The sequence below is a fragment of the Fodinicola feengrottensis genome, assembly GCF_010993775.1.
GTDB lineage: Bacteria > Actinomycetota > Actinomycetes > Mycobacteriales > HKI-0501 > Fodinicola > Fodinicola feengrottensis.
The window spans coordinates 1-55,065 of record NZ_WOTO01000047.1 but is presented as its reverse complement, the minus strand read 5'-3'; the positions used below and the strand labels follow the sequence as shown (position 1 = coordinate 55,065).

Sequence of the window (55,065 nt, the reverse complement as noted above, 5' to 3'; positions counted from 1 at the left end):
CCATGCAGAAGTGGGAGTACGTGACGGTGCCACTGCTGGTGCACGCCACCAAGCAGATCCTGGACAACTGGGGCAGGACGGCTGGGAACTGGTCGCCGTCGTCCCCGGACCGAACGCCGAACAGCTGGTCGCCTACATGAAGCGCCCGAAGGAGTAGCGGATGAGCGTCAAGGACAAACTCGCCGAACTCGGCATCGAGCTGCCGCCGGTGGTGCCGCCGGCAGCCGCCTACGTGCCGGCTCTGCGTACCGGAAACTACGTCTACGTCTCCGGCCAGCTGCCGTTCGTGGACGGCAAGCTGCCGGTCACCGGCAAGGTTGGCGCCGAGGTGACCACCGAGGACGCGGCCAAGCATGCCCGGCAGTGTGCGATCAACATCATGGCCGCCGTGGACGACCTCGTCGGGCTGGAGTCGGTCGTACGAGTGGTGAAGCTGGTCGGCTTCGTCGCCTCCGCGGAGGGCTACACCGGCCAGCCGGTCGTCATCAATGGCGCCAGCGAACTGCTCGGCGAGGTCTTCGGCGAAGCTGGCAAACACGCCCGTAGCGCTGTCGGCGTCTACCAGCTGCCGTTGGACACCCCAGTCGAGGTCGAAGCCATCTTCGAGGTCCAGTAGCCCTTTCGTGGGGGTGCGGCGCGAAACTGTCGTACCCCTCGGGCAGATTTGCCCCCACCCAGTGACGGGTGGGGGGTGGGTTTGAGGACCAATGTTCAACTAAAAATTAAGGTCTGCCTCTCGACCCACCCCCCGCCCGTTCAAAGGGAGGGGGAAAGAAAAACAGACACGTACGACAGTTTCGCGCCGCACCCGGGGGACAGCCGCACCATCGGATTCCGATTGTGACAAGTGCCGCTGGCTAGTGTCATCGGCAAAGAACGCATATGTGGTGATTGGTCGGACTTCGGAGCATCGAAACGTCGGCCGGAGCACATACGATGTGCTGTTGTGAAGCGCCAATTCGAGATCCCCGCCGCGATCGCCGCGCAGGCCAGCGCGGCGGCTCGTCGGCCGGCTGCGGAGAAGGTCGAGAAGCCGCCGGTCAAGAACGCCGTGACGGTCATCTTGATGATGGGACAGCGACGCCGGCATCGAGGTCTATCTGCTTCGTCGGCATGGCTCGATGAAGGCTTTTGGCGGGATGACGGTCTTCCCCGGCGGCACGGTGGATCCGGCCGATGTGGCGGCCGTGGACGTGCCGTGGTCGGGTCCGGAGCCGGCGCGGTGGACCCGGCCGCTGTCCGCCGAGCTACCGCTGGCTCGCGGGTTGATCTGCGCGGCCGTACGGGAGACGTTCGAGGAGTCCGGTGTGCTGCTGGCCGGGCCGGATGACCACACCGTGGTGACGGACACCGGCACCGCGCGGTGGCGTGCGGTGGCCCGCTCACTGGAGGCACATGAGACCAGCCTCACCGACGTGCTGGCCGCCCACGGCCTGCGGCTTCGCGCGGATCTGTTGCGGCCGTGGTCGCACTGGTTGACTCCGGAGGTGGAGATCCGCCGGTTCGACACCAGGTTCCTGCTCGCCGCGCTGCCGCCCGGCCAGCAGACCGGGCCGGTCGCCGCCGAGGCCAGCGATGTGGCATGGGTACGGCCGGCCCAGGCGATCGCCGAGTTGGACGCCGGCGAGCGGGTGATGGTCCCGCCGACGGCCCTCACGCTGTTGGACCTCACCGAGTTCGACACGGTTGGGCAGGCACTGGCCGCCGCCGACGGGCGGGAGATCCAGCGGGTCACTCCGCAGTTCCAGCCGACCGGCAACGGCACCCTCCGGTTCGTCACGCCCGAAGACCCGGCCTACCGGACGGAGACGGCCTGATGGTGGAGCAGGTGGCCGACGGCGTCCAGCTGGTGCTCGCGCCGAACCCCGGCCCGATGACCCTCGACGGCACGAACACGTATGTGATCGACGGCCGGATCGTGATCGACCCCGGCCCGGCCGACGAGGGGCACCTGGCCACCGTCGCGGCGCTCGGCGACATCGAGCTGATCCTGGTCACGCACTCCCATTTCGACCACACCGAAGGCGTCTCCCGGCTGGTGGAGCTGACCGGCGCGCAGAGCCGCGGCCCTGGTGGGATTCGATGAGGGCGAGCAGGTCGCGCCGGACCTGATCGCGGTGCGTACGCCGGGCCACACCGACGACTCGGTCGGTCAGCTTCGTCTGGCACGACACCGCGGCCTTCACCGGCGACACGGTCCTTGGCCGCGGTACGACCGTGGTCGACAAACTGGGCCCATATCTGTCCACCCTGCGCATCCTCAGAGACCTCGGTCCGCTGAAGGTCCTGCCTGGTCACGGCCCGATCCTTGCCGATCTCGGTGCCGTTGCCAACGAGTATTTGCGGCACCGCGAAGCGCGGCTGCAGCAGGTCAGAGACGCGCTGGCCGCCGGTGACACCACCGCGGAACAGGTCGTGGAGCGCGTGTACACGGACGTGGACCGGTCGGTCTGGCCGGCCGCCACCATGTCCGTACGAGCACAGCTCGAATACCTGGACAGCTCGCCGTGAGATGCCCCGTGTGCGGGACTGTCGCGGTCCCCGGCGCGCACTTCTGTCACGCGTGCGGCGCGGCCCTGCCGGCCGCCACCGTCGGCGTCCCCACCGAGCGGCGGGTCGTCACCGTGCTGTTCGGCGACCTGTCCGAATTCACCGCCTGGTCCGAACAGCTGGACCCGGAGCGGGTCGGCGCAGTGACCGATCGAGTGATGGCCGCCTGCGCCCAGGCCGTCACGGCTTTTGGCGGCAACGTTGACAAACTCGTCGGCGACGGGATCATGGCCGTGTTTGGCGCACCGGTCGCGCATGAGGACGATCCGGAACGAGCGGTGCGAGCGGCGCGCTGGCGATGCAGCGGGCGGTTCGCCGGATGGTCGAGGACGAGGTCGGCGGCGGCCGCCGGCTCGGCCTGCGGGTCGGCCTCAACACCGGCGAAGTCGCCGCTGGCGTGCAGGCCGCGCTGTCGTACACAGTCATCGGCGACACCGTCAACACCGCGGCGCGACTCGCCGACGCGGCCGGGGTCGGCGGCGTGTACGCGGGTGCCGCGACCCAGCGAGCGACCCGCGACCGGGCCGGCTGGCGGCGGCTGCCGCCGTTGCGGCGGCTGAAGGGAAAACGCGAGGCGGTCGAGGCGTACGAGCTGCTCGGCCTGCGGGACGCGCCGGGCGCCCGGCCGGGCCTGGGCGACGAGGCGCCGTTCATTGGCCGGGAGGCCGAGATGGGCCGGCTGGCCGGCCGCTACCTGGAGGTTTCCGACCGAGAGTCGAGCCACGTGGTGGTCATCACCGGCGATGCCGGCATCGGCAAGACCAGGCTCGGCACCGAGTTCGGCCGGTACGCCGAGACCACCATGAGCGGCTGCACGCTGCGGGTTCGCTGTGCCGCGTACGGCGATGGCCGGCTCGGTCCGCTGCTGCGGCTGGTCCGGCAGGCCTGTGGGGTGGAGCCGGACGACACCCGGGCCGAGATGGCCGACCGGATCCGACGGACCGTCGACCGGCTGCGCGCTCACGCCGACAGCCGTAAGGATGGGACCGATCTGCAGTCGGCGCTGGAGCCGTTGCTGGCGCTGGTCGGAGCGGCCGAAAGCCCGCCGCGGCCGACCGGGATGAGCGCCGGCAGCCGGCCGCCGGGCACCGAGGCGCGGGACATCATGCCGGCCGCGGTGGCCAACCTGCTGCGGGCGATGTCCGAGGAGACCTGCCCGCTGGTGATCGTGATCGACGACGCGCACAACGCGCCGCCGCCGACCGCGGCCGCGCTGGCGGACGTGATCAGCCGGCTGGATGGATCGGTGCTGACGCTGTTGCTTGGCCGGGCCGAGCTGAGCCGCGGCAGCGAGCTGCCCGGCCGCTTCCCGGACGCCGAGGTGACCGCGCTCGCGCCGCTGTCCGGGGCGGCTTCGGCCCGGCTCCTTCGGGCCTACCTGGGCGGCGGCCAGCTGCCGTCGGCGGATCAGGACCGGCTGCTCGCGATCGCCCAGGGCAATCCGTTCTACCTGGCTGAGCTGGTGGCGCTGCTGGTCGAGCAGGGTGCGCTGACGGGCGGCAGCGGGGGCTGGCAGCTCAAGCCGGGCAGCCTGGCCGGACGGCTGCTGTCGGTGGACCTCGCAGCGGTACTGACCGCCCGCATCGACTCGCTGCCGGCCGGCGCCCGCGCGCCATCCTGCGGGACGCCGCGGTGGTGGGCGAGCGGATCCCGGTACGAGCGTTGGCGGTGTTGCGGGCGGAGCAGTCGATTGGCGTGCCATTGCAGCTGGACAGGCTGCCGAAGGACATCGCCGAGCTGGTCGCTCGCCGGATGCTCCGGCCGTCCAATCGCGGTGGCTACACGTTCGTGACCGCGTTCATGCGCCAGGCCGCGTACGCCGGCGTTGGCAAGACCGAGCTGGCCGCGCGGCACGCCCGGCTGGCTCGCTGGGCCGACGCGCTCGCGCCGGACGATCCGGAGCTGGCCGGCATCGAGCGGGACACGTTCGTCGCCCGGCACGCGGAGGAGGCGCTCAGCCTGGCGGACGCCATGCGGCTCGCCGCGAGCTCCGACCCGCGGACGGTCGTCTCGATCGATCGGCGTGCCGCGCTCGGCCGGTTGGCCACCGCCGCTTTCGCCGACTCGCAGCCGGCGCAGGCCGCCGCGCTGCTGGATCGCGCGGCCGCGCTGGCCCGTGACGAGATGCCAGCGGAGTTGACGCTGGCCAGAGCACGTGCGTGGGTGCGTACGAGCCGCTATGCCGAGGCTCTCGCGCTGGCCGAGCGGCTCCGCCAGGACACCACCGCGGACGACGCGGATGGGCAGGCGATCCGGATGGGCGCGCTGCTGGTGATCGGCGACGCGGAGCGCGCGGTCGGCCATCTGGAAGAGGCCGCGCACGCGTGGCGGACGGTTGCCAACGCGTGTGGCGGGCCGCCTGAGTACGAGACGGAAGCGCTGCGCCGGCTCGGCATGCTCGACTACCTGACCGGCCATCTCGCCGACGCCGACGAGCGTTTCGTGCAGGCGTACCAACTCTCCCTGTCCCAGCACGACCGTCCCGGCCAGGGCTGGGCGCTGCAGAACATTGCCTGGTCAGCGACCTCGCGGGGCGACTTCGACCGAGCCGAGATGGCGCTGGACCGGGCCGCCACCCTGTTCGTCGACCTGCGGGACGTTGCTGGCCAGTCGTGGGTGACCGGCACCGAGGCCTTCGTGCGGCTGCTGCAGGGCCGGCTGCGGCAGGCCGGCGCGCTGGCCGCGGAGTTCCTGCCGTATGCCGAACGCCTCGGCGACGAATGGGGCCTTGCCGCCGTCCAGATGGTCGACGCGTACGCGGCCGCCGAGCTCGGCGAGCTCGCTCGCGCGGACCGGCAGGCCCGGGTCGCACTGCGGTCGTTCGAGCAGCTCGACGACGCCTGGGGCCGCTCGCTCGCGCTGGTCGTCCGGGGGGTGGTCGCCCGCGACCGGTGCGCCGACCCGGCCGCGCTGGCTGGCACCGCGCGATCCCGATTTTCGTCGAAGCCGTGCGGATCGCCGAGCAGGCCGCGCACCCGCTCACCTTCGGCGTCGCCCGTACGCTGCTGGGCTACTGCAAGCTGGACGCCGGCGACGCCGCTGCCGCCGAGGCGGACGCCCGCGCCACCCTGGATCTGATCACCCCGCTGCAGGTCACCGAAGCTGCCGCCGTCGGCCCGGTGGTCCTGCTGGCCAGGGCTCGCCGCGCCCAGGGCGACCTGGACGAGGCGATCAGCCTGCTTACTGACGTGGCCAAGGCGGCAGCCAGCCCCTCCCTGGTCTTCCCGCGCCGGCAGGCCCTCGCGCACTACGCGGCGATGCTCGTCGACGCCGGCCGCGCCGAGGAAGCCCTGTCCTGGGCGCAACGGGCAGGTGACGTGCCAGCCGAAGACGTACGAAGCCGCGTTGTCGCCGCCCGCGCCCTCGCCAAGGCGCTGGCCGCCACCGGTGCCACCCAGTTGGCCTGCGAAGCGATGCGGGAGGCGTGCGCCCTCGCGTATTCCACCGAACAAGTCAGCGAACGTGCCGCCACCGACGGCCTGGCCGACCGCCTCCTCTGCCGCTAGTGCGGCGGGTTTACCAGGGCTCGCCCCACGAAATGCGGCGGGCGCGTTTGTACGTGTCGCCCTGGCGTTTGGAGACGGTGACGTCGGTCAGGCCGTCCGAATCGGTGCACAGGCGCAATAAAATGTGACCCGAACGCACTTGGGGATGCCGCAAAACGCGGGCATTCGCTGGGTGTACGGGCAACCGCGTGGCGGCGACGTAACTGAACTTTTCGTCTTCATAGCCGAGGTCGGCCTTCTTCACTCTGCGGTGGAGGGCGGATCGGGGCAGCCGTACCGAAAAATGGCACCAGTCTGGGTCCACAATCGGGCAGGTGTCGTCGTGTGGGCAAAGGCGCGGCGACGCTCATGCCGAGGCTGACGAGGCGCTCGCGAGCTTGGCGTACGACGGCGAAACCGCGAGGGGTGCCGGGTTCGACGATAAGAACAGTGTTCGCCGACAAGGCGAGACGGGACAGCACTGTGTCCACAGTGGATGGTGAAAGCTCGTTCAGGCTGTAGCCGGCGATGGCCAGATCAATGGTCGGGAATTCTTGATGGCGGAAAGATCCGCGAGCTGGCCGGAAACCCGGTCCAGCGCGGGTGGCAGTCGGCGGGCTACCGCGGTCATCTCCGGATCGCGTTCCAGGGCGATGCTTTCCTGCAGGGAAGCGAAAGTTTCGGCGGCGGCCCAGGTCGCCGCGCCGGCGCCGGAGCCGAGATCCAGCAGGGTGGCGGGCGCCAGGTTCGGGATCGCGGCGGCCAGCGCGGAAAGGGCGGTGGCGGTCGCCGCGTACGTGGCAGGCATCCGGTAAACGGCGTAAGCGATCGCCTGTTCAGGGCGTAGCTGGGCTGCATGGGACAGATCGGCGGCGGGGTCGTGATACCGCGCCTGCCAGCGGTCCACCTCGGCGGCCAGCCGCTGGGCACTGACACCAGCGGCCAGATCGTCGAGCGCGGCCATCAGTTTCGGCGGTGGTACGGGCACGCCGAGCAGCGTATCCGGCGCTACCTGGATGCCCGATCGCACAGTCGCGAACCTGATCCAGGTCAGCCGACAAGCGCGGGCCAGCCCCTGCGGTCAGCGGGCGTAAATTGACAACCCGCCAAGCAAATATCGCCAGATTCAGCGGCGACAGACCACTAGCCAGCTCAGCCCTGGGCCGGTGAGGTTTCGATGGCGAAGGGCGGCCGGCTGGTGCCGGTCACCCGGAAGCGGCCCCACGGGTCCACATCGGACAGGGTGGCGGCCGCTTCGCCCTCTGGCGTACGGATCACCACGTCTTTCTTGCCCTTGCCGACCAGTTCGGTGACAGCGGGATCGGCGGCGACTCGGCCGTACCAGTGGTAGCGGCCGTCGATCGGCTGGAAATACCCGCGCAGCTCGAGCTCGATTTTCACCGCGACTTCGGCGTCCGCGGTGTAAATCGTGGCAGGGCCCTGGTAGCCCTCTTCATCGTGGTCAGACATCGAGGCTCCTGTACGAGTAGGTCCCACTCACAGCTTGACAACCACCAGCGTACGAGAACATGCTACCAGATGTATCGCTTACATTTGGTAGCACTCAGCTGGAAGGGATGTTCGCGATGACCGGAGCGTTGGCGACCTCCACTCGGGAGAAGACCGCCGCCCGCCTGCTCAACTCGTCGGCGAAGAACTCGTACGACCCGGAAATCGACATTGACTGGGAAGCGCCGCTGGTAGACGGCATGTATTTCCTGCCCGAACAGCGGATCTCGCTCTACGGCACCCCAATGTGGGACCGGATGACGCCCGAGCAGCGGATCGAGCTGTCCCGGCAGGAGGTCGCGAGCATCGCCAGTGCCGGCATCTGGTTCGAGATGATCCTGATGCAGATGCTGCTGCGCGACACGTACAGCGTCGACCCGACCCGCAAGCACCCGCAGTGGGCGCTCACCGAGATCGGCGACGAATGCCGGCACTCGGTGATGTTCGCCCGGCTGATTGAGCGGATCGGCGTGCCGGCGTACCCGGCACCGCGGCTCACCCACGAGCTCGGCCGGGTGATCAGACGGTCGGGTTCGGGCCGAGCAACTACGCGGCGATCCTGGTCGCGGAAGAGATCCTGGACCGTTTCCAGCGCGAGGGCATGAAGGACGAGAGCGTGCAGCCGCTGGTCCGGATGGTCAGCCGAATCCACGTGCTGGAAGAGGCCCGACACGTCACCTTCGCGCGTGAGGAGATCGCCCGCCAAATGCAGCGGGCGAAGGCGCCGGCGCGGGCCTGGCACCAGTTCATCAGCGGCGCGTCCGCGCAGGTCATCGCCAGGACGTTGGTACGTCCGCAGTGCTACCAGGCGGTCGGCTTGGACCCGGTGCAAGCGCGCCGGGAGGCTCGCCACAGCCCGCAGTTCCAGGAAACCCTGCGCTGGGCTGGTGAGCGGCTGGTCGGCTTCCTCGACGAGGTCGGGCTGACCAAGGGGCCGGGCCGGTTCCTGTGGAAGCGTTCCGGGCTGCTCGGCTGACCAACGGCGGTTACATTCGTGCGGAGGGGGTTGCGATGTTCAGAGTCGAAGATGTGGTGGTTGAGCGGCGCGGTACGGGCTCGCCGCTGGTCCTGTTGCATGGCATCGGGCACCGCTGGCAGGCGTGGCAGCCGGTGTTGAACCTGCTCGCCGAGCGGCACGACGTGATCGCCATCGACCTGCCCGGCTTCGGCGGCTCGCCGACGCTGCCGGACGATCGCCCGTACGACATGCTCGCGGCGGTCGACACCTTCTGCGAGATCATGGCCGCGTACAAGCTCGACCGCCCGCACCTCGCTGGCAACTCGCTCGGCGGTGCACTGGCTCTGGAGGTCGGCTCTCGCGGTCTCGCGTCTTCGGTGACCGCCCTGTCGCCGGCTGGGTTCTTCGGGCCGGTTGGTCGGGCCTGGGCGATCGGCGTGCTCTCCAGCATGCGGCGCAGCGCGATGACCTCCGAGCGCAACCGGCAGCTGATGGTGCGGCGCAAGCCGCTGCGGTTGGCCGGCGGCAGCCTGCTGTACGGGCGCCCGTCCCTGCTGCAACCCCGAAAACATGCTGGGCGACCTGCAGGCGATGGCCAACGCGCCGGCCTTCGACGCGGTGGCGCAGGCGGGTCGCTCGTACCGGTTCCGGGCCACCCCGCCGACCGTGCCGACCACCGTCGCCTGGGGCACTCGGGACCGCATTTTGTGGCCCCGACAGGCAAAAGTAGCGGCCCGCCTGCTGCCTGACGCCCGGCACGTGCCGCTCCCGGGTTGTGGCCACATCCCGATGCAGGACGACCCTGGGTTGGTAGCTCGTACGATCCTCGCCACCTGTCGCCGAAGTGAGGTAGGCGTCCGCGCGTAGGCCCGCCGCAATAGCCAGACAGGACCTAAGGATGCGGAATGGCTGCCAGTAGCTGTTGGGTGTACGGGTGGGTGGGAGTGTCGATGACCTCGGCGCTGGTCCCGCGCTCGACGATTTTCCCTTCGTACATGACCATTAGTTCGCTGGTGAACTGCCGAGCGGTAGCCAGGTCGTGGGTGATGTAGAGGACCGCGAGGGTCGCGCTCGTCCTTGAGTTGGTTGATCAGCTTCAAAACTCCGAGCCTGATGGTCACGTCCAACATGGACACCGGCTCGTCGGCGAGTAACACCCGCGGCTTCGCGGCCAAAGCGCGGGCCAGCGAGATGCGTTGACGCTCGCCGCCGGAGAGTTCATGAGGAAAACGGCCGATAAAACGGCCTTCCGGCTTTAGGTGGACGGTGGCCAGCAGCCGCTCGATCTCGGTGTCGATCGCTTCCTGCCGGCCGGTGGCGCCGTGGATGCGCAGCGCTCGCGTCAGGTGATAGCGGACGGTGTGCGCTGGATTGAGCGACGAGAACGGGTCCTGCAGGACCATTTGCACATCGCCGGTGTACGCCCGAAAGTCCTGGCCGCGGCGAATGCGTACGGGCGAGCCGTCCAGCAGAATGTCGCCGGCGGTGGGGCGCTGCAAACCCGCCAACAACTGCGCGACCGTGCTCTTGCCACTGCCGCTCTGACCCACCAACGCGCCGTCATCTGGCCGCGCTGTAGCTGGAAACTCACGTCGTCGACAGCCCGGAAGGTGCCGGTACGGCCGAACCACCGGTCGGCTCGGCGGCCGAAGTCCTTGACCAGGCCGCGGGCTTCCAGGACCACGTTGTCCGTCACGTCAGACCGCCACCCCCCGAGGGCCCGCAGGGAATCCAGCAATTCCCTGGTGTATTCGTGTTTCGGCCGCAGATGTACGTCATCGGCCGCCGCGTATTCGACCAGCTCGCCGTGCCGCATGATGGCGATGGTGTCGCAGATTTCCAGCAACAGCGACAAATCGTGAGTCGTGAAGATCACCGAAAAGCCGTACCGTTCCCGGAGTTCCAGCAGCAGCGTCAGGATTTGCCGTTGGACCAGCACATCCAGTGCGGTTGTCGGCTCGTCCAGGATCACGATCGCCGGGTCGAGCGCGAGCGCCATCGCGATGCCGGTTCGCTGTTTCATGCCGCCGGACAGCTCGTGCGGATAGCCGCGCGCAGCCGGTGTGCCGGGATGCCGACGCTTTCCAGCAGGCTGCCAGCCAGCTCGCGGCGCTTCTTTTTCGCCATGCCAGGGCGATGCCTGCTGATCACGTCGTCGAACTGGGCGCCGATGGTGAGGACGGGATTGAGCGCGTTCATCGAGCTCTGCAGCACGATCGACAGCTCGTTCCAGCGAAAGCTCCCGAGCTGGGCCGGTCCCATCTTCAGAATGTCCGCGCCCTCGGGGTCGTTTTCCCTGAAATAGACAGCCGAACCGCCGGTGACCTGTGCGGATTTGCCGAGCAGTCGGGCCACCGCGCCGGTGAGGGTGGATTTTTTCGCTGCCGCTTTCGCCAGCCAATCCCAGCAGTTCACCGCGATGCAGCGTCAGACTCACGTCCTTGACCGCGTGTACGGGCCCGTCGGCGCTGAGATAATCCACGCTGAGGTGCCGAATTTCCAGCAGTGGTGGAGTGTCGAAGCCCGGCCCGGATGGCATCTGGGGCGATGGTGGTTGCTGGACTGGACTGCACCTTGGCGGCTCGTACGGTCCGCAGCCGCGGATTCGCGTACTCGTCAATGCCGAAGTTGACCAGCGACAACCCGGTGCCGATCAGGGCGATGCACAAGCCCGGCGGCAGGAACCACCACCAGGCGCCGGCGAGCAGCGCCTGCGATTGCTGGGCGTAGAAAAGCATCGAGCCCCAGCTGACCGTGGTCAGGCTTCCCAGGCCCAGGAAGGAAAGTCCTGCCTCGGCCAGGATGCCCACCAAGATGGTGAACAGGAAACTGCTGGCCAACAGCGGGATCTCGTTGGGCAGCACTTCGAAGAAGATGATCCGGGGCAGCGTTTCGCCGGAGGCTCGGGCTGCCTGGATGTAGTCGCGATTGCGGATGGACAGCGTCTGCGCCCGGATTGACCGGGCACCCGAGGCCCACGCGGTGATGCTGATGATGATCGCCACTGACTCGATGCCCTTGCTCGGCAAGTAGCCGGCCAGCACGATCAGCAGCGGCATCGCCGGAATGAATGACAGGAAAACACTGGTGACCAGCGACAGCACCTCATCGACTATGCCACGTAGGTAGCCACCGACAAGCCCCACCACGGACGACACCACGGTGGCCACGACAGCCGCGAGAAGGCCGACCGCCAACGAAATCCGGCTGCCATAGAGGAGTTGGGCCAGCACGTCCTCGCCGGCCTGGGTGGTGCCCAGCCAGTGCGCCGCGGACGGTGGCTGCATCGAGTCGGCACCGGTGGCCGACGGGTCGATGCCGATCATTACCGGGCCGATCGTCGCCAGCAACACAAAGAACAAGATGATGGCTACCCCGACGGTGATTTTTCGGGACCGCAACAGGAAAGTCAGCAGCGACTTCATGAGGCACCGCTCGCGTTCGCCCGGATCCGTGGGTCGAGCAGCACGTACGCGAGGTCCGCCAGCAGGTTCGCCGCGAGCACGGACAGCGAGATCACCAGGAAAAGCCCCTGCATCAGCGGAAAGTCCTCGTTCTGGACGGCCTGGTAAGCGTGTAGCCGACGCCTGGATACGAGAAGATGACCTCGGTCAGCATCGAGCCGCCGACCACGAATCCCAGCGACAGCGCGAAACCAGTGAAGCTCGGCAGGATCGCGTTCCGGGCCGCGTACGCCGTCATCACCCGCATCCGGGAAAGTCCCTTGGCCTGCGCCAAAGTCACGTAGTCCTCGCCGAGGGTGGTGATCATCATGTTCCGCATGCCCAGCAGCCAACCGGCGATCGAGCTGACCACGATGGTGATCGCCGGCAGCAGCGCGTGATAAAGCACGCTGCCGATGAATTCGCCGCTCAGCACTGGCGGGAGGTCGGTGTCGTACGCTCCGCTGATCGGCAGCCACCCGAGGACCACGCCGAAGATGAACACCAGCAACAAAAAGCATCCAGAAGTACGGGATGGAGTGCAGGAAGGTGGTCGAGGGCACCAACATGTCCGTCCAGCCGCCGCGTTTCCAGGCCGCGATGATGCCAGCGGACGTGCCCAACACGAAACTGATGACCGTACAAACGCCAATCAGCCCCAGCGTCCACGGCAGGGTGGTGGCAATAACGTCCGACACCGCGGTGGGATAGAAGCTGATCGAGCGGCCGAGGTCGCCGTGAAACAGGTTGCCGAGATAGTCCCAGTACTGGTTGAGCAAACTCGCGTCGCTGAGGCCGAATGCCTGCCGCAGCGACGTGATCGCGGCCGGATCGACCTGTCCTTTGAGGCGGTCCACCAAAAGGTCGACCGGGTCGCCGGGCATCATCCGTGGGATCAGGAAGTTGATGGTGATAGCGGCCCAGGCGATCACCACATAGAGCGCCAGCCGGCGGGCGACGAACCTCATCCAGTTGCCCGCTTGAGGTGGGTGATGACCAGCAGGTTGTCCGGGAACTGGTAGGGCGCGGGCAGTGCGTACGGGTCGGTGGCGGACGGCCAGCCGGTGAACTTGGTGGTCCGGGTCTGCGACCAGTTCGCGCTGCCCAGCAGTGGAATGACCGGCAGCTGCTCGACCATCACCTTTTCCAGGCCGTAGACGGCATTGCGCAGCTGGGTGGCGTCCTCGGTCTGGTCGAAAGTGCTGAGATAGCCGTCCGTGGCAGGGTCGGACCAGCGGGAATAGTTGGACAGCGCCTGCTGGCCGATGGGTGCGGTGAGTTTGCTGGACAGAAATGGCCGATAGAGATCGTAGGGGGACGAGCCGCCGACCGAGCCGGCGATCGCCATGTCGTAGTTTCCGGTTTTCAGGGCCGCTTTCCACGCCTGCGTCGACTTGCCCTGCGGGTCGACCTCGATGCCGACCCCCTTCAGCTGACTCTGGATCAGCCGGGCCATCGTGACCCAGTCACTGAATCCGCTCGGTACGAGAAGGGTGAAGGCCAGTTTCTTGCCGCCGGGACCGACCCGGATCCCGTCCGCGCCCTTGCGTAGCCCGGCCTTGTCAAGCAGCGTGTTCGCGGCCGCCGCGTCGGTCTTGAACTGAAGATCTTTGTATTGCGGATCAAGATAAGAGTCGTACGCGCCGGCCGTACCAGCCCAGTGGGTGACGCGGCGGTCTCATAGCCGAGTGCGGCCACTTTGGACAGTGCCGCGCGGTCGATGGCGGTGCTGATGGCCTTGCGTACGGGCACACTGTCCAGCGGTGCGCGTTTGAGATTGGAGACCAGGTTGACCAGCCCGTCGGCCGGATACCAGTACTGGTTGTGCGCCTTGTCTTTGTTGACGAAAATCTGGTCGACGTGCGCCACGAAACCGCCGGACCAGTCTAGCCGGCCCTGGCCGAGCAGGCTGTCGAAACTGTTCGCGGACACGGTCGGGAACTGGATCTTCTTCACGCTGATCTTGCCGGCCTGCCAATAGGTCGGATTGGCCTTGTACGTATAGACCTGAGGGCTGAAGGTGTCCAATGTGTACGGTCCGGTGCCGATCGGGTTCGGATCGGTGAACGTCATCGGATCCTTGCCGGTGTAAACATGTTCGGGCACCGGGGTGATGGCGCCGATCTCTTAGCGTCTGGGCATAGCCGGGCTGGTCGAAGCTGAGCACGACGGTTTTGGCGTCCGGCGCGGTGGCTGACGTGTCGGTGACGTTCGTGATGTTCAGTGCGGGATTCTTGCGCAGCAGGTCGAAGGTGAAGGCGACATCCTTGCTGGAGAAGGGTTTGCCGTCCGACCAGCGAACTCCGGTGCGGATGTCGATGGTGAGTTTGTGGCCGCCGTCGGACCACTGCGACGAAGTGGCCAGCCACGGCGTCGCCTGGTCGGGTTTCATCGGCGTGTAAATGGTCAGCGGCTCGTAGATCAGGCCGCGCGCGCCGGCGTTCACCGCGGTCGAGAAGGGGTTGAAATTGCGCTGGTAGCTGGCCGCGGAGTCGGCCATCACCACCAAAGTGTCCTTCGCTGCGGCCGCCTGACCGGCGCCGGCACCACATCCTGCGAGGCCGGCGGTGGCCAGCACAGTCGCCGAGAGAGCCGCGATGAGCGGGCGTCGCATGGGATGCTCCTTATTGCGAAAGGGAAGTCGTGATCGCGGCGAGGTCGGCGCGCATCAGCTGGAACCGCCGGGTGACCGAGAAGCCGGCCTGTCGGTAAAGGTGGCCGGCGGGACTGACCTCACCGGTCCAGAGGAACCACGCGGTGTGCAGTCCCTCGGCCCGCATCGCGGACAGCGTCTGGTGCAGCAGTATTTTTCCCAGCCCCGCTCCGCGCAACTCGCCGTCCACGCCGAACGGACCAAAGCGCTCCGCAATGCCGCGGTAGGCCGCGTACATCGCGAAGCCGACCACCTGGTCGTGCCGCCAGGCCACTCGAATCCGGCCCAGCCCATGGCCGTGTCGCAGGGATTCCCGGATAGCGTCCGCCCAGTCCGGCGCGAAACCGTTGGCAGCGAAGGAAAGCAGTGCCGGGATTTCGCCCTCGGTGGGGATGTCGAAGCGGTAGCCCTCGGTCGTACGGCGATCTCGCAGGTGGACGACATCGGCGGGCATCGCATACCCGACCAGCGTTCGGTCCATCGCCACTGGCTCGCCGCGCACCTCGAATCCGGCCCTGCGCAGGAACAGGTCGCCGTCCGGATAGGCGGCGGCCTCCAGGCCGGGGACGAAATAGTTCGGGGGTGTAGCAACCGAAGTCCACGATCGTACGACCCGCATCCAGTAGAAAGTCCACAGTGGACCGCAACAACTGTTGCCCGACCCCACTGTGCCTCGCGGCCGGCGTGACGAACAGAAACGGAATCCAGCCGAGGTCGGGCTGCAGGTCGGTGCCGCTGGCGGGGGTGAGCCGCCGAACGGCGTACGCACAACCCACCAACTCGCCGTCCGCCTCGGCCACCAACAACCCGGCCGGGTCGAAATTCTGGTCCAGCAGAACGTATTCGAAGAACCAGTCCCGATCGACCGGGTCGAACCGGATGCTGTCGTTCCAGCCCGCGACGATCCGGTCCACGTCGGTGGACCGAAAAGGCCGGTAACAGATCTCGGTCATTCCGCGGCCTTTCCGGACAGAGTGCGTGGCTGTGGGCAGGTTACGGAGGAGGCAAGATCAATGTCAATGATTAACGAGTACGCCGGCGGGCCGCAGCGGGCCCGTACGCTGCGACAGGTTCGTAAATGTCCACCGAATGGGACGGTGTCCAACGGTCGTCAGAGCCGGCCAGGAACCGTTCGCGACGGTGAGTCGAATCGCGGTTGAGCTGCGGGGTAATCGTTGTAAAGAAATTCGGCAGTAACACCGCGCCATCGATCGAGGTGGGGTTGATGCCGAGGTAGTTGGTGGAGTGGAAGCCGTACGTGTCGGCTCGGCTGCCTGAGGAAAAACTGACTGGACCGAATGTCAGCTCAGGCTGGATACGGGTACGACAAGATCCCCGGATCCACCCAGGAAAGCGGCGAGTCGATCGCCCCCAGCACCTCGTCGGTCGGTGCCGACTCCCGAAGAGCGGAACTGCCCCAGAGCAGATCGATCATGAACCGACGGCCGGATGCGGCCGGCCGCCAGTCAAAGTCGGCCGGATAACGCTGGCGGATCTCGGTCAGCATCGCGATCGCGGTGCGTACTGGCCGCAATTGCGCCGGGTCGGTGAGGTGCAACTGCACGCCGTGCACCAGTTCCCCAGCGAATTTCCCGAAAGTCGGAACGTACGACAGCGCCCGAAAACGTACGCCAGGAAGCTCCCGATCGTTCAGCGCCGGCGCCAACCGGTTGTCGACGTAAGGCGCGCCGATGATCTCGAACGGCCGGGTGGTGCCGCGGCCCTCGGAAAGATTGGTGCCCTCAAACAAACCGGTACCCGGATAGACCAGCGCGGTGTCCGCGGTCGGCATGTTCGGGGACGGGAAAAACCCACGGCTGGCCGGTGTCGGCCGCCAGCATCCGCCGATCCCAACCGGTCATCTCGATGACCCGCAAGTCCGCGGGACGGCCGGCGTCGGCAGGGATCGCGTCGGTGTTCAGCCAACGGGCCAATTCACCGTACGTGAGCCCATGCCGGATCGGAATCGCGGCCCTGCCCCACGAAACTGCTGAATCCGGGCTGCCGGATCGGGCCCTCGGCACGTAGACCCCCGAGGGGATTGGGGCGATCCAGCACGGCGAGGGTGATGCCGGTACGAGCGGCCGCCGCCATCAGGTCGTACATGGACCAGACGTACGTGTAGAACCGCGTGCCCACGTCCTGCAGGTCGACGGCGAGCGTTTTGATGCGGGACGCCATCAACATGGCGTCCAGCTCGGCGCCTTTGTGTTTGTACGTGTCAAAAACCGGCAGTCCGGTGACCGGATCGCGGTCCGCCGCCTCGCTTTCGCCGGCCTGCGCGGTGCCGGTCAATCCATGCTCCGGACCGAAAAGCGCCGTCAGCCTTACGCCCGCGTCCACAGCGGCGAGAGCGGACGGCCGCAGATCGGCCAGTACGCCAGTGTGGTTGGTCAGCAGCCCGACCGGGCCGTCCAGCAACGACGGATCCGAGCACAGCCGCTGGATCCCGATCCGTACGGTCATCACCGCCCCGGGCACGTCCACCGGCAGCCGGCCACCGGCCCGGCTGCGGCCAGTCAGCACCTGGCCGACAGCCTCGAGGGCGAGTGCGTCGTCGCCGTAGCTGAGCACCCAGGTGTCGCCGGCACCAAGGCCCGCGTCGTACGGCTCGCGAATCGCTACTGCGGTGAATCCGGTGTCGACAGCGTCGAGCAGCGCCTGCTGGCCAGGCCAGCGCCAGGCCGACCGGGTGACCAGAACGGTCCGGTCGGCCGCCCCGGCGACTTCGGCGGCTCGTACGACCGCGGCCTGGTCCGGATCGCTGCCGGTGTCGACGGCGATCACCTGCGCACCGGCCGCGCTCAAGGCGGCGGCCAGCGCGTCCGCGCCGGTCGCGAGGCAGCCGACCAGGGCCACCGATCCGCTGGTCACCGGGCGCAGCGGCGAGCCGAGCACGGTGATGCCGGCGAGCGCCAGCGCAAGGGCGCCCCCTGGATGCGACGGGTTGTCGACCTCCAGGTGCAGGCCGTCGAACAAGCCGAGCCGGCGCTTGAGCCGCAGCACTCGCCCCACGGCTTGGTCGAGGCGTTCCATCGGCACCCGGCCGGAATCCACCGCGCGTACGACAGCGGCGATCGCGGCCTCCACGTCGGCCGGCATCAGCAGCTGGTCGGCGCCGGCGAGCAGGGCTCGTACGGCCGCCTCCTCGGCCCCGTGCCGCTCCCGCGCGCCGGCCATGTCCAGCGCGTCCGTGACGACGACACCGTCGAAGCCCAGTTCGGTGCGCAGCAGGCCGGTCAGGATCGGCTCGGACATGGTGGCCGGCTCGCCGGACGGATCCAGCGCGGGCATCGCGAGGTGGGCGCTCATGACCGCATCCACACCGGCCGCGATGGCGGCCCGGAACGGCGGCGCGTCGATCTTGCGCCAGGTCTGCTGGTCATGCTCGATGACCGGCAGGCCGAGGTGGCTGTCGGTGGCGGTGTCGCCATGGCCGGGAAAGTGCTTCACCGTGGCCGCGACTCCGCTGTCCTGCATGCCCTGGACCTGCGCGGTCACATACTCGGCGACCTGCGCCGGGTCGGAGCCGAAGGACCGTACGCCGATCACCGGGTTCGCCGGGTTGACGTTGACGTCCGCGACCGGCGCGTAGTTCTGGTTGATGCCGAGCGCGCGCAATTCGGCGCCGATGATCCGGGCCGCCTCGCGGGCCGCGCCCGGGTCGCCGGTCGCCGCCAACGCCATCGCGCCGGGCACCGCGAACGCGGGCGTACGCAGCCGCGCGACGGTGCCGCCTTCCTGGTCGGTAGCGACCAGGAGTGGCACTCCAGAGGAATGGGTGGCGCGTTGCACGGCCGCGGTCAGCTCGGCCACCGTCGCCGGGTCGTCGCCACCTGCCTGACCAGGGAAGTAGCACACTCCGCCGACCCGATAGCGGTCCACCAGCTCACAGGTCTGGGCCACCGAATCCAGCTGAACAGCGCCGGCACGCTGGTCGGGCGGCAGCCGCAGCGCGTTCGGCGAATGCCTTCCCACCGGGATGACGAAGAGTTGGCCGACCTTGTCGGAGACAGTCATTTGGGACAGCTCGCGGCGCCCGGAAGTCGAAGATGACATCGGTTTGAGACTAGTCGCCATTGCGGTGCGAGATTGCCGTACGACACATCGTGCGGCTTCGTTAAGGTGGGCTGATGGCAGGTGCGGTCGGACGCAAGGCCGGTGGCGGCACCGGCGCAGCTGTGGATGGCCGCCGGTCCCGGTGGGACAACCACCGGGCTCAGCGCCGCGCGGAGTTCGTCGAGGTGGCGACCAGCGCGGTGGAGGAATATGGGCCGAGTACGTCGACGGCGCAGATCGCCGATCTGGCCGGCGTCGCCCGGCCGATCCTCTACCGGCACTTCAAGGATAAGGACGACCTGCACCGGGCGATCGCCCAGCGGGCCGTCGCGATGCTGGTCGAGCAGCTCACCGGGCGGCTCAGCGAGGTCGGGTCGGCCCGCGAGCTGATCACCCAGACCGTCGACACATACCTGCAGTTCCTGGAAAAACACCCGCATCTGTATCGTTTCGTTGTGCAGTACGCGGCCTTCACCCGTACCGGCGCCGATGTGGTGGCGGACGTGAAAGGCGCCCTCGCCGCGCATGTCGGCACGCTGTTCCACCGCTTCCTGCAGCGCTCGGGCAAGGACGACGTGCTGGTCGACGCGATGGCCTTCGGGGTGATCGGCTTCGTCGAGTCGGTCGGCAACTGGTGGCTGGAGAACCGGTCCGCGATGGACCGCGCGCCGGTGTCGGAGATGCTCTGCGGCAGCATCCTGCGCAGCATTCGCGGCGCGCTGAAGGACCGTGGCCTGGATCTGGACCCGGACGAGCCGTTGCCCTGGTTGCAGGAGTGACCGGACCGACCGGGCGGGTGCCCATCTCGCCGGTTCCCGGCTACAGCAACCTCCGGGTGCTGGCTCGCGGCGGCTACGCCACTGTGTACGTGGCCACCCAGACCTCGATTGGGCGTGAAGTCGCGCTCAAGATCGACACGCGGTCCGTGGAGGACGAGCGTGACCGGCGGCGATTCCTGCGGGAGGCGCAGGCGGCCGGCCGGCTGTCCGCGCACCCGAACATCGTGCCGGTGTACGACGCCGGCGTGACCGGCGACAGCCACCCGTACCTGATCATGGAGCTCTGCACCGGCGGCTCGTACGCGGCGCTGCTGAAGCGCAACGGGCCGCTGGAGGAGCGCCGGGTCCGGGACATCGGGGTGAAGATCGCCGGCGCGCTGTCGGCCGCGCACAGCGCCGGCATCCTGCACCGGGACGTGAAGCCCGGCAACATCCTGATCAGGGCCTTCGGTGAGCCAGGGCTGGCCGACTTCGGGCTGGCGTCGATGCTGCACTCGCAGCGTTACACCTCGCTGGCGTTGGACGCGCTGACTCCGGCGTACTCGGCGCCGGAGGTCTTCAAGGCCGAGCGGCGCCCGACCACGGCCGCGGACGTCTACTCGCTTGGCGCCACCCTCTACGCGCTGCTGACCGGTTCGGTCGGCCGCCGCGCTGGCCGGCCAGCGGGACGCCGTCCCTGGCGACCGTCGTCATGCTGCAGGAACGCCCGATCCCGGACATCGCGGAGGTGTCCGCCGAGTTCGTCGAGGTGCTCCGGCATTCGATGGCGAGCGACGTCGACGAGCGCTACGACACCGCGGACGCCTTCCAGTACGCGTTGGAGTCGCTGTCCCTGCCACCGCCTGGCTCGACCACCACCTCGCTGCACAAGTACATCCCGGAAGGCGAATATCTGCCGGAAGGCGGGCACCCGGCCGGTCTCTCGTCCACCGGGTCGCCGTCTCTTTCGCCTGGTCACACGTCCGGTTCCCCGAGTTGGGGCAGTCCTTCCGGTCCGCCGACCGGTGGTTCCCCCTCCAGCGGTCCGCCGTCCAGCGGCCCCTCCTTCGCCTGCGGCAGGTCCGGTACCGCAGTCGGCGGCGACCGGCCGGATGCCGATCCCGGGGCCGCTCGTACGCTCGCCCGGCTATCCGCCGCCAGCGGGGCAGGCGCCGTCTTTTTTTCGGCCCGGTGGACAGTCAGGCCAGCCTGGACTTTTTGTCCCATCGCCCGGACCGGGACAGCCACCTGCCCGTCCGCCAGCCGTACCGCCGGTGCCACTGCCACCAGGCGGCGGTTCGTACAGTGGCCAGCCCGGGATCGCTCAGCCGGGCATTGTCCAGCCGGGTGTCTCGGGCGGTGGTCCGTACGGCGGTGGACAGGGGTATCCGGTGCCGCCGCCTCAGGTCGGACGCCCCACTGGGCCGTACGTGGTGACCGCGCGGCCGTCCGCTGGGCAGCAACCGGCCGGCCAGGCCGAGACCACGTTCCTGTCGCGCTTCTCCAACGGCCAGCTCGTCCTGATCACCGCTGGCGTGGTGGTCGCCGCCGGCATCGTCATCGCGGCCGTGGTCGCGGTGGTCCTCATCCTGAACCACTGAACTGCTGGGTTACTGAATCCCGAGTCGCTGGCGCCACCACGAGCTTGACGTTTGGTCGCCACCATCGGGCGTGTCGACGACGACGAAACGTCAAGCTCGCGACGGGTTCTGCTAGCGGGCGCGGCGGGCCAGGCGCTCGTGGTCCAGGAGGACGACGCTCTTGCCCTCCAGGCGGAGCCAGCCGCGGGAAGCGAAGTCAGCGAGGGCCTTGTTGACCGTCTCGCGGGAGGCGCCGACCAGTTGGGCCAGCTCCTCCTGCGTCAGGTCGTGGGTGACCCGCAGGGTGTTGCCTTCGCGAGAGCCGAAGCGGGCGGCCATCTGGAGCAGGTTCTTGGCCACTCGTCCGGGCACGTCGGTGAAGATCAGGTCGGCGAGGGCGTCGTTGGTACGACGCAGTCGCCTCGCCAGCACGCGGAGCAGCTGCTCAGCGATCTCCGGGCGATTGGTGATCCACGGCCGCAACGCCTGTTGGCGCAGTCGGGCGATCCGCGCGTCGGTCACCGCGACCGCGGTGCCGGTCCGCGGCCCCGGGTCGAACAGCGACAACTCGCCGAACATGTCGCTGGGGCCGAACACCGCGATCATGTTCTCCCGACCGTCGGCGGCCCGGCGGCCAATCTTCACCTTGCCGGCCTCGACGATGTAGAGACTGTCGCCGGGGTCGCCCTCGGAGAAGATGACCTGGCCGCGTGGGGCGTCGAGATGCTCCAACTGGGCAGCCAGCGACTCGGCGGCGTCCGGGTCCACTCCTTGGAACAGACCTGCCCGCGCGAGCACTTCATCCATGTCCGCACCTCCGCGTACTGAGAACACGATCATCAGGACCGCGCCGTGAGTCTAGGGCTCTTTGCCGTCGGATGTGCGGTTAGGCACGGCCTGCGGTGCAGAAACTGCCTTTTCGGCGGTGATCATCGGGTTGCGAACGGTGATCCACCCCTGATCAGCCCACTGTGACCGTACGCCGGCACCTGCCCGCCGCGGCAATGCGGCGGCACCCGGAGCGCGTTTGTGTCGTCTTGCCGCCGTAGTCTTTGCGAGGTGACCGGTGCCGCGCCGCGGTGAGTCCTGCAGCCTCTTCTGCCAAGCCGAAAGCGGCCGAGTCGCCGCTGTCGCTGACCAGGCGGGCCCGCAAGATGCACAAGATCCTCGCCGACACCCACCCGGACGCGCATTGCGAGCTGGATTTCCGCAGTCCGCTGGAGCTGGCGGTGGCCACCATCCTGTCCGCGCAGTGCACCGACAAGCGGGTGAACGAGACGACCCCGGCGCTGTTCCAGCGCTATCGGTCCGCCGCCGACTACGCCGGCGCCGACCGGATCGAGCTGGAGGAGATGATCCGGTCCACCGGCTTCTACCGGAACAAGACGTCCTCGCTGATCAAGCTCGGGCAGATGTTGGTGGAGAAGTACGACGGCGAGGTGCCGGGCCGGTTGGAGGACCTGGTCACCCTGCCGGGCATCGGTCGCAAGACCGCGAACGTGGTGCTCGGCAACGCTTTCGACGTGCCGGGCATCACCGTGGACACGCATTTCGGTCGGTTGGTCCGGCGGTTCGGCTGGACCGCCGAGGAGGACCCGGTCAAGGTCGAGTTCATTGTCGGGGACCTGATCCCGAAGAAGGACTGGACGATGCTGTCGCACCGGGTGATCTTCCATGGCCGCCGGGTGTGTCACGCCCGCAAGCCGGCCTGCGGTGCCTGCACGTTGGCCTCGCTCTGCCCGTCGTACGGGACAGGTCCCACTGACTATGCCGACGCGGTCAAGCTGCTCAAGGGCCCGCGAGTCGACGAACTGGCGGCGATGGTCAAGCCATGAGGAGGCGGTGGGGGCGATCCTGGTGCTCGCCGTGGCGGCCGCGATCGCGCTGGTGAGCTGCGCTGGGACGCCCAGCGGGGGCACCGAGGCTGCCCAGACGAGCAACGCTGGACAGTTCCACGGGTCCGGCTTCGCCGCGTGCCCACCGGCCGCTCGGACCGCCGCTGGTAACGCTGCCAAGAGCGCCGGGCAACGGCTGCCGGCAGTGCCGCTGACCTGCATGGACGGCTCCGGTCGGAGCGTGCGACTGGACCAGCTGACCGGGAGGCCGATGGTGGTCAACCTGTGGGCTTCCTGGTGTCAGCCGTGCGGTCAGGAGTTGCCGGCCTTCGCCCGGCTGGCCGCTTCGGCGGGGCAGACTCTGGTTGTGCTGGGCGTGTCGACCAAAGACGATCCGGGCCGTGCGGTGGCCGCCGGCCGCGATGTCGGTGTCCGGTTCGCCAACGTGTTCGACCCTGACGTGGCGGTCGAGCGCAGCCTCGGTCGTACCAACCTGCCCATCACCCTGCTGATCGGCCCGGACGGTGTCATCCGGCACGTGTACGCGGGGCCGGTGCTGACCGACGCGGCGCTGGCACAGCTGGTCCAGCAGTATCTGGGGGTGCCGGTCCGGTGACGATGCCGCTGCCGGACTGGATGGACAAGCTCGTCGACGCGGTCAGCGGCGGCTTCGAGTCGCCGCTGGACCGCTACCGGCGGGACATCGAGCCGATCGGGCGGCCGGCCGCGGTGCTGATGCTTTTGGCCAGAACGCGCCGAACGTGACCGGTGACGGGGTCGTGCCCGGACCGGACATCCTGTTGCTGGAACGGGCCGCCACCCTGCGCAATCACGCTGGCCAGCCGGCCTTTCCTGGCGGTGCGGTCGATCCGGAGGACACCGGCGTGGAGCAGACCGCGCTGCGGGAGGCGAACGAGGAGACCGGGCTTGACCCGTCGTCCGTACGTGTCGTCGCGAGCCTCCCGCCGCTGCCGGTGCCGGTTTCCCGTTTCCTGGTCACGCCGGTGCTGGCCTGGTGGGAGCGGCCGCACCCGGTCGCCCCGTTGCACCGCGAGGAAGTGGCCTCGGTCACCCGGGTGCCGGTGTCCGAGCTGGTCGACCCGGCGAACAGGGTGACAGTCAGACACCCGGCCGGTTATGCGAGCCCGGGTTTCGCCGTCCGGGGCATGGTGGTGTGGGGGTTCACCGCCGCGCTGGTGTCCGGGTTGCTGGATATCGGCGGCTGGACGGTGCCCTGGCACCCTGAGCGCGTTTTGGACGTTCCTTCTACGAGCAGTGATCTTGGCCTATCGGAGGAGGAGCGGTGACCGGCAGCGTTGTCGACATCGTGCTGGTCGTCGTGGTGATCCTGTTCGCCATCAACGGATACCGGCAGGGGTTCGTGGTCGGCCTGCTGTCCTTCGTGGGCTTCATTGGCGGCGCCCTGCTCGGTCTGCAGCTGGCTCCGTTGATCGCCGAGCGGATCGAGGACCCGCTGTGGCGGCTGGTGGTCGCGCTGGTGATCGTGTTCCTGGTGGCCAGCGCCGGGCAGGCGCTGGCGGTGATCCTCGGTTCGGCCGTCCGGGACCGCCTGAAGAACCGCGGCGCGCGTACGGTCGACAGCCTGGGCGGCTCGGGCCTGTCCATCATCGCCGTGCTGCTGGTGGGCTGGATGGTCGCGGTGCCGCTGGCCCGGGCACCGTTCCCGGCGCTGTCGTACCAGGTGAACCACTCGGCGATCATCCCGGCGATCAACAGGGTCGTGCCGACGCCTGTGCAGCAGCGGCTGTACGCGTCCTTTGCCAGCACCATCGACACCGGTGACTTCCCGGACATCTTCGACCCGCTGACGCCGACCAAGGTGCCGTCGGTGGCCGCGCCGAACTCGGCGCTGGCGAACTCCGCCGTCGTGCGGGCGGCGCACCCGTCGATCCTGAAGGTCATCGGCGACGCGCCCAGCTGCAGTCGGCGGCTGGAGGGGTCTAGCTTCGTGATCTCGCCGCACCACGTGCTCACCAACGCGCACGTCGTCGCGGGCGTCACCGAGGACCTGCATATCGTGATGAACGACGGCACCACGTTGCCGGCGACGGTCGTCCTCTACAACCCCGAGCACGACGTTGCCATTCTGGACGTGCCGGGCCTGAATGCTCCAGTGCTGTCATTTGACTCGTCCGCGAACAACGACGCGGACGCGATTGTGCTCGGCTATCCGGGCGACGGTCCGTACACGGCCACCCCGGCTCGGATCCGGGACACCCGGGAGCTGATCGGCCCGGACATCTACAAGCAGCAAACGGTGCACCGGGAGATTTTCTCGCTGCGTACGCAGGTGCACAGCGGCAACTCCGGCGGCCCGCTGCTGAGCACCGACGGCCAGGTCTACGGGGTGGTGTTCGCCGCGTCGCTGGACGACGCGGACACCGGTTACGCGCTGACCGCCAAGGAGGTCGCGCCGGACGTGTCCGCCGGCCGCAACCTGTCGAACCCGGTCAGCACCGGCACCTGCAACCCCGAATAACTACCCCTGCTTCAACCAGTGCAGCAGGAGGTCGTTGACCTCGTCGGCTGCTTCGGCGTGCGGGAAGTGACCGATCTGGGGAAGCAGCCGCCAGTCGTACGGGCCGGTGGCGTAGCGCCCCGAGCCGTGCGCGGTGGACGCGAGGATGTTGGTGTCCAGAGCGCCATGCACCTGCAGCACCGGGCCGTCGATCGGCTGCGCGAGCAACTCGGCGAACCGCCAGCCGCTCGGTCTGGGCAGTGACCGGACCGCCCAGCGGAAATACTCCAACGCGCAGAAAGCCGCCTGGCTGATCGCGAAGGCCTGCCGGCAAACCGTTTCGTAGTCGGCGAAATCCGCGGTCGTCGTCCACTGTGGAGCGGACCACTCGCGGAGCATCCGGCCGACCTGCGCACTGTCGTCGCGGGTGAGCCGGTGCTCGTACCGGGGCAGTTGGTAGAGCCCGAGCCGGCGGCTGGCGCGCTGCTGCGCCGGGTCCGCGGCGAGCGCGGACCGCAGCCGGCGCGGGTGCGCGCTGCCGATCATCATCGCGACCCGCCGGACCGTACGCGGGTACAAACAGGCGGTCGTCCACGCCAGGTAGCCGCCGAGGTCGTGGCCCACCAACGCGGCGTCCCGCTCGCCCAGTGCGCGGACCAGCCCCGCCACATCGCTGGCGAGCGTGTAGCCGTCGTAGCCGCGCGGCGGTTTGTCACTGGCGCCGTATCCGCGCAGGTCCACCGCGACGGCCCGGTACCGGCCGCCACCAGCGGTTCGATCTGGTGTCGCCAGGTCCACCAGAACTCCGGGAAGCCGTGCAATAGCAGCACGAGCGGACCCTGGCCGGCCTCGACGACGTGGAAGCGGCTGCCGTTGGCGTACACCCCGCGGTGTCTCCACGGGCCGTCGATGAGGACCACCGACTCGTCCGCCCTCCGCATCGATCCAGCGTGTCACACCGCGATTCGACGGCTCGTACGGTTGCCAATATATAACAGTGCTATGTATTCTGGTCACGTGACGTGACCGCGGACGTCCATGCCATGGGCCGTGTTGACCGCTCGCCGGAGTTGCTCCCGGTGGCGGACGAGCCGCTGCGCGCGATCGCCGACAGCCTGGTGGACACCACCAGTCGGCTGATCCGGATGGTGGCCCGAGAGCGGGCCGGCGCTGGCACGTTGCCCAGTTCGCAGGTCCTGTTGCTCGCGCTGTTGGACGATCTCGGCTCGACCCGGATCACCCGGCTGGCCGAGTACGAGCACTGTTCGCAGCCGGCGATCACCGCGCTGGTCGCCCGCTTGGAAGTGCAGGGGTTGGTGCGCCGAGACGCGGACGAGTCGGACCGGCGAGCGGTGCTGGTCTCCATCACCGATTTCGGGCTGGCGCGACTGGCGGAGTCTCGGCGTGCGCTCAGTGCCCGAATTATGATGATCTTCGATGACTTATCGGCAGACGAACAGCGCAGACTCGGCGAGGCTGTGACCGAAATTCAGACACTTTTAGGGCTTTCCGGTCGGCCGGTGGACCCGAGAAGTGATACAAAGCACGTGTCCGGCCCGGTGCCGGGCGCCTGACTCGACACACACAGCCGAGGAGGCGACAGCGGTGGGATATGAACCAGTACGGGACCCCGCTGGATCATCAGAAGGCCAGGAATCGTTTTCCCCCTCTCCTCAACCGGTGATTGCCGGCTTCGACGGCTCGCCGTCGAGTGAACACGCACTGGCATATGCGGCCGGCCTGGCGCGGCGGCTCGGCACCCGGCTGGTGGTCGTCTACGTACGTTCGACCGGCACCGTGATGCCGACCGGCTTCGGCGCCCTGGACGTGCTGCCCGACGACATCGCCGACTCCGATCTGATCCATCAGGTCGGGGACGTGCTGTCGTGTTGCGTGGTGCAGTGGGAGCTGGTGGAGCGGATGGGATCGCCGGACCGGGAGCTGCTCGCGGTCGCCGACGAGCTGCGCGCGGACGCGGTGGTGGTCGGTCGCTCGGCCTCCCGGCTGCATCGGCTGGTGGGCTCGGTGGCCGGCCGGATCGTCCGGCGCTGCGACCAACCAGTCGTCGTCGTTCCCTAGTCGTTGTTGTAACGACAGACGCTCTGGTAGCAGCGATTTCCTTTACATCGTTGCAGAATCTTTCTGGCGAGCTTTTGTTCGTACGCGGAGTAAAATGCTGGCGAGCACCGCGGCCAGCACCGATCCGATCATGACCGCCAACGTGATGCGTTGACTGTGTGCGCTGTCCGTGAAAGACAGTTCGGTAATCAGTAGGCTCACGGTGAATCCGCAGCCCGCCAGCAGGGCCACCGCGATCAAGTCCGGGACTTGCATTCCGTCCGGCAACTGGCCGAGGCGCAGCCGTACGGCGGCCAGTGCCCCGCCCGCTACGCCCACGAGTTTCCCTACCACCAGACCGAAAATGACCGCGATCGCGACGCGATCGGTGAACACGCCAGCCAACGCGCCAGCATTTACCGGCACGCCGGCGGCAAAGAACGCGAAGAGCGGCACGCAGACACCGGCCGACACCGGGCTCAGTAAATGTTCCATCCGGACCGCCGGCGGCAGTTCCTCCACCTCGTCTTTCTTTACCCTGGTGAGCAATCCGAGCGCGATACCGGCCAGCGTCGGGTGCAGGCCGGCGGCATGCACGGCCACCCAGACCGCGATCGCGAGTGGCACGTAAATCCATGGCGTACGAATCCGGCCGTACTGCAGCAGCCAGTAAACCGCCAGCAGGACAATGGACACCCCCAACGCGATGAGCGACAACTTTTCGCTGAACAGCACGGCAATCAACAGGATCGCGCCGAGATCGTCCACAACCGCGAGGGAAAGCAGGAAAATGCGTACGCCGCTGGGCAGTCCAGGAGCGCTGATCGCCAACACCGCCAAAGCGAAAGCGATGTCGGTGGCCACTGGCACCGGCCAAGCCGACGAAATTCCGTGAGCCCCGAATCCGACCGCCAGACAAACCACCGCCGGCACCACCATGCCGGCTATCGCGGCGATCGCCGGCAGCGCCGCCCGGCGTACGGACGACAGCTCGCCGACCACCAACTCACGTTTGAGTTCACATCCAGCCACGAAAAAGAAAACCGCGAGCAACCCGTCCTTTGCCCAACTGTCCAGGCTCAGCCGCAGATGCAGCACGTCCGGCCCAACGGTGAATGCCTTTATTGTCTCGTACGCACCGGCTAATGGCGTGTTCGCGATCAGCACGGCCAGCGCCGCCGCGATCAGCAACAGCATCGCCGACCGTTTCGGTACGCAGCAGTCTCGCCACCTCGACGGCGGCCAGTGCGGCGGCTTTGCCGGCTTTGTGACGGGCGGCGATAACGGCGGCTCCAGGACTCGGTACGTTTCTCCAATACAGCACAGATCCTGACGTCTCGCCGGTTGACCGCGCAAAAACGGCCGGGACGCTGTCGCGCTCCGGCCGTTTTTGTTGAGCTGTCAGCGAGAAGTCTCGCCCAGCACCGGCGGTGGGGCGTCGGTGTCGTTGCCCCACACCATCTCGTCCTCGGTCAGCCAGGTCTGGTATTCCTCGTCGTGCTCGTCGGTGGCCCGTCGGCCAGTGGCAGCCATCCCACCGCCGCCTTGGCCGGCGGTTGTCGCCGATGACGGCGCAGCGGGTGCTGGACCGCTGGTGGCGGGGCCGGAGTTGGCGAGCCCGGCGCCACTGGGAAACGCGGCCGCGCCACCCGTACCGAGGCCCGCCGCCGCGCCCGAACCAGCGCCGGCGAGGCCCGGGCTGGTGAGTCCGGCGCCGGTCGTACCACTGGCTCCGGACAAGCCCGAGAGCGCACTGCCGGCCAGTCCGGTGCCGGCCGGGGTGGTGACGCCGATCGGAGTGCCATGGCTGGTGCCTGGCAACCCGTTCACGCCGGTGGTGACCTGGCCAGGTGCGCTGCCGTCGGAATGGGACAAGTGCGCGGTGCTGGCCGCTCGTACCGCTGGGCCGGCGGACACCGCGGCACCGCCGTTGGCGGTGGAAAGCGCTGGGCCGGCGCTGTTGTACTGCGACGGGAGGTGAGCTGGCGCTGCCGTCGGTGGGCCGGCGATCGCAGTGCCATGCGTGGCGAGCGCGTCGGCGTAGCTGTTCATCACGTCGACGGCCTTGTCCCGCGCCTGACTTTGCTGCTGTTTGCCATGAATGAGACCAGCGGCAGCCGCGGCCGGACTGATCAGCAGGCCCGCGCCGGCGTCCTGGGGTGGGCGCGTCGGCGGTGTCCTTCGGGTTGGGCATTTCCCGCTTGGCGTTGAGCAGCGCCGGTCGAACCGCGCTCATCGAGTCGTAGCTGGCGCTCAGGTCATTGCCCAATGCGTCCGCGAAGGTCGAGATTGCGGTCACCGCGGTGCCGTACGCCTCGAAGGCGTCACCGTGCCAGACGCCGGCCAGTTTGCGCAGGTCTGAACCGATGTCGTGCGCCAGGGTGTGGACGCTATAACGCTGGACATCGTACGTATCCGCCAACTCGTTCACAGCGTCTGGCTCACCGGACATCAACTGCTGGTAAAGCTGGTCATGGCTGAACTGGCTGTAGTCGGTGGTGAGGTAGAGGTCGGCGGACATGTCAGACCACCTCGCCGGGCTGGGCCAAGGTGGCGCCAACCGGGGCGATCCGGCCGGCCACGTCCTGGGCGTTGGCGTGGTTGAGCGCCTCGACCGTGGAATAGTTGTGAATGATCTGGTCGGTGCCGGCAATCGCCACCTTGATCGACTCGTGCAACCGGGTCAGCCGCTCGACATACGCATTGTTGCGGGTCCGCACGGCGGACGTGTAAACCTCACCGTCCGCCATGTTTCCCACCGGTGGCCCGCTGGGCGGGATTTTCCGCACCGCGGACAGAATCGTCTGGGCCTGGGAAAGTCGCGTCTCGAGCGCTTTCCGGAAATCCTGCAACGAGTCGATATCGAACTCGACATCCATGTCTTACTCCCCGTGTAGATCTGGCAGTGAGTCCACCCGCCTGCACACAGCTTAGCCGTTCTGCCCGAGTTTGTGGCCGTGGTTATCCACATTCGCTGGTCAACCAGCGGAAAAAAAACGGCTACCGGTTATTCGCACTGGTGGTAGCGGGATTCCGGGCGGCCGCGGCGGACAGCGTCGGACCGGTCGGCAACAGGCTGAGCACATTGGTCGGTACCAGTTGCGGATCCACCCCGGTGTATCCCAGCGCGGCCAGATCCGCCGGCGAACCGATCGGAAAGCGCATTCCGGTGTCGGTGATCAAATAAAGCGTGCCGGTGGTGACACCAGTGGCGGGCAAGTCGCGTACGATCGCGCCGCGACCGCCTGGGACAACGATCCGATTCGCGGTCGGCTCGGCCGAGTTTGTCGCCGATGCGGTCGAATTCTGGCTGCTGAAGCCGGCCGGTGTGGAGCTGACAGCGAACAACTGAACGGTATTGCCGCCGGAGGTGGACAGTCCGGATTTTGGCAGCCCGGATTTTGGCAGCATCGCGCAAACGCTCGCGGTCGGGCCGTTCATCATCGCTTCCAGCCGCGGCACGGCGTCCGGATAGCCGGTGGGGACCTGCTCGGCGGTGCTGGAATGGTGTTGCGCGTACGTACTGGGATCAAGGGAAGTCGGGGTTCGGCCGCCGAGCAGGAGTTTGGCCGCGGTTTCCCCGAGCGGCGCGAGGCCGTCCGGGAGGACCGTCAAATACTGGGCGGTCGTACCGATCTGAAAGACCTGACCGATCTTGGTCGGTGTCCCCTCAATCGCCGGTCCCGGCTGGCCGTTGTTCGCGATGGTCGGTTCCACCAGGTCGGGGCCGGCTGGCACGGCATTCAGGAAAGCTGCGCCGACCTGCACGACTTCGGCGCTCGCCCAGCCCAGCGCGGCGCGCTCGCCATATGCGTTTGGCACCCGCAACCGTTCGCCGTGCCAGAGCAGGTAAAGCTCCTGACTGCCCTGCGGTGAGACCAACACCCCGGAGTCGCCCAGCGGCTTGCCGCCGGCCGACAGGCCAATCGCCACTCCGACGTACAACTGCGAGTCGACGTCAGACACGTCGTTGCCGGTGCAGACTGTCCATGGCGCGTTGACGAGTTGTTCGCTGCTGGGCAGCGAATCCGGCGCGCCCGGGATGCCGAAAGAATCGCCGCGCGGTACGCCGGCGAGGGAATTGCGGGAAACCGTGTTGATCGTCGGATTCGGCTGGCCGACGGCCAACAGCGCGGAGGTGAAATTCAGCGCTGGATGGAGTTTGCCCTGCTGGTAGACGAGCCGGCTGCCGGTTTCCTTCTCGATGGTGATCGACTGTTCGTTCTTCCAGCTGGTGTTGCCGGACGGGTTGAGGAAACCGATGACGCCAACGGCGGCCACCGCCAACACCGCGATCATCACCGAGCCGAAGACGGACAATCCCAACCGGCGCATCGGCAGGTCATTGCTTTCCGGTTCACCGCAAAGCAGGGCGGAGCCAATCCGCCGGGTGACGAACCTGTACGCCTGCAGCTGTTCTCGGCGTGAACGCACGTTTTCCCGCACCCCCGTGCCGGCAGTTGAATTATGTCTTCCGGTGTCTTCCCGCTCCATCAGCCGAGCGAGCGCCCCCCTACAATACGGCCTCATGTCACTCATTCCCACCCCGCAGCCGCGCGGCCCGGGGCGCGGCCCGGGTGGGAGCACCGCCGGGGCCGGTCGCCGGCGCTGCGATGCGCCCGGTCGTACGAGCCCGCCGCGGCCGCCTCGGCGCGGTCCTGGTTGGCCAGGTCGTCGCGCTCCAGATCGCCGCCGCCGCAGTCCTGGTCGGGATGGGCTTCGGGCTCATCGGACTGGCCGTCGGTGCGGTGGTCGCGCTGCTGGTGCTGGTTGCCACCTTCACCCCGGTCGGTGGCCGTTGGCTGTTCGAGACCGTGGTGCTGCGTTGGCGGCTGGCCACCCGCCGCCGGCGCCGGTCCCGGCCGAACATCGCCGACCACCGGCTGCGGGCGTTGACCGAGCTGGCCCCGGCGCTGGTCGTACGAGATGTGGCCGACCGGATGCAGCGGGTTGGCATCGCGTCGGATGCGGACGGCTGGTTCGCCGCGGTCGCGGTCGTCAACACCGGCGGCCTCAACGGGCTGGGTGCCGGGATGCTGCCGATCGCCGAGCTGACCGCGGTGCTCTCGGAAGGCGGCCTGCGCGGCGCCCGCCTGCAGGTCGTCACTCATGCCGTACCAGCGCCGACCACGTCACTGCCCGCTGGTTGCCCGGCTTTCGTGTCGTATCAGGACTTGCCCGGCGCCGCCGCGGTCGCCGCCCAGCGGCACACCTGGGTCGCCGTCCGGCTGCCCGCGCCGGCCGCCGCGGACGCCGCCGCGAGCCGTGGCGGCGGCCCGAACGGCGTCGGCAAGGCACTGGCCGCCATCGTCGGGCGGGTCGCGAAGGTGCTGGCCAGCGCCGGCATCGAGTACCGGATCCTGGACACCGTGGGGCTGACCGAGGCGTTGGCCCGCTGCACCGGCCTGGACGCCGCGCCGACCACCCAGGACGCAAGGATCGACGAAGGCTGGGACCGGTTGTTGGCGGACGGCGTGGCGTACGCGTCACTGGCCGTCACCCGGTGGCCCGAGCAGCGCCCCGGGGTGCCCGGCCTGTTGTCCGTACTAGCGCGCGTACCAGCGGCGATGACCACGCTGTCGGTGTCGTTGGACGACTCCGACGACGGCACGGTGTCGCTTCGTACGCTGTTGCGGGTGGCTGCGCTGCCGGCTGCCTTGCCGGCCGCTGTCGCGGCCGCGAAGAGTGCCGGCCGGGCAGGCCGGTTGCCGGCTCCGGCTGCTGCAAGGGCAACAAGCGGCCGCCATGTACGCGGCCGCACCAACCGGGGGTGGAGTGCGATGACCGGACCACACGGGGGAGCCGATCAGGGGGCCGTGGGGCCACCGCCGGTCCCTCCCATCCCTGCGGGCCCTGGCCGTCCTGTCGGTCCGTACCGGCCGACTGGTTCGTCCGGTGTTGGCGGTCCGTACGAGCCAGTCGGTTCTGCTGGGCCGCAGTCGGGTACGTCCAGTCCGTTGGGACCGACCGGTTCGGCGCCGGGGTCACCGCCGTGGCCGTCAACTGCTCCGCCTGGTCACCCGAGTCGGTGGGGCGCGCCGCCGCCGTCCGCCGCGGCGGGTCCGCCCCCGGTCCCCTCAGGGGCGTCTGGTCCCGCTTCCGGTCCACCTCCGCTCCCACCGGCCGGCCCGCACTCTGGTCAGCCGGCTGGTCCCGCTTCCGGGCCGCAGTCCGGTCGGCCGCCGGTACCCCCCCAGGTCCGGCACGTTCTGGTGCCGTAGGTCCTGGAGCGCCGCCTGCTGTCGCCCCGGTCTCTTCCAGCCGTGGCCCTGCGCTGGCTCCAGTGTCAGGCACGGCACCGACCTCAGGTCCGGTGCGTACGTCCGCGTCTGGTGCGGTTTCGTCAGGCGCGGCGCCAGTTTCCGGTGTCGGGTCGGTGTCCGGCGGCTTTGGTCCAGCGTCCGGCCTCGGGGTCAGCAACCGGCCGGGCTCGGGGACGCTGGTCTCGACCGGCCCGGTCTCGGCTGGTGTCGTCTCGGGCGTGCCGTCCTCTCGCGGGACGGTCTATGGGCGGGGTGTGCGGCCCGTCGGCGGCCCGGAGACCGAGCCGAGCGTCGACCTCGGACCACCAGCCGGTGCCGATCTGCCTGCTCACGGGCTGGCCACCGCTGAGCTGGATCGTCTTGAACTGCCCGTCGACCCGTCCGGGGTGATCCTCGGTGCTGATGTCGAGTCGCGGCCGGTGGCCATCCGGTTGTTCCGGGAGCAGTCCACCCGGCTCACGCTGATCGGTGGCCTGTGGGTGACTCGCCTGATGCTGCTGCGCGCACTCGGCGTCGGCGCCCGGATCGTCATCCAGACTCAGCGCCCCGGCGCGTGGCAGGGCTGGGGAAAATGGGCCACCGGCTTCGACGACCGCGTCGAGGTGGTCCAGACCGCGCCAATGGCCGTCGCACCTGGCTCGGCCTCGGCCCCCGTACTCGTCGTCAACGACTCCGGCCCGTCGCCGGCCCCCCTCGCCTCCGGCCTCGGCCCCTGGCAGACCCGGCTGACCGTGCTGCCAGAACTGTCCGCCTTCGGCTTCGGCGCGGTCGCCGACTCGGACCTGGTCCTGATGCAACGCCTCTCGCCGGCCGAGTCATCCCGCCGCCGGCGCTGTCCTGCGCCTGACCAGCCAAACCGCCGGCCTGATGCAGGCCATGCACGACGACATGCTGGCCCTGCTCGGCGGCGGCGCCGACGCGCTACCTCTGGGTCAACGCGACCCCCATCGAACGCGAAGCCTTCGGCCCACCCCGCCGCGGTTGAGTTTATGGCGGCAGTTCCTGCCGCGGCGCGAAGGTGTTCGCGTCGCCGGGGTGCCCAAAGGGCGGGCACCCCACCGCAGTGGCTCTGGCCGCAGTTCCTGCGGCGGCGCGTCCGGTTAGCGTCGCCGGTGCGCCCAAAAAAAACCGGGCACCCCACCGCCACGAACCTGGGCGACCTCCGGTCGCCGCGCGAACGTGGGCGGCCTACGTGCGCCGCGCGGGCGGGGGGTGGATGGAAAACTGTGTGGCTGGTTTAGCCGCGACAAGCCGTAGCGGCGCGAAATTGTCGTAGGTGTCTGTTTTTCTTTCCCCCTCCCTTTGAACGGGCGGGGGGTGGGTTGAGAGGTGGACCTTAATTTTTGGTTGAACATTGGTCCTCGAACCCGCCCCCCACCCGTCACTGGGTGGGGGTGATTTTTGGGGGTGGGTACGACAGTTTTGCGCCGCACCTGGGTTTGCTGTGGTCTTGGTCGTTGAGTGCGGCACAAAACCCCCGCACTCGGTGTCGAGTGCGGGACATTGTTCCGCGGTCGATGAGCCGAGGGGCTGTCCAATGGCACGAAAACTGTCGGGCTGTTAATTCTACGAACGGTCAACAGTCTACGAACGTGCGGTCGCGTACAACGCCCAGTGTTGCTGGAGAGTAAAGGTCAGCTGGCTCACTACACATTGACACGAACTTAGTTCGTTGAGTAGAACTTAGTTCGTAACGATGTTCGCAACCGTAGAAGGACCCCCATGACCAAGACCGCTCTGATCACCGGAGTTAGCCGCGAGGCCGGACTAGGCTTCGCTGTCGCCCGGCGATTCGCTGAACTCGATTTTCATGTCATCCTCGCCGCACGCGACCTCGCAGCGGCCGAAACCGCTGGCCGAGCGGCTGCGCGAAGACGGGTACGCGGCGACCGCCCTGCGCCTGGACCTGGCCGACCAGGCCAGCATGGACGAGGCCGGCAGTTACGTCACTCAGACCTTCGGCCACCTCGACGCACTGGTCAACAACGCCAGCGGGATGCCCGACTACCGGGTCCTTTCCGCGCTGGACGCCGACATGGACGTCGTACGCTCCGCGCTGGAAGTTTCGGTGATCGGCCCGTGGGCCCTGACCCAGGCGCTGCTCCCGCTGCTGACCGCGGCCCCGGCGGCCCGGATCGTGAACGTCTCCAGCCTGGCCGCGCAGCAGGTCGCTGTCGGCCTCGACCTCGGCGAGCCGATGCGCTCCCCGGCGTACGCGATGGCCAAATACCTGCTCAACGCCCTGACCGGCGTGCTCGGCCGCGCGTTGAAAGACACTCCGATCCTGGTCAATGCCGTCGACCCGGGCAACACCGCCACTCACCCCGAACGCGTCGACGAGACTGATCGGCCGGCCGTGGACAGCGCCAACGACATCGTCTGGGCCGCGACTCTCGGTGCCGACGGACCGACCGGACAGCTCTTCGTCGACCGCAAGCCGGTGCTCTGACCAGCTCACACTGCCCTCGCGTAAACAAAGTGAGAAAGAAATGACTGAAGTGCGAACGACAAGCTCTGTACGCTGGTGGATCCTGGTGGTCATCTGCCTGGCTCAGTTGATGGACGTACTCGACGTCACCATCGTCAACATCGCCCTGCCCAACGCCCAACACGATCTTGGCTTCTCGCTCGGCGACCGGCAGTGGATCGTCACCGCGTACTCGCTCGCCTTCGGCAGCATGCTGCTGCTGTTCGGCCGGGTCAGCGACCTGGTCGGGCGCCGGACGATGCTCTTGATCGGACTGGTGGGCTTCGCCGCGGCGTCCGCTCTCGGTGGCGCCGCGCCCTCTTTCGGGGTTCTAGTCACCGCCCGCGCGCTGCAGGGACTGGCCGGCGCGATGCTCGCTCCCGCCGCGCTCTCGCTCGCTGCTCTCGACGACCTTCACCGAGGCCAAGGAACGCGCCACCGCCTTCGCCGTGTGTCGGCGGTGTCGCGGGGTTCTGGCGCGGCCGTTGGCATGCTGCTCGGCGGCCTGCTCACCCAGTTCCTCAACTGGCGCTTCACGCTCTACGTCAACGTCGGCATCAGTGCCGTGGCGCTGGTCGGCGTCGCCATTCTGGTGCCCCGCCAGGCCAAGATCACCGACCGGCCCACGCTCGACATCCCCGGAGCACTCATCGCCTCGGCGGGCATGTTCGGCATCGTGTACGGCTTCGCCAACGTCGAATCCCACTCCTGGAGCGACCCGAACACCTGGGGATTCCTGGCCGCGGGCGTACTACTGCTCGCCCCCTGTTTGCCTGGTGGCAGACCCGCGCAAAGCAGCCACTGTTGCCGCTGCGCGTACTCCTGGACCGCGCCCGCGGCGGCTCCAACCTGGCGATCTTCATCGGCGGGATCGGTCTGTTCGGCGCCTTCCTGTTCCTGAACTACTACATGCAGGAGATCCTGCGGTTTTCGCCGGTCATGACCGGTGTCGCGTTCCTGCCGATGGTCGCCACCCTGGTCCTCGCCGGCGGCCTCTGCACCACCCAGCTCTACCCACGCTTTGGCGCGAAGGTCCCGGTGCCGGCGGGCATGCTCATCGCGGCTGCCGGCATGGCCTGGCTCACCGGCATCGGCCCGGGCAGCTCGTACGTCGGAGGCCTCCTCGGCCCGCTGATGCTCTTCGGTTTCGGGGTCGGCGCCACCATGGCTCCGGCGATGAACGCCGGAACCACCGGCCTGGCCGAAACCGATTCTGGCATTGCCTCAGCGACCCTCAACACCGCGCAGCAGATCGGCGGTTCCATCGGCATCGCCCTGCTCAACTCCCTGGCCGCCTCCGCCCTCACCCGCTATTTGGCCGGCAAGGACACCAGCAGTCCGCTCGTCCAAACCGCTGGCGCGATCCACAGCTACACCTTCGCGTTTTGGTGCTGCAGCGCGATCTTCGCCGTCGGAGCCCTCATTTGCGGTGTCATTCTGCCGGCCGGCAAACCCAAACCGCCGACCCCGACCCGCATCCCGCTGTCCCTGTCGCGCTGTGACGGTGATTGTTAGCCGGTGAGGCCGCGGACGTACGAATAGAGGCCCAGAACTCCGATCGCGAGCGGCACGATCGCGACCACCAGCAGCACCTCGATGATGTCCAGGGCGCGTCCCCAGAACGGCGAGAATCGGCGGCCCGGGATCACCAGGCCGGACAGCAGCGCGATCACGACGACGGCGAGAACTCCGCCGACAACGGCCGCCAGCCGGATGACCAGGCCGCCGGCGGCCGCGAAGCCGACGGCCAGCAGCACGAGTCCGCCGAGGCTGGCGATCAGCAGCGGGAGTCGTTGACGAACGCTCATAAGCACGCGCGTACGCATCAGCAAGCAACACCAGCGCCATCACCGCACAAAGAGACCAGCCGAAGACACTTCCTTCCAGCACCAGCAAAATCTCGGCGAGCCCGGTGATCAACGCGGTGGCGACCAGGAGGCCGACGAAATAGCGGTCGGCCAGTTCGCTGCGGCGCAGCACCTGCTGGCCGGGCACCGAGTCGGTGTCCGTTTTCAGGTCTTCCGGACCGGTCGGAATCGCCGGCATCGGCAGCCGGGCCAGCCGGAACGAGAGCAACGGCAGCGCGGGCGCGGCGGCGGCAAACGCCACGGCGGCGGCGACCGCCGCCACCCCGGCTCCGGTGGCCGGCGTCAGCACCACCATCGTGGACCCGACCACGCCAAAGAGGCCGGCGATCGCCAGCGTCACGAAGGTTGGTACATGGTCGGCCACCGTGAGCGCGACCAGCACGGTCATCACTGTCATCAGCGTGAAGCCGACCAGCGCGTGGGGCGCCCCGAGTTGGCTGATCGTACGGCCGCCGCCCAGGGCCAGCAGACCGGCCAGGAATGCGTAAACAATGGCCAGCCCGCCCAGAATCGCGCCCGTACGAGCGTCTGAAAGTGCGCGGGAAAACGCTGCGCCCGCACCAAAAAGCACGAGTGCGATTAACCCCGCCACGGACGCGCCGAGGAATTCCGGCGGACCGGCGGTGGCGATCACCGCGGCGGCGAGCAGCAATCCGGCCGTACCAGCGACCAACCCGACGACACGGCTCGCGCGGGCATTCCAGCGGCCGCTGCGACTGTTCGTGGCGGTGGCGATCGCGTCCACCACGTCGTCGAAAACCGCCTCCGGCGGTGCCGCCGACCGCGGGGGGTGAAATGCAGCTGCTCGCCGTCCCGAATTTCCAGTTGCACGCAACTGCGCCCGGTGTCCAACGGCGGCGCGCCGAGCCGGGACAGCGCCCACCCGCCGTGTGCCGAGCCGGCGTCGATCATGTCCTCGCCGGCATATCGCAGCAAGGTGGGCACCAGCTCGGCCAGCGGCACTTCCTCGGGAAGTGCCAGGTCGATGCGGGTACGAGGGGCACCACACACAGTCACCCTGCAGAGCCCGGAAGCCGCCACCGCCATGATTTGGTTCCTCCCCGTGTCTCCCGAATCGTAGGCAGACTACATACGATGGCGCGGATTGCGGTTGAGTCCACGGCCGCACACGGGGAGGCTTTGCAGTGGCGACTGTTCTGTTTCGGCGCCCTCCGCGCCGGCACGGTCCACCGATGCCGCGCGGTGAAATCCTGTTGGAATCACCGCCGGAGCTGCCGGAGGTGTTGCCCAAGGGGCTCGGCCGGCTGCTGATGATCCTGCCGGCGATCGCCGGGGTCGGCGCGGTGGCGTTTCTCTACGCCGGCCGCGGAGGTGGTCCAGTCACGTACATCGCCGGCGGGTTGCTGGGCGTGTCGATGATCGGTGCCTTCCTCGGCGGCGCCGGCGGCGGTGGCGCGCAGGAAAAGGCGGAGTTGAATGCCGAGCGCCGCGACTACATGCGTTATCTGGCCCAAATTCGCCGGCAGGTACGCCGTGCCGCCAAGCAGCAGCGCGAGTCGCTGACCTGGCGCCATCCGTCGCCGGATGCGCTGTGGTCGGTGGTCGCCGGCCGGCGGCTTTGGGAGCGCCGGTCGGTGACGACGACTTCGGCGAGCTTCGGATCGCGGTCGGGCCGCAGCGCCTCGCGATCCAGTTGGTCACGCCGGAAACCAAGCCGGTCGAGGACTTGGAGCCGATGGCGGCGATTGCGCTGAGGCGTTTTGTTCGCAGCTATACGACGGTTCCAGAACTGCCGGTCGCGCTGTCCCTGCGCGCGTTCGGCCGCATTGTCGTACAAGGTGATCGCGCGCGGGCGTTGGCGCTCGTACGCTCGCTGCTCGGCCAGGCGGCCTCGTTCCACTCGCCGGACGACCTGTGGGTTTCGGTCTGCGCGCCGTACGACCGGTGGGGCGACTGGGACTGGATCAAGTGGCTGCCGCACGCGTTGCGGTCCGGCCGGCCGGACAACGCCGGCCCGAGCCGCCGGGTCGCCGAGACGTTGGAGGAGCTGGAGACCGAGTTCGACGAACTGCTCGCCGGCCGGTCGCGGCACTCGCCAAACAACCCGCCGGTCAAGGACCAGCCGCATCTGCTGGTCATCCTCGACGGTGGCGAGGTGAGCGGCGACTGTCAGCTGCTGGGCGCGGGATTGCAGGGCAGTACGGTCATCGACCTCTCCGGCGTCGTCCCGCGCGATGTCACCCGCTCCACTTTGGTGCTGCGCATCGACGACGACGCCATCTCGATCGTCAGCCGAAACGGCTCCTCCTCCATCGGGGCTCCCGACCTGCTGTCGAAATCGCAGGCGGACGGCCTGGCGCGACAACTCGCGCCGTACCGGATCAGCCAGACCGCGAACGCCGACGAGCCGCTGTCGGTCGCCACCGAGCTGCCCGACCTGCTGGCCATCGGTGACGCCGGCGCCATCGATCCGACCCTCACCTGGCGGCCGCGGCCGAACCGGGACCGGTTGCGGATCCCGATCGGCCTGAACCCGGACGGCATCGCGGTCGACCTGGATTTCAAGGAGTCGGCGCAGGAGGGCATGGGCCCGCACGGCCTGCTGATCGGCGCCACCGGTTCCGGGAAGTCCGAACTGCTGCGTACGCTCGTTTCCGGACTGGCCATCACCCATTCGTCCGAGACCCTGAATTTTGTCCTTGTCGACTTCAAAGGCGGCGCGACCTTCGCGCCTTTGGTGAACCTGCCGCACACTTCCGCGGTCATCACCAACCTCGCCGAGGAGTTGCACCTGGTTGACCGGATGCAGGACGCGTTGAATGGCGAGTTGGTCCGCCGCCAGGAACTTCTGCGGTCCGCCGGGAACTATTCGTCCGTACGCGACTATGAACGTGCCCGCCTCGCCGGTGCCGACCTCGCCCCGCTGCCCAGCCTGCTGATCGTGTGCGACGAATTTTCTGAGCTGTTGTCGGCAAAACCCGATTTCATCGACCTGTTCGTGCAGATCGGACGGTTGGGTCGATCGCTGGCCGTGCATTTGTTGCTGGCATCCCAGCGGTTGGAGGAAGGGAAACTCCGAGGTCTGGACACCCATTTGTCGTACCGGATCGGGCTGCGCACCTTTTCTGCGGTCGAGTCGCGGATCGTCCTGGGTGTTCCGGACGCGTACGAACTGCCGTCCGCGCCTGGGCACGGTTATCTGAAAATCGACACCCAGACGATGATCCGGTTCCGGGCCGCATACGTTTCCGGGCTCTATCGCGATCCCGGCGAGGCGCCGTCGGCTGGCCGGGTGGCCGCCGCCGCGCGTCAGGTTGTCCCGTACACGCTGGCACCGGTGCAGGGCAGCGCCGACGACAGCACACCGATGCCGATGCCGACCCGCGACGAGGACGCCATCGGCGACAGCCTGCTCGATGTCATCGTCCGTCGGCTGGCCGGCCAGGGCCCGCCGGCCCACCAGGTCTGGCTCCCGCCGCTCGGCGAACCTCCCGCGCTGGACCAGCTGATGCCGGACCTGCAGGAGGATCCGGACCGCGGGCTGTGTCCGGCCGGTTGGGCGGGGCTCGGCCGGCTCACCGTGCCGGTTGGCATCATTGACCGGCCGTTCGAGCAGCGCCGTGACGTGCTCTGGGCGCGGCTGGAAGGCGCTGAGGGACACGTGGTGGTGGCCGGCGGCCCGCGCAGTGGCAAGAGCACCCTGCTTCGCTCGCTGCTCTGCTCGCTGGCGCTCAGCCACACGCCGCGCGAGGCGCAGTTCTTCGTCCTCGACTTCGGTGGCGGCACTTTCGCCGGCCTGCGCGACCTCCCGCATGTTGGCGGGGTGGCGAGTCGTACCGACGCTGAGGTGATCCGGCGGGTTGTCGCCGAGGTGAGCACCGTTCTGGACGATCGGGAAAAGCGGTTCGCCGAACTGGGTGTGGACTCGATGTCCACGTACCGCCGGCGGCGAGCCGCTGGCGAAATCACCGATGATCCGTTCGGTGATGTTTTCCTGATCGTGGACGGATGGGGGGCACGGTTCGGCAGGAGTACGAGGATCTTGAGCAGGCCATTACTCAAATCGCCGCACGTGGTCTCGGGTACGGCGTACACGTGGTCATTTCGGTGGCGCGCTGGATGGAGATGCGTCCGGCGCTGAGCGACCTGCTGGGGACTCGATTGGAGCTGCGGCTCGGCGATCCGTCCGATTCGGCGATCGACCGGCGGGTCGCGGTGAACGTACCGGCCGGTAACCCGGGCCGTGGACTTTCCCGCGAGAAACTGCATTTCCTCGCCGCGCTGCCGCGTATCGACAGCAGCCGTTCGGCCGACGATCTCAGCGAGGGCGTCACTGACCTGGTCGCACGCGTACGCCAGGCATGGAAACACGAGGCCGCACCGCGCGTACGACTGCTTCCCACCCTGCTTTCGGCCGCGGAACTGCCACCGCTCACCGACCCCGGTGGGTTGCCCATCGGGATCAACGAGTCGCAGCTGCGGCCGGTTTTCCTGGATTTCAGGAGCGATTCGCATTTCGTGGTGTTCGGCGACTCCGAATGCGGGAAATCGTCTTTCCTACGCCACGTGCTGACCGGATTGGTCGCGCGGCACAGGCCAGACGAGGCCCGCATTCTGATAGCCGACTATCGTCGCAGTCTGCTGGGCACGGTCGAAACCGATCACGTGATCGGCTACGCGGCCTCAAGCACGTCACTGCAATCGATGATCAAAGACGTAAAAGCGGCCATGACCCAGCGGCTTCCGGGGCCAGATCTCACCGCCGAGCAGTTGCGGAACCGGAGTTGGTGGTCTGGACCAGATCTTTACGTCGTTGTCGACGATTACGACCTGGTGGTCACCCCGTCCGGAAACCCGATCTCGGCATTGCTGGAGTTCATTCCGCAGGCGCAGGACATCGGCCTGCACCTGATCATCGCGCGCCGCAGCGGCGGTGCCGGCAGATCGATCTACGAGCCAGTGATGCAGCGAATAAAGGAGATTGGCAGCCCTGGAATCGTGATGGCCGGACAACGCGACGAAGGCGCTCTTCTAGGCAACGTACGGCCTTCGCAGCAACCGCCGGGTCGCGGCACGATGGTGCGCCGTAAAGACGGTGTTCAGTTGGTTCAGCTCGCGTACACACCGCCGAGTTAGCCGCATGAATCCGCTGATGAGGCCGCTTGGTGTGGACAAACGACTGCAATCGGTTGTCCACCTCGTGTAAGGTTATCCGCGTTCGGGCCGGCATATGCCCGGCCAGTCAGGAACTCAGAACGGGGTGAAAGATGTCAGGTGGCTACGGTTATACCGAGGGCGCCCACGCACAAGCGTCAGCCCACGTCCGGCAGGTGTCGCAAGACCTGCAAACCGAGATCACCACATTGGGGAACAAGCTCGAGGGCCTGCAGGGCCAGTGGGCCGGAAAGGCGGCGGCAGCGTTCCACAACCTGCACGCCACCTGGACCGCCGATCAGCAGAAGCTGAACACCGCGCTGGAAAACATCGCCCAACTGCTGGACCAGGCCGGTTCGACGTACAACGCGGCCGAAGACCAGGAGCACTCGACCTTCAACAAGATCATGGGCTCGCTGGGCGCGTCCTGACCCCTGATTCCCTGACTATTCGAAGATTGAGGTTTTCCCGATGTCAGACGCAGTAAAGGTTCAGTACGAGGCACTGCAGAGCGCGCACCTCGACATTCAGGGCGCCTGGAACCAGATCACCCAGCAGGCCGAAGACCTGCGCCGCTTTGTGAAGAACTTCGCCGACAACTGGCAGGGTTCCGCGTCGCAGAGCTACCAAGCGCAGCAGGCCCAGTTCGACCAGGCCATCAACGGGATGGCGTCCATCCTGAACCAGATCGGCACCGCGGTCTCGGTCGCCAACGACAACTACCAGGCCACCGAATCCGCCAACAAGGGCATGTTCGGCTAGCCCATCCCACGTACGCGCTCGATGGCCCCGCCCGACTCCGCTCGGGGCGGGGCCATCGATCTTTCACCACCACCCACGGGGGCTCGCGATGACAGAGTCGGGCTACATTCATTTACCCAACAAGGGCGACAACGGGGATCCGCTTCTTGGCGCCGGCAAGGACCTTTTCACCCCACCGCATGATCCAGACCCTGGCTCGGTACCCGCATTCACCCCCAGGCAAGGGGAAAACGAGCAACGACGGCGTACCGTCCACACCCAGCGGCTCCGGCAGCATCGAGGTCAACCTGGACGCAATGTCGAAGGTTCCTGGCTGGCTGACCAACGTACAGACGTATGTGGGTCAGTTGAATGCGTCAATCTCGCATCTTCGAACTCAGCTCGGGATCGACCAGTCTCAGCCCAAAACCGGCACCTTTCCGCCGGGTATTCGTGTCTTCAATCAGGTTGTCGGTATCGACGGTGCTGTCTCGGCCCAGTTGAACAGTATGGTGACGCAGTTGGGGACGGCGGTCAGTGCGACCAATCAAATCATCGCGAACTACAAGACGACCGAAGCTCTGAATGCCGCCAATGCCAACGACATTGACTCGTTGTTCACCGGCGGTGGGTCTGGTGCTTCCCCAAGCGGTGCTTCTGTTTCACCGTCAGGTTCGAGTTATGACACCGGCGATGGGAAGGTGTCGAACTGATGGGCAATTTCGATACTGGCGGCGCCAAGCTGGTAGCGGTCAGCCTTCAACGAGTGACACATCCGCAGGGAATTCCCGGCCTACGGGGAGCACCTCGTCGGCTGGAGCTCCGTCTGCTCCGCAGCCGTACACAGGACAAGCGTCGGGTAGTGGCGTGCGTGCGGCGGTGTCCCCTGAGCCTGGTCACAAGGTGGATGGTTCTGGTTTCGCCGCTGATTGGGAGACGATGGTCAACCAGGTGGTGGTTGATGGTTGGCCGGGGGATGTGGCGGAGGCCGGCCACGGCTGGACCGCGTTGTTGAAGAACCTCGGTGAGGTGTCGACGGCTTTGAAGAAGCACGTCGTTGAACTGAAGACAAACAGGGTGTGGTCTGGTGCGGCTTATGATGCGTACGCGAAGCACGTCACGACGCTGGCGACTGACCTGGATTCGGTCCTGGAGAACGCCAACGCCAATGGCGGGGTTGGGCTTGCGCTGCAGTCCGCTGCTGGGTATCTCGCCGCTGCGCAGGAGTCGATGCCGATTCCTCCGACGATGGTTGGTGACATCATCGAGGCGCGGCAGGCTCATACCCATGTCGCCGACGGTGCTTTCCGGCAGGTTTTCCTGGACTTGGCTCCGCGCGCGTTCTCCCTGGCTTCCAAGATCCCCGGGGTAGGTGACGTGGAGAACTGGGTGGAGAACAACCTCAACATCCACACCGCCGAGGCCCGCAAGATCTACAACCAGGTCAACACCAACACATCCCCAGTCGCCGACAGCATCCCCACTGTCTCCTCGACGGCATTACCGTCTGCTATTACGGACAGCACGAATCCTTACCAGACGGGTGTCAGCCCAACTGGTGGAGCGTCCGGGATTGGATCGGGCGGAGGTGGGTCCGGCGGGCTCCCGTCACCAACTGGTGGGGGTGGCTTCGGTGCTGGACATCTGCCCAAAGGATCTGGTGCCGGTTCTTTCGACGGAGGCAAGCTGGGCGCTACAGATCCGTTCAAGCCAGGAGATCATTTGACCGGGTCAACACCCCCAGCCGGTGACGGAGTAGGCCTCAAGGGTGTGGGATCCCCGCCGTCTGGCGGCGGTCTTGCTGGAGCGGGTGGTGGCGGTGGGGGTCTCGGTGGAGCGAGCGCAGGAACTGGGAGGGGGCCTCTTTCGACTCCCGGTACCTCACCTTTCGCGGGAGCTGGAGCGTCCAGCGGGATTCCCGGCGGTGGGTCGACTGGGCGTGAGGTGACCCCGACATCCGCCGGACTTGCTGGAGTAGGGCGGGGCGGTACTGGTTCGGCTGGGCAGGCCGACGGCCGTAGGAAGGGTTCGAATTTGCTCTCCTCAGGGCGCGCCAAAGGGAATGGAGAAAAGGAAGACGAACAAGGTTCCCCAACTGGGTGGTTGTATGAAGATGACGATGTATGGGGTGGTGAAGGGGATGCTCCACGGTCAGTTCTTGGTACCTAGCACGACGGGCGACCAGGGCGCGGAGCTTGACGGAGCGGGCGATTGAGTACGGCTATGCGAGTAACGCGAGGAGGCGTCGGCAGACTCCTCCTGTGCCTGGTCTTGGTAAGTGCTGTTGTTGGATCAGTGCCGTTCACGGCTTCAGGTGCGACCTTGCGTCAAGGCCAGTGGTACCTCGACGTACTGCACATCCAAGCTGCCCAGCAAGTCGCCAATGGACAGGGTGTGGTTGTAGCAGTGATCGACAGTGGCTGCGATTCCAGCGTGCCGGCTCTGTCAGGCCGCCTCCTAGCTGGAACTGAATTTGGCCTATCGTCGAGCCCAATGGGTACTGTCGACACTAGCAGTGTTGGCCACGGAACCCAGATGGCTGGAATTATCGCTGGTACAGGCGCGAACGAGATGACTGAGCTGGGAGTCGCGCCGGGGGCGACGATCTTGCCTATCGCAGTCCCGGAATCTGCTATTAGCTCGGATAGCAATATCGCACAGGGAATTCGATGGGGAGCTGACCACGGAGCAAAGATAGAGAATATCTCAATCGGTTTTCCAGGGTATGTTCCGGCTGATTTAGCGGAGGCTGTGCGATATGCTCAAAGTCGAGACGTCGTGGTTGTAGCCGGCGTGGGCAACGTCAAGTCCACGGGTCCGGCTGTCTCCGGCCTGGCCGCGTTGCCCGGTGTAGTCGCGGTCTCGGGCGTTGATGAGAAGGCAAATTTCTGGTCCGGATCAGCGCATGGTCCGGAAGTTGTTCTATCAGCACCGTCCGTGCATATCGTCGCTCCAGTACCAACCCGAGTGTATGCAAACGGAATCGCGACTTCTGACGGTACGAGTTCGGCGACGGCGATTGTTTCGGGTGTGGTGGCGTTGGTGCGGTCTAAGTATCCGAGTTTGGATGCGGCGAATGTGATCAATCGTTTGATTAGGACTGCGGTTGATCAGGGGCCGAAGGGGCGGGATCCGTATTTTGGTTTTGGGACGGTGCATCCGGTGGAGGCGTTGACTGAGAACGTTGCTCCGGTGTCGGGTAATCCGTTGATCGGCCCTGGGCAGGATGGTCAATCGCCTGCGGCTGGTGGTAGTCAACAGGCGTCGCCGGGGACTGGTAGTGGGTCTGGTTCGAGAAGTGGCGGCGGGGTGCCGGTGTGGTTGTGGGTAGTTGGCGGTGTTTGTCTTCTGTTCGTTTTGGTCGCGGTGGTTGTTCTTGTCGTGGTGTTGGTTTCCTCTGGTCGCCGGAGACGTCGGGGCTTGGGTTCGTCGGGGTCGTACGGGCCGGGAGGGTTTCCGCCGCCGCCGGTGGGGTCAGGTCCGCCGCCAGGTGGCTATCCTTCCGGGTCTGGTGGTCCGTCATCGGCGACCACCATGTGGCCGCCGACCGGCGGATCGCCACCGAGCGCAGGTGGGCCTACGGCAGGGCCACCGAGTAGCTAGCGGAAATGTAGGCCGCGAATTCACTAGGAACGGGGAAGATGTGACTGGGTTTGATGGAGTCTCACACGCTGAGGCGGAGCAGATCCTTGCTGATGCCGACAAGCGCCTGGAAAAGGTAGGTGAGTTCCAGGAGCGTACGAAGGAACTCGTGGGCAAAGCTGAATCCAAAGACGGTCGGGTGACTGTCGAGTACGGAGCGACCGATGGCCTCACGACCTTGAAGATCGATCCGCGCGCGATGCAGATGCAGTCACAGGAATTGTCCGAGGCGATAGTGGCGACGATTCGGGCGGCCACTTCGGACCTGCGAGACAAGACCACTGCGCTTGCGAAAGACATGCTCCCCAAGCGTGAAGAGAAGTTCGATCGGGCTGCTGTGCGGCAACGCCTCGAGGAGTCGCTCGCTCAACTCACACGTACGGCCAACAGAGCACCGGGCCGCAAACAGAGTCCAGGACCGTCCGCGTAGGGACACGGACCGGACCGGTAGTTAGCGAATTCGACCGATCGATCGCAGGGTGAAAGGTGATGTTGTGGCGGATCTCCAGGGATATTCCAACGCGGAAACAGAACACCTTCTTCATGACATGAAAGAGCGGTTGCGTTTGCTGGAGACAGTGCGCGACCGAAGTAAAGATCTGGTGGGGCGGGCAGAGTCGGACGATGGCTTGGTTTCGGTGGAATATACAAGCGTGGATGGCGTACGAGCGCTGAAAATTCATCCGCGGATGATGCGCAAGCGGCCGGAGGAATTGTCCGAGAGCGTCATCTCGACGGTACGTGCCGCCCAGGGCGATCTGCGCCTAAAGGCGAGCGACGTCCTGAAAGAACTGGGAGCCGAGGTACGCGGCGACGTCGGATCGTCGTCGAATCTTCAAGCGACTCGCGCGAAGGTCCGCGAATCTTACGAAAGGTTCGCCAGCGACACGGATGCCGCAACCGCTCGACTGCGTGAGGCTCAGTCGAAACTCAGGAAATAGGCGCCCTAGTCTTCGCCGGACGGCGGCTCTGGACTGTTCTCGCCTTCGTTGGATCCAGACGAGCCATGGTTCTCTCCGCCGTGGCCACTGCCTGGTTCCGACTCGTCCGGCTTTTCGTAGCGGGTGCCCTCTCTGATGGCTCTGGTTTTGGCTCCGTCGGTGACATATGAGGCGGATGCCTGAAGCACTTCAGGAATGGAGTCCACCTCGGCCTGAGTGAGGTTGGCAAGTGAGGTGGTGTCGCCAGTCACGAGAGCCTGACCTACCGCACCCCCAACGGCCAATCCTTGCAGGACCGCTCCTGGCAGCCCCAAGATTCCGACGTAGATGAGTTCGGCGGCTTCCACGACCCCCAAAAGCGCCTCGATAAGCTCGTTGCCGGCTGCCTCGGCCGCTCCGAGCGTCTCTGCATCGGCTGCTGCAACTTCCAGTGCGATAGTAAGGACTGTGAGAGAAATACCGGCGCAGAATATGTCCCATGCGAAAATGGCCAGCCCCGCAGCATCGAGCGCGACTCCGCTGACCTGCAGGCCGATGCCGCTTGTTTCGACAACTGCCGCGAGTTCCTTGGTCTTCTTTTCATAGTCGTCCCGATCGAGGCCCTGCCAGGTCGACTCAGGCACACCCGAGACCAGTTGTGTCAGGTCCTGTCCTGGTGAAGATATCCAGGCGCTCTCCGGCGTGACGCCAGTTCTCACCACCCTCGAAGACCTTTCCTGGCTCTCCGCTTCCAGCCTCGAACATAAAAATAAGCGGAATGGCCGCGGGGAGGAGGGTGCAACAAACACCCACGACCGCCTGCGCGGCAGTGTTGATAGGTTTCCCGACGTCCAGAACGTTAGACATGTCTGCTGGTCTCCTGGCGAATACGAGTGGGCAGGTGGAAGTGGCGCCGGACGAGCTACCGGGTTCGTACGGTGCTGTGGTCCTCTGCCGAACTCCATGACTGGGCGACCTGGTGAAGCGCGCCCTGGAGCTTCCCAAGCTCCTCGACAATCCAGTCCACTTCTTTGAGCCAGTATTCGTGGGCTCCCGGATAGCAGCTACTCAGCAGAACCCCGTCAATGCTGAAATCCTCGCTGCCCAGCTCCGCCTTTTCCAGACCAGCTTTGGCTTGTTCCAGCAATGGACCGAGCTGATTGACGAGGTCGTCACCATGTTGGGCAATGCCGTCAGGGTCGAATTGAACACCACTGCCGCCGCTTCCGCCGCTATTGGCGCCACTACCAGATCCTGATGGTGGGGGACCGCCGCCACCGTCTGGACTCGGCGAAATATCGCCGGGTCCACCGGCGCCAGACGGGTCGTTAGCGTAGCCGCGAGACCCGTACGGGCTGGACCGCTGACCGCTGTGCAGCGGGTTCTGCGACTCGACGCCATCACCGGCGCCACGGCCGCGGGACTGGTCGCTCGAATCTGACGGGAGTGGTGGAAAACCCCCCGGCGGTTCGTACGGGCTGGTTGGTTGCTGCGGGCGAGCGGTCGGGATGGATATTCCCCGGCCGATCCCAGTGGTGTCCGGGTCTGTGAGGCCCGCATAGCCATCGTCGTTCGTGGTCACAATTACTCCCCGTTGTCTGAGACCCAGAACGCCGATATTTCGTCACCGAACGTGTATCTTCTCTCGGATCCTGGGTCGTCCAAGTCACGATATCAGCGGAAGTAAATCCGTCGCCACGAATGCTGGCAGATTGTCCTGATTGGCTGGAGTGTCAGCCGAACTCGCAGTGGAGCAACGGCCGGGTGGCATGTGCGGCGCGGTTTTGTCGGGGTGGCTGGTTACCGTCGTGGGGTGAGTTTGACGAGTGCGGTTGAGGCTGTGTTCCTGCCGGCGGAGCCGGGTGGGGTGCCGCGGGCTGGGCAGGTGGCGTTCTGGGGCGAGGCGGCCAAGGGGCACCAGGAGGTCGAGCTCGTGCTCCCGCATGGCGCTGGGGTGCGGCGAAGGCGGGTGCCGGCGCGGATGATGCCGGTCCAGGAGGCGCTGCCGGCGCTTCTGCGAGATAGCGACGAAGCGAGTCGGTCCGTGCAGGCCTGGTCGGCGGCGGCCTTGGCTGGCGTGGGGTTGCTGGCCCGGGGGCGGCTGCTTCCGGCGCGTACGAGCGAGGGCTATGGCAGTTGGCGGGCCGGGCCCCTGGATCCGGCCGATGTGCAGTGTGGTTGGCGCAGCTGGCGAAGGCGATGCCGGTGACCGCGCATGCGGTGCCGATTCCGGGCAGCCGGCCGCTGCGGGTGTATGCGCCGGACGAGCTGGTGCGACTGTTCTGGGACGCGCTCGCCGACGCGTTCGTACGCACCGCTGGCGCCGCCACCGCGATGGGCGCGCCGGCTTTCACCGCGCATGAACCGGTCGAGGTCTCGGGGCCGACGGACTGGCTCGATGCGGTGGAGCAGTCGGAAAAAGCCGGCGTGCGGGTGGTGTTGCGGCTGGAGCTGCCGACCGCGTTTGACGATCCGTGCCAAGCGGTCGTGCAGCTGCGGAGCGTGGCGGACCCGAGCCTGGGGCTGGACGCGGCGCAACTGTGGCACGCACCGCCGGCAGTGCTGGCGCGGTTCGGCGAGAATGCCGACACGGACTTGCTGCTGGCGTTGCGGGCAGGAGCGCGCGCATGGCCGCCGTTGGCGGCAGTGTTGGCGCAGGCGAGTCCGACCGACCGCGATCGACCTGGACGACGACGCCGTCGATGACCTCTTTGACCGGGGTGCCGAGCAGCTCGCGAGCGCAGGCATCGACGTGCTGTGGCCGGCCAACTTGGTGGCCGACGAGATGAAGATGAAGGCCACCGCGACGCCCGCGCCGGGCCGAGAGACGGACACGGCGGCCTCGGCATGGCCACACTGCTGCGGTTCTCCTGGCAGCCCACGCTCGGTGGAGAGACGCTGACGGAGGCTGAAATCGCTGCGCTCGCCGATGCGAAGCGTTCGCTGATACGGCTGCGAGGCCGTTGGGTGAAAGTGGACCGGGCACTGCTGGCCCGGCTGCGCCGCCGGCAGGACCGGACGTTGACTGGGCTGGAGGCGTTGACGGCGGCGCTGACCGGTGAGATCGACATCGACGGCGAGCAGGTCGAGTTCAGTGCTCCGCCGCAGATCGCCGCCCTCGTTCATCGGCTGTCCACTGTGGACAAGCAGGCCATCGAGGTGCCGGCGGACCTGAAAGCAACCCTTCGGCCGTACCAAAAAAAACGTGGTCTCGCCTGGCTGGCGGCAATGACAGACCTCGGCCTGGGTGGCTGCCTGGCTGACGACATGGGGCTGGGCAAGACCATCCAGCTGATCGCGCTGCACCTGCATCGGCGGGCTCGGCAGCCGCTGCCGACGCTGGTGATCTGCCCGACCTCGCTGTTGGGAAACTGGGAAAGAGAGCTCGCGAAATTCGCGCCGGACGTGCCGGTGCGGCGCTATCACGGCGGTCTGCGACACCTCGACGAGCTGGCCAAAGATGAGGTGGTGCTGGCCAGTTACGGTGTCGTACGCCGAGACGCGGATGCGCTCGCCCATGTCGACTGGGGCGTGGTGGCCGCGGACGAGGCGCAGCATGCCAAGAATCCGTTGTCGCGTACGGCCAAAGCGATCCGCAAGATCCCGGCGCAGGCACGGTTGGCGCTGACGGGTACGCCGGTGGAGAACCGACTGAGCGAGCTCTGGGCCATCCTGGACTGGACAACGCCAGGGCTGCTGGGCTCGCTGGATGGCTTCCGAAAGAGCATCGCGATCCCGGTGGAGCGTTATCGCGACCAGCAGGCGACCGAGCGGCTGGCCCGGATCGTCCGACCTTTTCTTTTGCGACGCAAGAAAACCGACCCGGGCATTGCGCCGGAGCTGCCGCCCAAGACCGAGACTGACCAGATCGTGTCGCTGACCACCGAGCAGGCGACGCTCTACAAAGCCGTCGTGGAGGAGACGATGGCCGAGATCGAGCAGGCCGAGGGCATCGCTCGGCGCGGGCTGGTGCTGAAGTTGCTGACCGCGCTCAAACAGGTGTGCAATCACCCAGCGCATTACCTGCACGAAAAGGGCCCGGTGGCCGGCCGGTCCGGAAAGCTCGCCGCGTTGGACGAGCTGCTGGAGGTGATTACCGCGGCCGGCGAGTCGGTGCTGATCTTCAGTCAGTACGTGGAAATGTGCCGGCTGTTGGAGACACATCTGGCTGGTCGTGGCATCGGGACGATTTTCCTGCACGGCCAGACAAGTGCGACGCAGCGGGACGTGATGGTCCAGCGGTTCCAGGACGGTCTGGCGCCGGTTTTCCTGCTGTCACTCAAAGCTGGCGGGGTCGGGCTGAATTTGACCCGCGCGAGTCACGTTATCCATTTCGACCGCTGGTGGAATCCGGCGGTGGAGGACCAGGCGACCGACCGGGCTTATCGGATCGGCCAGGACAAGCCGGTCCAGGTGCACCGGCTGATCGCCGAAGGCACCGTGGAGGATCGGATCGACGTGTTGCTGAAAGGCAAACGTGCCCTCGCGGACGCGGTGGTGGGCGGTGGTGAGACCTGGCTGAGCGAGCTGTCCAATGACGAGTTGGCCGATCTCGTACGGCTGGGCGAAGAAGTCGAGGTGCGGGCATGAGGCGATTTGGCCAGACCTGGTGGGGAAAACAGTGGGTGTACGCGCTGGAGGAGCGAGCCTGGCTGGACCGCAACAGGTTGCCGCGCGGGCGGACGTACGCGCGCCAGAACACGGTCAGTGGCCTCACCGTCGGCCGCGGTGAGGTCACCGCTTTGGTGCAGGGCCGGCGTGCCCTGCCGTACAAAGTGGTGATCCGGGTTGCGACTTTTGACCACAAGGACTGGGAGCGGGTGGTCGCCTCGATCTCGACACAGGTCGGCCGGCTGGCCGCGCTGCTGGACGGTGAGTTGCCGGCCGAGGTGGTCAAGGACATCGAGGACGCCGGCTGCGACCTGCTGCCTGGCGCCGGCGAAATCCGTCCGAAATGTTCCTGCCCGGACTGGGCTGACCTGTGCAAACACGCGGCCGCAGTGTGCTATCTGGTGTCCGATGCAGTGGACGCCGACCCGTTCGCGCTGCTGATGCTCCGCGGCCGGTCCCGCGAGGAGATCCTCGCCGCGCTCAGGGCCAGGCGGGGCCGCGAAGCGAAGTCCAGCGGGCCGGCCGGGCCGACCGGAGTCAATGCGCGGCAGGCGTACGCACGACAGGGGCGACCTGCCGGCGTTGCCAGCTCCGCAGTTGCCGCCATCGACACCGGGCCAGCCGGCGCCGCTGCCGCTGGATCCGCCGTTGGAAAGCCGGGTGACGGTGGCGTTGTTATCTGCGCTCGCGGCCGACGCGGCTTCCCGTGCGTGGGAACTCGCGACCGGACTGGCCGATGGTGGGCTGGCGGTGGAAACCGAGGTCGACCTGGCGCGCCGGGCCGCCGGGATGCTGGGCAACGCCGAGTTGCCGGCGTTGGCCAAACGCATGTCGCTGCCGCCCAAGACACTGGTCAGATGGGCGATTGGGTGGCGTGAGGCGGGCGCTGGCGGAGTCCACGTCGTCAGGGACGAGTGGCAGCCCAACCCGCTGCTGCTGGAGCCGGCGCGGCTGGCGATGACCGAGTGGGGTGGTGCGGCCCGGGCCCAACGCAACCGGGTGACCTGCGGTGATGTCCAGCTCCGGCTGGGCCGGGACGGCCGGTGGTATCGGCTGCTCAAGTCACCCGCCGGCTGGGACGTGGACGGCCCAGCCGCCGACGACCCCACCGACCTGATCGACAACGACTAGGTGGCTAAAGCTCAAGGAAATCGCGAAGGCTGTCCGCGACGGTTTCGACGCTGCTGGGGTCCGCGACGCCGAGCCGCCGGGTGAAGCGGCGCGTGGTGATGGATCGTACGTCTTCGGGGCGGGCGACACTCGGCCGATCGAGGCCGCCGCTGACCACCGGCGTGTGGTGTCGCAACGGCCGGCTTGACGTGGTCAGCGGCACCACGATCGCCAGGTGGATGGGCCAGTTGTGGAAGGCGTCGGACGACATCACCAGCACGGGCCGTTGGCCGGCCACCTCGTTGTCAGCGGTCGGATCCAGGTCCGCGAGCCAGATCTCGCCCCGTCGCGGGGCGCTCAACGCTGAAGATCCGGATATTCGTTTCGGGCTGGCGGGAGGGTGTCCCCGGCCAGTTGATCCCAATCGTGGCTTTCCGAGATCTCGGCACGAAAGCCAGCCGGGTCCTCACGCGCGTAGGTCTCGTACTGCTCAGCGATTTCCTTCATCCGCTCGGCGCGCTCCAGGTCGCGGCTGACGCTGTCCAGAAGAGCGCCGAGCGTGACGTGACGGCGGTGAGCGACTGCTCGTAAGCGGTCCCTGACACCGCTGTCGACTTTGATCGTCGTGTCACTCATACCATCGAGGATACTTATCTGCATACCGCGATGGTAGAGCGTCAGCTGACTGCGCCTTGGTGCTTATCCACAGCGCTGCGGATAAAGGTCAGCTGGTTTTGATTTGTTTGATGATGGCGTCTGCGACGGCTTCCGGCGCGCGTTCGGGGACCCAGTGGTCAACGCCGTCGAGTTCGATGAATTCGTACGGCCCGGCGACCTTGCTGGCGGTGTTCTCGGCGGCGACCCGACCGAGGGCGATGTCAGCGTATGCAACACAGAGGTGATCGGTGGTGACTCGGGAAAGGGCGCTCTGTGCTGAGGGCCATCGCGCGATACCAGGACA

Annotated in this window: 57 protein-coding genes and 15 pseudogenes; 39 read left to right on the top strand and 33 right to left on the bottom strand. The window is 67.2% G+C overall.

Features of this window, described 5'->3' with window-relative positions:
- Positions 1 to 2: 2 nt before the first annotated feature.
- From GNX96_RS34470 to GNX96_RS57345, 6 genes and pseudogenes are all read left to right on the top strand, one after another.
- Positions 3 to 157, top strand: a pseudogene (locus GNX96_RS34470) (hypothetical protein).
- A 3-nt stretch (positions 158 to 160) separates the two neighbouring features.
- Complete coding sequence (locus GNX96_RS34465; protein ID WP_163572096.1) at positions 161 to 616, top strand: RidA family protein; 456 nt, start codon at positions 161 to 163, stop codon at positions 614 to 616.
- Positions 617 to 1,121: 505 nt separating this feature from the next.
- The gene (locus GNX96_RS34460) at positions 1,122 to 1,817 is read left to right on the top strand and encodes an NUDIX hydrolase (RefSeq protein WP_163572095.1); all 696 of its coding nucleotides are present in this window, start codon (positions 1,122 to 1,124) and stop codon (positions 1,815 to 1,817) included.
- Positions 1,817 to 2,511 (top strand): annotated as a pseudogene (locus GNX96_RS57360) (MBL fold metallo-hydrolase). Before GNX96_RS34460 ends, GNX96_RS57360 begins: the two are co-directional and overlap by 1 nt.
- Positions 2,512 to 2,848: 337 nt before the next feature.
- On the top strand, positions 2,849 to 4,342 hold the full coding sequence (locus tag GNX96_RS57350; protein ID WP_313885847.1) for an AAA family ATPase: 1,494 nt from the start codon (positions 2,849 to 2,851) through the stop codon (positions 4,340 to 4,342).
- Positions 4,246 to 5,628, top strand: coding sequence for a hypothetical protein (locus GNX96_RS57345; protein ID WP_279582223.1), 1,383 nt, complete (start codon positions 4,246 to 4,248; stop codon positions 5,626 to 5,628). The genes GNX96_RS57350 and GNX96_RS57345 overlap by 97 nt, the downstream gene beginning before the upstream one ends.
- Positions 5,629 to 6,066: 438 nt before the next feature.
- On the opposite strand, the pseudogene GNX96_RS34440 reads toward GNX96_RS57345, so the two are convergent.
- The 4 genes and pseudogenes from GNX96_RS34440 to GNX96_RS34425 all read right to left on the bottom strand — a co-directional run.
- Positions 6,067 to 6,375, bottom strand: a pseudogene (locus GNX96_RS34440) (small ribosomal subunit Rsm22 family protein); the annotation flags it as partial.
- Positions 6,275 to 6,550: a small ribosomal subunit Rsm22 family protein gene (locus tag GNX96_RS65565; RefSeq protein WP_390624214.1), complete on the bottom strand. Its 276-nt coding sequence runs from the start codon at positions 6,548 to 6,550 to the stop codon at positions 6,275 to 6,277. The gene GNX96_RS65565 and the pseudogene GNX96_RS34440, both read right to left, overlap by 101 nt.
- The gene (locus tag GNX96_RS34430; RefSeq protein WP_279582222.1) at positions 6,547 to 7,023 is read right to left on the bottom strand and encodes a small ribosomal subunit Rsm22 family protein; all 477 of its coding nucleotides are present in this window, start codon (positions 7,021 to 7,023) and stop codon (positions 6,547 to 6,549) included. The genes GNX96_RS65565 and GNX96_RS34430 overlap by 4 nt, the downstream gene beginning before the upstream one ends.
- 164 nt (positions 7,024 to 7,187) lie before the next feature.
- Positions 7,188 to 7,505: a DUF4873 domain-containing protein gene (locus GNX96_RS34425; protein ID WP_163572091.1), complete on the bottom strand. Its 318-nt coding sequence runs from the start codon at positions 7,503 to 7,505 to the stop codon at positions 7,188 to 7,190.
- Positions 7,506 to 7,564: 59 nt separating this feature from the next.
- Between GNX96_RS34425 and GNX96_RS34420 the strand changes: the two are divergent.
- From GNX96_RS34420 to GNX96_RS65560, 3 genes and pseudogenes are all read left to right on the top strand, one after another.
- Positions 7,565 to 8,520 (top strand): annotated as a pseudogene (locus GNX96_RS34420) (AurF N-oxygenase family protein).
- 35 nt (positions 8,521 to 8,555) lie between these two features.
- A pseudogene (locus tag GNX96_RS34415) lies at positions 8,556 to 9,014 on the top strand (alpha/beta fold hydrolase); the annotation flags it as partial.
- Positions 9,015 to 9,072: 58 nt separating this feature from the next.
- Positions 9,073 to 9,369, top strand: coding sequence for an alpha/beta fold hydrolase (locus GNX96_RS65560; protein WP_390624210.1), 297 nt, complete (start codon positions 9,073 to 9,075; stop codon positions 9,367 to 9,369).
- Between the two features lie 25 nt (positions 9,370 to 9,394).
- Here the strand turns inward: GNX96_RS65560 and GNX96_RS57340 are convergent, their stop codons facing one another.
- The 6 genes and pseudogenes from GNX96_RS57340 to GNX96_RS57330 all read right to left on the bottom strand — a co-directional run bounded on the left by GNX96_RS57340 (position 9,395) and on the right by GNX96_RS57330 (position 12,450).
- Entirely contained in the window at positions 9,395 to 9,505 is a 111-nt protein-coding gene (locus GNX96_RS57340) for an ABC transporter ATP-binding protein (RefSeq protein ID WP_279582220.1), read from the bottom strand.
- Positions 9,506 to 9,695: 190 nt separating this feature from the next.
- Positions 9,696 to 10,052: pseudogene (locus GNX96_RS65555) on the bottom strand (ATP-binding cassette domain-containing protein); the annotation flags it as partial.
- Positions 10,053 to 10,405: 353 nt separating this feature from the next.
- Positions 10,406 to 10,525, bottom strand: a pseudogene (locus GNX96_RS65550) (ABC transporter ATP-binding protein); the annotation flags it as partial.
- Positions 10,522 to 10,917 carry a hypothetical protein gene (locus GNX96_RS34405; RefSeq protein ID WP_163572055.1) on the bottom strand — a complete coding sequence of 132 codons (396 nt, stop codon included), beginning with the start codon at positions 10,915 to 10,917 and terminating at the stop codon, positions 10,522 to 10,524. The pseudogene GNX96_RS65550 and the gene GNX96_RS34405, both read right to left, overlap by 4 nt.
- Positions 10,914 to 11,927, bottom strand: a complete 1,014-nt coding sequence (locus GNX96_RS34400) for an ABC transporter permease (protein ID WP_163572090.1) — start codon at positions 11,925 to 11,927, stop codon at positions 10,914 to 10,916. The genes GNX96_RS34405 and GNX96_RS34400 overlap by 4 nt, the downstream gene beginning before the upstream one ends.
- Before the next feature lie 112 nt (positions 11,928 to 12,039).
- Entirely contained in the window at positions 12,040 to 12,450 is a 411-nt protein-coding gene (locus GNX96_RS57330; RefSeq protein ID WP_279582235.1) for an ABC transporter permease, read from the bottom strand.
- Between the two features lie 29 nt (positions 12,451 to 12,479).
- Here GNX96_RS57330 and GNX96_RS57325 point away from each other — a divergent pair, with 29 nt between their 5' ends.
- Positions 12,480 to 12,656 carry a hypothetical protein gene (locus GNX96_RS57325; protein ID WP_279582218.1) on the top strand — a complete coding sequence of 59 codons (177 nt, stop codon included), beginning with the start codon at positions 12,480 to 12,482 and terminating at the stop codon, positions 12,654 to 12,656.
- Between the two features lie 80 nt (positions 12,657 to 12,736).
- On the opposite strand, the pseudogene GNX96_RS65545 reads toward GNX96_RS57325, so the two are convergent.
- From GNX96_RS65545 to GNX96_RS57300, 9 genes and pseudogenes are all read right to left on the bottom strand, one after another.
- Positions 12,737 to 12,913 (bottom strand): annotated as a pseudogene (locus GNX96_RS65545) (ABC transporter permease); the annotation flags it as partial.
- Positions 12,910 to 13,521, bottom strand: a pseudogene (locus GNX96_RS34390) (ABC transporter substrate-binding protein); the annotation flags it as partial. The pseudogenes GNX96_RS65545 and GNX96_RS34390, both read right to left, overlap by 4 nt.
- A gap of 98 nt (positions 13,522 to 13,619) precedes the next feature.
- Positions 13,620 to 14,051: pseudogene (locus tag GNX96_RS57320) on the bottom strand (ABC transporter substrate-binding protein); the annotation flags it as partial.
- Between the two features lie 91 nt (positions 14,052 to 14,142).
- Positions 14,143 to 14,337 (bottom strand): annotated as a pseudogene (locus GNX96_RS65540) (ABC transporter substrate-binding protein); the annotation flags it as partial.
- A 232-nt stretch (positions 14,338 to 14,569) separates the two neighbouring features.
- On the bottom strand, positions 14,570 to 15,265 hold the full coding sequence (locus GNX96_RS34375; RefSeq protein WP_163572088.1) for a GNAT family N-acetyltransferase: 696 nt from the start codon (positions 15,263 to 15,265) through the stop codon (positions 14,570 to 14,572).
- Position 15,266: 1 nt separating this feature from the next.
- Positions 15,267 to 15,551: pseudogene (locus tag GNX96_RS65535) on the bottom strand (hypothetical protein); the annotation flags it as partial.
- Between the two features lie 353 nt (positions 15,552 to 15,904).
- Positions 15,905 to 16,390, bottom strand: a complete 486-nt coding sequence (locus GNX96_RS57305; RefSeq protein WP_279582215.1) for a DUF1343 domain-containing protein — start codon at positions 16,388 to 16,390, stop codon at positions 15,905 to 15,907.
- Positions 16,341 to 16,622: an exo-beta-N-acetylmuramidase NamZ domain-containing protein gene (locus GNX96_RS65530; protein ID WP_390624209.1), complete on the bottom strand. Its 282-nt coding sequence runs from the start codon at positions 16,620 to 16,622 to the stop codon at positions 16,341 to 16,343. The genes GNX96_RS57305 and GNX96_RS65530 overlap by 50 nt, the downstream gene beginning before the upstream one ends.
- Complete coding sequence (locus tag GNX96_RS57300; RefSeq protein ID WP_279582214.1) at positions 16,534 to 18,618, bottom strand: glycoside hydrolase family 3 N-terminal domain-containing protein; 2,085 nt, start codon at positions 18,616 to 18,618, stop codon at positions 16,534 to 16,536. The genes GNX96_RS65530 and GNX96_RS57300 overlap by 89 nt, the downstream gene beginning before the upstream one ends.
- Before the next feature lie 113 nt (positions 18,619 to 18,731).
- Here GNX96_RS57300 and GNX96_RS34355 point away from each other — a divergent pair, with 113 nt between their 5' ends.
- Entirely contained in the window at positions 18,732 to 19,436 is a 705-nt protein-coding gene (locus GNX96_RS34355) for a TetR/AcrR family transcriptional regulator (RefSeq protein WP_163572087.1), read from the top strand.
- Positions 19,433 to 21,016 (top strand): serine/threonine-protein kinase, encoded by a 1,584-nt coding sequence (locus GNX96_RS34350; protein WP_163572086.1) that lies wholly within the window; start codon positions 19,433 to 19,435, stop codon positions 21,014 to 21,016. The genes GNX96_RS34355 and GNX96_RS34350 overlap by 4 nt, the downstream gene beginning before the upstream one ends.
- Positions 21,017 to 21,127: 111 nt before the next feature.
- Here GNX96_RS34350 and GNX96_RS34345 read toward each other — a convergent pair whose 3' ends face one another.
- Positions 21,128 to 21,802, bottom strand: a complete 675-nt coding sequence (locus tag GNX96_RS34345; RefSeq protein ID WP_163572085.1) for a Crp/Fnr family transcriptional regulator — start codon at positions 21,800 to 21,802, stop codon at positions 21,128 to 21,130.
- Between the two features lie 347 nt (positions 21,803 to 22,149).
- On the opposite strand from GNX96_RS34345, the gene nth reads away from it, so the two are divergent.
- The 5 genes from nth to GNX96_RS34320 are packed head-to-tail and all read left to right on the top strand — an operon-like array spanning position 22,150 to position 25,330.
- Positions 22,150 to 22,830 (top strand): endonuclease III, encoded by a 681-nt coding sequence (gene nth / locus GNX96_RS34340; RefSeq protein ID WP_163572106.1) that lies wholly within the window; start codon positions 22,150 to 22,152, stop codon positions 22,828 to 22,830.
- Positions 22,831 to 22,837: 7 nt separating this feature from the next.
- The gene (locus GNX96_RS34335) at positions 22,838 to 23,446 is read left to right on the top strand and encodes a TlpA family protein disulfide reductase (RefSeq protein ID WP_163572084.1); all 609 of its coding nucleotides are present in this window, start codon (positions 22,838 to 22,840) and stop codon (positions 23,444 to 23,446) included.
- Positions 23,443 to 23,595 carry a hypothetical protein gene (locus tag GNX96_RS34330; protein ID WP_163572083.1) on the top strand — a complete coding sequence of 51 codons (153 nt, stop codon included), beginning with the start codon at positions 23,443 to 23,445 and terminating at the stop codon, positions 23,593 to 23,595. The genes GNX96_RS34335 and GNX96_RS34330 overlap by 4 nt, the downstream gene beginning before the upstream one ends.
- Positions 23,592 to 24,137, top strand: a complete 546-nt coding sequence (locus GNX96_RS34325; RefSeq protein WP_163572082.1) for an NUDIX hydrolase — start codon at positions 23,592 to 23,594, stop codon at positions 24,135 to 24,137. The genes GNX96_RS34330 and GNX96_RS34325 overlap by 4 nt, the downstream gene beginning before the upstream one ends.
- Positions 24,134 to 25,330: a MarP family serine protease gene (locus tag GNX96_RS34320; RefSeq protein ID WP_163572081.1), complete on the top strand. Its 1,197-nt coding sequence runs from the start codon at positions 24,134 to 24,136 to the stop codon at positions 25,328 to 25,330. Before GNX96_RS34325 ends, GNX96_RS34320 begins: the two co-directional genes overlap by 4 nt.
- Here GNX96_RS34320 and GNX96_RS34315 read toward each other — a convergent pair.
- Positions 25,331 to 26,250, bottom strand: a pseudogene (locus tag GNX96_RS34315) (alpha/beta fold hydrolase).
- A gap of 102 nt (positions 26,251 to 26,352) precedes the next feature.
- On the opposite strand from GNX96_RS34315, the gene GNX96_RS34310 reads away from it, so the two are divergent.
- Positions 26,353 to 26,883, top strand: coding sequence for a MarR family winged helix-turn-helix transcriptional regulator (locus tag GNX96_RS34310; protein WP_163572080.1), 531 nt, complete (start codon positions 26,353 to 26,355; stop codon positions 26,881 to 26,883).
- Between the two features lie 31 nt (positions 26,884 to 26,914).
- Positions 26,915 to 27,388 carry a universal stress protein gene (locus GNX96_RS34305; protein ID WP_163572079.1) on the top strand — a complete coding sequence of 158 codons (474 nt, stop codon included), beginning with the start codon at positions 26,915 to 26,917 and terminating at the stop codon, positions 27,386 to 27,388.
- A gap of 42 nt (positions 27,389 to 27,430) precedes the next feature.
- On the opposite strand, the gene nhaA is transcribed toward GNX96_RS34305, so the two are convergent.
- The 4 genes from nhaA to eccB all read right to left on the bottom strand — a co-directional run bounded on the left by nhaA (position 27,431) and on the right by eccB (position 31,801).
- On the bottom strand, positions 27,431 to 28,564 hold the full coding sequence (gene nhaA / locus GNX96_RS34300) for a Na+/H+ antiporter NhaA (protein WP_163572078.1): 1,134 nt from the start codon (positions 28,562 to 28,564) through the stop codon (positions 27,431 to 27,433).
- A 204-nt stretch (positions 28,565 to 28,768) separates the two neighbouring features.
- Entirely contained in the window at positions 28,769 to 29,419 is a 651-nt protein-coding gene (locus GNX96_RS34295) for a hypothetical protein (RefSeq protein WP_163572077.1), read from the bottom strand.
- A gap of 470 nt (positions 29,420 to 29,889) precedes the next feature.
- Positions 29,890 to 30,246, bottom strand: a complete 357-nt coding sequence (locus tag GNX96_RS34290; protein WP_163572076.1) for a hypothetical protein — start codon at positions 30,244 to 30,246, stop codon at positions 29,890 to 29,892.
- A gap of 121 nt (positions 30,247 to 30,367) precedes the next feature.
- A complete protein-coding gene (gene eccB, locus GNX96_RS34285) occupies positions 30,368 to 31,801 on the bottom strand; it encodes a type VII secretion protein EccB (protein WP_279582213.1) in 1,434 nt (477 codons plus the stop codon).
- A gap of 143 nt (positions 31,802 to 31,944) precedes the next feature.
- On the opposite strand from eccB, the gene eccE reads away from it, so the two are divergent.
- The 5 genes from eccE (at position 31,945) to GNX96_RS57290 (ending at position 37,612) form a co-directional block, all read left to right on the top strand.
- Positions 31,945 to 33,588, top strand: coding sequence for a type VII secretion protein EccE (eccE, locus tag GNX96_RS34280; protein WP_163572074.1), 1,644 nt, complete (start codon positions 31,945 to 31,947; stop codon positions 33,586 to 33,588).
- A gap of 62 nt (positions 33,589 to 33,650) precedes the next feature.
- Complete coding sequence (locus GNX96_RS34275; protein ID WP_279582212.1) at positions 33,651 to 34,871, top strand: hypothetical protein; 1,221 nt, start codon at positions 33,651 to 33,653, stop codon at positions 34,869 to 34,871.
- A gap of 569 nt (positions 34,872 to 35,440) precedes the next feature.
- Positions 35,441 to 36,079: an SDR family NAD(P)-dependent oxidoreductase gene (locus GNX96_RS34270; protein ID WP_279582211.1), complete on the top strand. Its 639-nt coding sequence runs from the start codon at positions 35,441 to 35,443 to the stop codon at positions 36,077 to 36,079.
- A 40-nt stretch (positions 36,080 to 36,119) separates the two neighbouring features.
- Entirely contained in the window at positions 36,120 to 36,998 is an 879-nt protein-coding gene (locus GNX96_RS57295) for an MFS transporter (RefSeq protein WP_279582210.1), read from the top strand.
- Positions 36,902 to 37,612, top strand: a complete 711-nt coding sequence (locus GNX96_RS57290; protein WP_279582209.1) for an MFS transporter — start codon at positions 36,902 to 36,904, stop codon at positions 37,610 to 37,612. The genes GNX96_RS57295 and GNX96_RS57290 overlap by 97 nt, the downstream gene beginning before the upstream one ends.
- On the opposite strand, the gene GNX96_RS57285 is transcribed toward GNX96_RS57290, so the two are convergent.
- The 3 genes and pseudogenes from GNX96_RS57285 to GNX96_RS34255 all read right to left on the bottom strand — a co-directional run bounded on the left by GNX96_RS57285 (position 37,609) and on the right by GNX96_RS34255 (position 39,012).
- The gene (locus tag GNX96_RS57285; RefSeq protein WP_279582208.1) at positions 37,609 to 37,923 is read right to left on the bottom strand and encodes a hypothetical protein; all 315 of its coding nucleotides are present in this window, start codon (positions 37,921 to 37,923) and stop codon (positions 37,609 to 37,611) included. The two genes, GNX96_RS57290 and GNX96_RS57285, sit on opposite strands and share 4 nt — an antisense overlap.
- A gap of 52 nt (positions 37,924 to 37,975) precedes the next feature.
- Positions 37,976 to 38,710: pseudogene (locus GNX96_RS65525) on the bottom strand (hypothetical protein); the annotation flags it as partial.
- Entirely contained in the window at positions 38,596 to 39,012 is a 417-nt protein-coding gene (locus tag GNX96_RS34255; protein WP_163572071.1) for an EsaB/YukD family protein, read from the bottom strand. The gene GNX96_RS34255 and the pseudogene GNX96_RS65525, both read right to left, overlap by 115 nt.
- A 146-nt stretch (positions 39,013 to 39,158) precedes the next feature.
- Here GNX96_RS34255 and GNX96_RS65520 point away from each other — a divergent pair, with 146 nt between their 5' ends.
- The 10 genes from GNX96_RS65520 to GNX96_RS34215 all read left to right on the top strand — a co-directional run bounded on the left by GNX96_RS65520 (position 39,159) and on the right by GNX96_RS34215 (position 48,404).
- Positions 39,159 to 39,680, top strand: coding sequence for a hypothetical protein (locus tag GNX96_RS65520; protein WP_390624208.1), 522 nt, complete (start codon positions 39,159 to 39,161; stop codon positions 39,678 to 39,680).
- Positions 39,587 to 42,067, top strand: coding sequence for a type VII secretion protein EccCa (eccCa, locus tag GNX96_RS65515; RefSeq protein ID WP_390624213.1), 2,481 nt, complete (start codon positions 39,587 to 39,589; stop codon positions 42,065 to 42,067). Before GNX96_RS65520 ends, eccCa begins: the two co-directional genes overlap by 94 nt.
- The gene (eccCb, locus tag GNX96_RS65510) at positions 41,980 to 43,062 is read left to right on the top strand and encodes a type VII secretion protein EccCb (protein WP_390624212.1); all 1,083 of its coding nucleotides are present in this window, start codon (positions 41,980 to 41,982) and stop codon (positions 43,060 to 43,062) included. Before eccCa ends, eccCb begins: the two co-directional genes overlap by 88 nt.
- A 131-nt stretch (positions 43,063 to 43,193) precedes the next feature.
- A complete protein-coding gene (locus GNX96_RS34245; protein WP_163572070.1) occupies positions 43,194 to 43,511 on the top strand; it encodes a WXG100 family type VII secretion target in 318 nt (105 codons plus the stop codon).
- A 40-nt stretch (positions 43,512 to 43,551) separates the two neighbouring features.
- Complete coding sequence (locus tag GNX96_RS34240; protein ID WP_163572069.1) at positions 43,552 to 43,842, top strand: WXG100 family type VII secretion target; 291 nt, start codon at positions 43,552 to 43,554, stop codon at positions 43,840 to 43,842.
- A gap of 179 nt (positions 43,843 to 44,021) precedes the next feature.
- A complete protein-coding gene (locus GNX96_RS34235; protein ID WP_163572068.1) occupies positions 44,022 to 44,534 on the top strand; it encodes a hypothetical protein in 513 nt (170 codons plus the stop codon).
- 154 nt (positions 44,535 to 44,688) lie between these two features.
- Positions 44,689 to 45,990, top strand: a complete 1,302-nt coding sequence (locus GNX96_RS34230; RefSeq protein WP_163572067.1) for a hypothetical protein — start codon at positions 44,689 to 44,691, stop codon at positions 45,988 to 45,990.
- Between the two features lie 54 nt (positions 45,991 to 46,044).
- Positions 46,045 to 47,424: a S8 family serine peptidase gene (locus tag GNX96_RS65505; protein ID WP_390624211.1), complete on the top strand. Its 1,380-nt coding sequence runs from the start codon at positions 46,045 to 46,047 to the stop codon at positions 47,422 to 47,424.
- Between the two features lie 40 nt (positions 47,425 to 47,464).
- A complete protein-coding gene (locus tag GNX96_RS34220) occupies positions 47,465 to 47,893 on the top strand; it encodes a YbaB/EbfC family nucleoid-associated protein (protein ID WP_163572065.1) in 429 nt (142 codons plus the stop codon).
- Between the two features lie 64 nt (positions 47,894 to 47,957).
- Positions 47,958 to 48,404 carry a YbaB/EbfC family nucleoid-associated protein gene (locus GNX96_RS34215; RefSeq protein ID WP_279582206.1) on the top strand — a complete coding sequence of 149 codons (447 nt, stop codon included), beginning with the start codon at positions 47,958 to 47,960 and terminating at the stop codon, positions 48,402 to 48,404.
- A gap of 5 nt (positions 48,405 to 48,409) precedes the next feature.
- Here the strand turns inward: GNX96_RS34215 and GNX96_RS34210 are convergent, their stop codons facing one another.
- Positions 48,410 to 49,027 (bottom strand): hypothetical protein, encoded by a 618-nt coding sequence (locus tag GNX96_RS34210; protein WP_279582205.1) that lies wholly within the window; start codon positions 49,025 to 49,027, stop codon positions 48,410 to 48,412.
- A gap of 278 nt (positions 49,028 to 49,305) precedes the next feature.
- The gene (locus GNX96_RS34205; protein ID WP_163572062.1) at positions 49,306 to 49,965 is read right to left on the bottom strand and encodes a hypothetical protein; all 660 of its coding nucleotides are present in this window, start codon (positions 49,963 to 49,965) and stop codon (positions 49,306 to 49,308) included.
- Between the two features lie 231 nt (positions 49,966 to 50,196).
- Here GNX96_RS34205 and GNX96_RS57275 point away from each other — a divergent pair, with 231 nt between their 5' ends.
- The 5 genes from GNX96_RS57275 to GNX96_RS57265 are packed head-to-tail and all read left to right on the top strand — an operon-like array spanning position 50,197 to position 54,125.
- The gene (locus tag GNX96_RS57275; protein WP_279582204.1) at positions 50,197 to 50,592 is read left to right on the top strand and encodes a hypothetical protein; all 396 of its coding nucleotides are present in this window, start codon (positions 50,197 to 50,199) and stop codon (positions 50,590 to 50,592) included.
- The gene (locus GNX96_RS57270; protein WP_279582203.1) at positions 50,589 to 51,089 is read left to right on the top strand and encodes a hypothetical protein; all 501 of its coding nucleotides are present in this window, start codon (positions 50,589 to 50,591) and stop codon (positions 51,087 to 51,089) included. Before GNX96_RS57275 ends, GNX96_RS57270 begins: the two co-directional genes overlap by 4 nt.
- Positions 51,090 to 51,140: 51 nt before the next feature.
- Entirely contained in the window at positions 51,141 to 52,973 is a 1,833-nt protein-coding gene (locus GNX96_RS34200; RefSeq protein ID WP_279582202.1) for a DEAD/DEAH box helicase, read from the top strand.
- Positions 52,970 to 53,872, top strand: a complete 903-nt coding sequence (locus tag GNX96_RS34195) for an SWIM zinc finger family protein (protein WP_279582201.1) — start codon at positions 52,970 to 52,972, stop codon at positions 53,870 to 53,872. The genes GNX96_RS34200 and GNX96_RS34195 overlap by 4 nt, the downstream gene beginning before the upstream one ends.
- Positions 53,811 to 54,125 (top strand): hypothetical protein, encoded by a 315-nt coding sequence (locus tag GNX96_RS57265; RefSeq protein WP_279582200.1) that lies wholly within the window; start codon positions 53,811 to 53,813, stop codon positions 54,123 to 54,125. The genes GNX96_RS34195 and GNX96_RS57265 overlap by 62 nt, the downstream gene beginning before the upstream one ends.
- Before the next feature lie 4 nt (positions 54,126 to 54,129).
- Here GNX96_RS57265 and GNX96_RS34190 read toward each other — a convergent pair whose 3' ends face one another.
- From GNX96_RS34190 to GNX96_RS34180, 3 genes and pseudogenes are all read right to left on the bottom strand, one after another.
- Positions 54,130 to 54,465, bottom strand: a complete 336-nt coding sequence (locus GNX96_RS34190) for a type II toxin-antitoxin system PemK/MazF family toxin (protein ID WP_163572061.1) — start codon at positions 54,463 to 54,465, stop codon at positions 54,130 to 54,132.
- Positions 54,462 to 54,740, bottom strand: coding sequence for a hypothetical protein (locus GNX96_RS34185; protein WP_163572060.1), 279 nt, complete (start codon positions 54,738 to 54,740; stop codon positions 54,462 to 54,464). Before GNX96_RS34185 ends, GNX96_RS34190 begins: the two co-directional genes overlap by 4 nt.
- An 88-nt stretch (positions 54,741 to 54,828) precedes the next feature.
- A pseudogene (locus GNX96_RS34180) lies at positions 54,829 to 55,065 on the bottom strand (hypothetical protein); the annotation flags it as partial.

Bases quoted from the DNA above. Each gene is read 5' to 3' on its own strand.
- GNX96_RS34465 (WP_163572096.1), top strand. From the start codon at position 161: ATGAGCGTCAAGGACAAACTCGCCGAACTCGGCATCGAGCTGCCGCCG.
- GNX96_RS34460 (WP_163572095.1), top strand. From the start codon at position 1,122: ATGAAGGCTTTTGGCGGGATGACGGTCTTCCCCGGCGGCACGGTGGAT.
- GNX96_RS57350 (WP_313885847.1), top strand. From the start codon at position 2,849: ATGCAGCGGGCGGTTCGCCGGATGGTCGAGGACGAGGTCGGCGGCGGC.
- GNX96_RS34425 (WP_163572091.1), bottom strand. From the start codon at position 7,505: ATGTCTGACCACGATGAAGAGGGCTACCAGGGCCCTGCCACGATTTAC.
- GNX96_RS65560 (WP_390624210.1), top strand. From the start codon at position 9,073: ATGCTGGGCGACCTGCAGGCGATGGCCAACGCGCCGGCCTTCGACGCG.
- GNX96_RS57340 (WP_279582220.1), bottom strand. From the start codon at position 9,505: ATGGTCATGTACGAAGGGAAAATCGTCGAGCGCGGGACCAGCGCCGAG.
- GNX96_RS34400 (WP_163572090.1), bottom strand. From the start codon at position 11,927: ATGAAGTCGCTGCTGACTTTCCTGTTGCGGTCCCGAAAAATCACCGTC.
- GNX96_RS57325 (WP_279582218.1), top strand. From the start codon at position 12,480: ATGGAGTGCAGGAAGGTGGTCGAGGGCACCAACATGTCCGTCCAGCCG.
- GNX96_RS57305 (WP_279582215.1), bottom strand. From the start codon at position 16,390: ATGCCGACCGCGGACACCGCGCTGGTCTATCCGGGTACCGGTTTGTTT.
- GNX96_RS57300 (WP_279582214.1), bottom strand. From the start codon at position 18,618: ATGACTGTCTCCGACAAGGTCGGCCAACTCTTCGTCATCCCGGTGGGA.
- GNX96_RS34355 (WP_163572087.1), top strand. From the start codon at position 18,732: ATGGCAGGTGCGGTCGGACGCAAGGCCGGTGGCGGCACCGGCGCAGCT.
- GNX96_RS34345 (WP_163572085.1), bottom strand. From the start codon at position 21,802: ATGGATGAAGTGCTCGCGCGGGCAGGTCTGTTCCAAGGAGTGGACCCG.
- nth (WP_163572106.1), top strand. From the start codon at position 22,150: ATGCACAAGATCCTCGCCGACACCCACCCGGACGCGCATTGCGAGCTG.
- GNX96_RS34310 (WP_163572080.1), top strand. From the start codon at position 26,353: ATGGGCCGTGTTGACCGCTCGCCGGAGTTGCTCCCGGTGGCGGACGAG.
- nhaA (WP_163572078.1), bottom strand. From the start codon at position 28,564: ATGCTGTTGCTGATCGCGGCGGCGCTGGCCGTGCTGATCGCGAACACG.
- GNX96_RS34295 (WP_163572077.1), bottom strand. From the start codon at position 29,419: ATGAACAGCTACGCCGACGCGCTCGCCACGCATGGCACTGCGATCGCC.
- GNX96_RS34290 (WP_163572076.1), bottom strand. From the start codon at position 30,246: ATGGATGTCGAGTTCGATATCGACTCGTTGCAGGATTTCCGGAAAGCG.
- GNX96_RS34270 (WP_279582211.1), top strand. From the start codon at position 35,441: ATGTCATCCTCGCCGCACGCGACCTCGCAGCGGCCGAAACCGCTGGCC.
- GNX96_RS57295 (WP_279582210.1), top strand. From the start codon at position 36,120: ATGACTGAAGTGCGAACGACAAGCTCTGTACGCTGGTGGATCCTGGTG.
- GNX96_RS57285 (WP_279582208.1), bottom strand. From the start codon at position 37,923: ATGCGTACGCGCGTGCTTATGAGCGTTCGTCAACGACTCCCGCTGCTG.
- GNX96_RS34255 (WP_163572071.1), bottom strand. From the start codon at position 39,012: ATGGCGGTGGCGGCTTCCGGGCTCTGCAGGGTGACTGTGTGTGGTGCC.
- GNX96_RS65520 (WP_390624208.1), top strand. From the start codon at position 39,159: ATGCCGCGCGGTGAAATCCTGTTGGAATCACCGCCGGAGCTGCCGGAG.
- GNX96_RS34245 (WP_163572070.1), top strand. From the start codon at position 43,194: ATGTCAGGTGGCTACGGTTATACCGAGGGCGCCCACGCACAAGCGTCA.
- GNX96_RS34240 (WP_163572069.1), top strand. From the start codon at position 43,552: ATGTCAGACGCAGTAAAGGTTCAGTACGAGGCACTGCAGAGCGCGCAC.
- GNX96_RS34235 (WP_163572068.1), top strand. From the start codon at position 44,022: ATGATCCAGACCCTGGCTCGGTACCCGCATTCACCCCCAGGCAAGGGG.
- GNX96_RS65505 (WP_390624211.1), top strand. From the start codon at position 46,045: ATGCGAGTAACGCGAGGAGGCGTCGGCAGACTCCTCCTGTGCCTGGTC.
- GNX96_RS34195 (WP_279582201.1), top strand. From the start codon at position 52,970: ATGAGGCGATTTGGCCAGACCTGGTGGGGAAAACAGTGGGTGTACGCG.
- GNX96_RS34185 (WP_163572060.1), bottom strand. From the start codon at position 54,740: ATGAGTGACACGACGATCAAAGTCGACAGCGGTGTCAGGGACCGCTTA.